This is a genomic window from Ornithinicoccus halotolerans (assembly GCF_009602535.1).
GTDB lineage: Bacteria > Actinomycetota > Actinomycetes > Actinomycetales > Dermatophilaceae > Ornithinicoccus > Ornithinicoccus halotolerans.
In genome coordinates, this window is sequence record NZ_WIQI01000015.1 from 1 (window position 1) to 44,274 (window position 44,274).

Here is a 44,274-nt window from a genome sequence, read left to right on the forward strand (position 1 = left end):
GAGCTCGCCCTCCGGGTCCCCGGCGAGGGTCACCAGGTCGCTGGCCGCGAGCAGCTGCAGCACCGCCGGCACCGGCACCGGCATCGTGCCGTGGGCGGCGCGGACCGTGCCACCGCCGAGCCGGACCGGACCGCAGCACGCCTCCGGCCAGCCGAGGTCGTGCAGCGCAGCCGCTACCCCGACGACGTCGGCCACCGAGTCCCAGCCGCCGACCTCGTGGAAGTGCACCTCCTCCGGCGGCACTCCGTGGACGTGCCCCTCGGCTTCGGCGAGCCTCGCGAAGGCCGTCACCGCGGCCTCCCGGACCGCATCGGGCAGGTCGGCGCCCTCGATCAGCCCACGCAGCCCCGCCCAGGACCGGTGGGGCACCGGCGAACCGGCGCCGTCCGTGACCGGCTGCACGCGCAGCCGCAGCGCGCGCATCCCGGCCCGGCGGGTCGGCTCCGTGGTGAGCCGCACCTCCCCGGGCAGGACCGCCTCGACCGCGCGGTCCACCGCGGCCGGGTCGGCGCCCAGGTCCAGCAGCGCGGCCAGCAGCATGTCCCCGGCCACCCCGGCGGACACGTCCAGCCAGAGCAGTCCGCGGCCGGACCCGGCGCCGGGAGCTGGGTCGGCTGCCGGCACGTCACTCCGCCCCGAGGTAGGCCTGCACGACGCGGTCGTCGGCCAGCAGCTCGGTGGCCGGCCCCTCGTGGGCGATCTCGCCGGTGGCCAGCACGTAGCCGTAGTCGGCGGCCTCCAGGGCGCGGCGGGCGTTCTGCTCCACCAGCAGCACGGTGGTGCCGGAGGCGCGGACCTGGGCGATGACGGCGAACACCTCGTCGACGACGCGCGGCGCCAGCCCCATCGAGGGCTCGTCCAGCAGCATCAGCGTGGGCTCGGCGACCAGCGCCCGTCCGATGGCGAGCATCTGCTGCTCACCGCCGGACAGCGACCCCGCCGGGAGACCGCGGCGCTCGGCCAGCACCGGGAACCGCTCGTAGACCTCCGTGATGCGGCGGCCGCTGGAGCGCCAGGCGCCCAGCTGCAGGTTCTCCTCGATGGTGAGCGTCGCCAGCACCTGCCGCCCCTCCGGGACCTGGACGACGCCCCGCCCGACCATGGTGTGCGCCGGCGTGCGGGTGACGTCGGCACCGCGGAAGGCGATGCGCCCCGCGCGTGGCCGGACGATGCCGGTGATCGCGTTGATCACCGAGCTCTTGCCGGCGCCGTTGGCGCCCACCAGCGTGACCAGCCCACCCTCGGGCACCTCGAGGGAGATCCCGCGCACCGCCTCGACCCGCCCGTAGGACACGGTCAGGTCCTGCACCGACAGCAGACTGGTCACGGCTGCTCCCCTTCCGCGGTCGGGCCCTCGGGCCGGGCGGCCGCGGCGGGTCCGGGAAGGTCAGGCCCCTCCCCCGCGGACCCGCCCAGGTAGGCGGCGACCACGGCCGGGTCCTTCACGACCTCCTGCGGGCCGCCGGCGGCGATCACCTCGCCGAAGTTGAGCACGACGATCCGGTGGCAGGTACGCAGCACCATCCCCACGTTGTGCTCGATGAGCAGGATGGTGAGGCCGCCGGCGGCCAGGGACCCGATGAGCTCCGACAGCCCCGTCGCCTCGACATGGTTCATGCCGGCGGCCGGCTCGTCGAGGATCAGCAGCGAGGGGTCGGCGGCCAGCGCGCGGGCGATCTCCAGCCGTCGCTGGTCGCCGTAGGACAACGCCGCTGCCGGCACGCTCGCGCGCTCGCCCAGGCCGACCCGTGCGAGGCAGCGCGCGGCGTGCTGCAGCGCCTGCTGCTCGTCCCGCCGGGCCGACGGCAGCCACAGCAGCCGCCGCAGGAACGTCGGGCGGCTCACCAGGTGGCTGCCCACCAGCACGTTGTCCAGCGCGGACAGCCGCGGGAACAGCTTGGAGTGCTGGAAGGTGCGGCTCACCCCCGCGGCGGCGACCCGGTGGACCGGGGTCCGGCCGGGCTCGACCCCGAGCACCCGGACCGTGCCGGACGTCGCGGGGACCAGCCCGCTGATCAGGTTCACCAGCGTGGTCTTGCCGGCGCCATTAGGCCCGATGAGCCCGACCACCTCGCCGCTGCGCAGGGTCAGGTCGACGTCCCGCACCGCGTGCACGCCGCCGTAGTCCTTGCCCAGTCCGCTGACCTCGACGACGGGCTCGCCGGCGGCCGGGTGGGTGCGGGTCGAGAGCCGCTCGTGCTCGCTGCCCAGGTCGCCGCCGGTCGCCGGCGGCGCGGTGCGGCGGACCGGGATCAGGCTGGCGAGCCCGCCGGGGAGGAACAGGATGACCAGCAGCAGCAGCAGGCCGGACAGGAACGGCCGGACCCATCCCGCGTCCACACCGATCTCCCGCTGGATCTCCGGGACCATGGTGAGGAAGCCGCTCCCGAGCAGCGGGCCGATGAAGAGCGTCGAGCCGCCCACGACCGCGGTGACCAGGCCGTCGATGGCAGCCACGAAGTCGAAGTCCTCCGGGGCGACCAATCGCATGTAGTAGGCCCACAGCACCCCGTAGGCGCCGGCGATCGCGCCGGCCGCGACGAACGCTGACAGCCGGTGCCGACCCACGTCGACGCCCATCGCCCGGGCAGCCAGCTCGTCCTCGCGGATGGCCGCGAGCGCGCGCCCGTACCGCGAGGGGCCCTGCCGCCAGAACCAGTAGCCGACGAGCAGCAGCGCGAGCCATGCGATCGCCGGGGTGACCACCTTCGTCACCGAGGTGCCCTGCGCCCCGCCGGTCCACTCGGCGTTGACGAGCAGGATGCGCACCGCCTCGGCGAACGCCAGCGTCGCGATCGCCAGGAACACCCCTCGCAGGCGGATCGTCGGCAGCCCCAGCACGACCGCACTCACGGCACCGACGACCACCCCGATCAGCAGGCCGATGAGGAGCGCGGGCAGCTCGCCGACGTCGGCCGGGGAGGGACCGACCGCGACGGAGGTGAAGGCGGCCAGGGCGGCGAACCCCGCCTGGCCCAGGCTCAGCTGCCCGGCGACGAGGACCGCGTAGAACGAGTAGGCGAAGATCCCGCCGAGGGCGATGAAGACCAGCGTGCTCTCGCCGAACATCAGACCTCCCGCACGCGTCGGGCGCCGAACAGTCCCTGCGGGCGCACCAGCAGCACGAGGAACAGCAGCCCGAAGGCCACCAGGTCGCGCCAGCTGGAGCCGACGTACTGCACCGCGAACACCTCCGCGAGCCCGAGCGCGAGGCCGCCGACCAGCGCCCCGGGCAGCGAGCCCATGCCGCCGACGATGATCACCGCCAGGCCCTTGAGCTCGATCGCTGCCCCCATCCCCAGCTGGGCGCTGTTCACGTTCATCGCGAACAGCGCACCGGCGACCGCGCCGAGGGCGGACGACAGCGCGAACGTCGTCGCGGTGACCCGGTCGACGTTGATCCCCAGCACCCGGGCCGCGGTCGGGTTCTCCGCCACCGCCCGCATCGCCCGGCCCAGCCGCGTCCGGGCGACCAGCCAGGTGAGCGCCACCATCAGCAGCACCGAGATCACCAGGATGGCTGCCTGCAGCAGCGTGACCTGCGCGCCCAGCAGCTGGAACCGCGTATCCGGGAACGACTCGGCGGGGAAGCGGCGGGTGTCGGCGTGGTAGCGCCACTGCAGGAGGGCGATCAGCATCCCGCCGAGCGCGATCGAGCTGATGAGCCCGGCGAAGTGGGCGTCCGGGCGGCCCTTGAGCGGCCGGAACGCCACCCGCTCGATCACCAGGCCCAGCAGCGCCCCGACGACGAACACCGCCGGCAGCGCCAGCCAGATGGACAGCCCGGCCACGGTCACCAGCTCGATCCCGACGAACGCGGCGGCCGCGAACACCGCCGGGTGCGCCAGGTTCAGCCGGTCCAGGATCCCGAAGACGAGCGTGAACCCGATGGCGAACAGCGCGTAGATGGAGCCGATGGACAGCCCGTTGACCAGCTGCTGCATCGGCTCAGTCCAGCACCGTGAACTGACCGTCCTCGACCACCTGGACGACCGCCTCGTGCTCGGCGTCCCGGTTCTCGTTGATCGACAGCGTCCCCAGCACCGTCTCCACCTCCGAGACGTTGCCCAGCTCTGTCTGGATGGCGTCCCGCTCGCCGGAGCACCCCGCGCGCACCGCGTGGTCGATGACCGTCATCCCGGCGTAGGCCTGCGCGGCGAACTGGTCGGGCTGGCTGCCGTACTCCTCCTCGTAGGCGCTGAGGAAGTCGGCGTTGGCCGGGTTGTCGGAGGCCGAGTTCCACGCCGCACCGACGACGACGCCCTCGGCGGCCTCCCCGGCGTCGGCCATCAGCTGCGGGTTGTTGAACCCGTTGCCGCCGATGATGGGCACCTCGATGCCCAGCTCGCGGGCCTGGGTCACCAGCGGGATCGCCGCCTCGATGAGGGCGGACACCACGATGGCGTCCGGCTCGGCGTTGCGCGCCTCGGTCAGCAGGGCCCGGAAGTCGGTGTCGGAGGTGGAGAAGGTGAGGGTGTCCAGGACCTCCACGCCCTCCTCCTCGAGGGACTGGGCGAACACCTCGTAGCCGGACTCGGTGAAGGCGTCGTCGTTGCTGTACATGACGACGACCTGCTCCAGCCCGTAGGCCTCGGTGGCCTGCTGCACGGTCTGCGGGATGACCTGCTGCTCGGTGAGGGAGACCCGGAAGACGTAGTCGCCCTGCTCGGTGATGCCGCTGGCGGTGTTGGAGATGCCCAGCACCGGCACCCCGGCCTCCTGGGCGATCGGCTGGGCCTGGAAGGCGGTGTTGGACAGCGTCGGGCCGATGATGATGCTGGCACCGTCCTCGACGAACTGCTCGAAGACGGTGATCCCCTGCCGCGGGTCGGTCCCGTCGTCCTCGATGGTGAGGTCGTAGCTGACCCCTTCGTTCTCGGACAGGTGACCGGCGGCCAGCTCCAGCCCGCGCTGCTGCGACTCGCCGTAGCTCGCCGCTCCACCGGTCAGCGACAGCGCCGCACCGATCGGGACCGGGTCCTCGATGACGCAGTCCTCGCCCGTGCCCTCACCGACCAGCGATCCCCCCGACTCGGCCGAGGAGTCCCCGTCGGACCCGCAGGCGGAGAGGAGGAGGGCGGCGGCGCTGCCGGCGGCCAGGGCGGTCAGGGAACGGTTCATGGCTCCTCCAGGAGACGGTGGGGCGGCGTCAGGGCCGCGTGGTCGGGGGTCAGCTGGTCCACGGAGGTGACCCCGAGCAGTCGCATCGTACGCGTGACCTGGTCCTGCAGGATGGCCAGGGCCCGTGCCACGCCGGCCTCCCCACCGGCCATCAGCCCGTAGAGGTAGGCCCGCCCCACCATCACCGCGTCCGCCCCGTTGGCCACGGCCGCCACGATGTCGGCGCCGTCCAGCACGCCGGTGTCGAGCAGGACGCTCGCCCGGTCGCCCACGGCCGCGGCGACCCGCGGCAGCGCGTGCAGCGGAGTGGCGGCCCGGTCCAGCTGACGGCCACCGTGGTTGGACACGACGACCCCGTCGGCGCCGGCCGCCACCGCCTCCCGGGCGTCCTCCGGGCGCAGCACCCCCTTGACCACGATCGGCCCGTCCCACTGCTCCCGCAGCCACGCCAGGTCCGCCAGCGTCAGCGAGGGGTCGAACATCCGGTCCACGAGGTCGGCGACAGTGCCGCCGCTGTCGCGGAGCGAGGCGAACTCCAGCGGCGCGGTGGTGAGCAGGTTGGCCCACCAGTGCGGGCGACGGGCCATGTCGGCGAGGGTGCGGGCCCGCAGCGCCGGGGGGACCGACATCCCGTTGCGCACGTCTCGCAGCCGCCGTCCGGCCACCGCGGTGTCGACGGTGAGGACCAGGGTCTCGTAGCCGCTGGCGGCGGCCCGCTGGACCAGCTCCCTCGAGGCGGCACGGTCCTGCCACAGGTACAGCTGGAACCACCGGGTGGCCTCCGGCGCGGCGGCCGCCAGGTCCTCGACCGCGACCGTGCCCATGGTCGACAGCGTGTAGGGCACCCCTGCCCGCTGCGCGGCGCGCACCACCGCCCGCTCGCCCTCGTGGTGCAGCATCCGGGTGAAGCCGGTCGGGGCCAGCACCAGCGGCAGCGCGCAGCGCGCGCCCAGCAGCGCGGTCGAGGGGTCGACCTCGCGCACGTCGCGCAGCACCCGGGGCCACAGCTGGACCTCGCGGAACGCCTGCCGGGCCCGGGCCAGGCTCACCTCCGCCTCGGCGCCCCCGTCGACGTAGTCGAAGACCGAGCGCGGCACCCGCCGCCGGGCCAGTGCCCGGAGGTCCAGCATGGTCTGCGCGCGGCCGAGGGACCGGGCCCGCCGTTGCCGCAGCGCGGGCGCCTCCACCTGCAGCAGCGGACGCAGCTCCGCCCAGCGCGGCAGGCGCCTCTCGGTCATCGTCAGGTCCCTCTGCGCGTCAGGGGCCGGCACTGGCCGACCCGGCGGTCAACGGGGACCAACGTAACCCGGGACCGCACCGGCTGGGCAGGGGCGGGCCCGGGCGCGTCGAGGCCGCTACCCCGAGTCCTGGAGCAGCCCGTCGACGGCTGCGAGCGGCTCGACGAGCGCGAACGGGACCGTCAGCACCCCCGGGCCCAGCCGGACGTGGTAGCGGGTGCGGCCGCGGCGCACGATGGTGCCGGTCGTGCCCAGGTAGCGGCCCGGGGCCACGACCCGGACCTGGTCCCCGGGTCGGAGCTGGTCGCTGTGGGGGTGAGCCTTGCCCTCGACCAGCCTGGCCCACTCGGCCCGGAAGTTGGGGTGCATCGGCACCTCCCGGCCGTGGTGCCGCCAGCGCATCGCCCGCTCCCGGGCCGGCCCCGGGCAGCGGCCGCACAGCAGCACCCGGGTCGGGCGACGGTGCCGGGTCAGCTGGTGTCCGGCCGGGCAGGTCCCCACCCAGGGCCCGGGCAGGGTGGGGGCGCTGTCGGGCAGGCAGCGCTGCGGCGAGGCCCCGATCCGCAGCGCGGCGGCCTGCCACACCCGGTCGTGGCCGTGACGGGGGCCGACCATGGCGTGGGCGATCTCGTGCAGCACCGTGTCCCGCACCGTGCTGCTGGAGTGCAGCCGCGTCAGCGGCGCGCTGAGGGTGATCTCCCTGGTCGCGAAGCGGGTGGCACCGGCGCGGGTGCGGGCCCGGTCCAGCCCGACCGTCCACCCCCGCAGGCCGTGCTCGCGCACCAGCTCCTCGGCCATCGCCAGCGCCGTCGACAGCTCCACCGTGCCTCCTCGAGCCGCATCCCGTCCGTCCCGGATGCACTCTAGGTGGCCAGGCCGCCACCGCGAGGGCCTCGTCCACAGCCGGCCGCGCCGTGGCGGTGGTCGGCTGGCCGGCGTCAGAGCAGGACGGTGGTGAAGGTACCTGTGCGCCGGAACCCGACCCGCTGGTAGGTGGCCAGCGCGGGGGCGTTGAAGTCGTTGACGTAGAGGGTCACCGTCGGGGCCACGTGCCGCAACGCGTGCTGCACGACCGCAGCCATCGCCGGGGCCGCCAGCCGCTGGCCGCGCAGCTCCGGGTGGACCCACACCCCCTGCACCTGCGCGACACCGAGGGCGACCGAGCCCAGGTCGGCCTTGAAGATGACCTCCCCGCCCTCGGTCCGGACCAGGGTGCGGCCCTGCTGGACCAGGTGGGCCACGCCCCGCCGGTACGAGGCCCCCGACCCGTGGTAGGGCGGGTAGCCGATCTCCTCGGTGAACATGGCGGCGGCGGCCGGCAGCACCAGGTCCACCTCCTCGGGTGTCGCCGGGCGCACCCGCGGGTCGGGCTCGACCGGGCCGGGCTCCCGCGTCGTCAGCACCGGCTGGCTGGCCCGCACCTCCCGGGCCTCCCCCCAGCTGGGGCGCAGCCGCTCCCACATCGCCAGGACCGGCTCGGCGGGCCCGAACAGCGAGGACGTCCAGCGGCGCCGGTCGGCGACCCGGTCGGCGAACGCGGCCGCGGCCGCGGGGTCGCACTCGACCGGCACGACGTTCGCCGAGGCCCAGCACAGCGCCGTCCGGTCGCCGTCGTGGTAGTCCAGCAGCGCCGCTCCGCCGCGACCGAAGCCGCCCTCGAGGATCCGCGCCGCCACGAAGACGTTCGAGACCGGGTCCTGGGCGCAGACCTCCAGGGCGCGTGTGCGGTCACCGGCCCGAAGGGTCCGCACCGGCGAGGATGCCTGCAGCATTCCTCCAGCGTGCCGCACCGTCGGCGGGGTGTCGACCAGAGGGTCCGCCGACCGGGCGCGGTCGGTGCCCCTCCTTGCACCGGGGTAGCGTGCGGGACAGGATCGAGGAACCGCCGGCAGGCGGCACCCGCCCCCCGGCCGAGGAGGACCGCCGTGCAGCCACGACCGCTCACCAGGGACAGCCGCGAGGAGGCGCTGGAGGCCCTGGCCGCCAGCTCCGAGGAGGGCGGCACCCCCTTCGACGTGCTGGTGGTCGGGGGCGGGGTGACCGGTGCGGGCGTGGCGCTGGACGCCGCGACCCGGGGCCTTTCCACGGTCGTGGTCGAGGCCCAGGACTGGGCGGCGGGCACCTCGTCCCGCTCGACCAAGCTGGTCCACGGCGGGCTGCGCTACCTGCAGATGCTGGACTTCAAGCTGGTGCACGAGGCGCTCACCGAGCGGGGGCTGCTGCTGCGCCGGATCGCACCGCACCTGGTCAAGCCGATGTCGTTCCTGATCCCGCTGGAGCACCGGGTGTGGCAGCGGGCCTACTACGGCGCCGGCGTGACGCTCTACGACGTGCTGGCGAACGTGATGCCGGGACGGCGGGCGCTGCCGATCCACCAGCACGCCACCCGCCGCGGGCTGCGGCGGCAGTTCCCCGACCTGCGGCACGAGACCGCGATCGGGGCGGTGAAGTACTGGGACGCCACCGTGGACGACGCCCGGCTGGTGACGATGCTCGTGCGCACCGCGGTCACCTACGGCGCCCGCGCGGCCAGCCGTACCCAGGTCGTCGAGCTCACCAAGGACGACAGCGGGCGCGTCAACGGCGCGGTGCTGCAGGACCTGGAGACCGGGCGCCGGGTGACCGCGCGGGCCCACCGCGTCATCAACGCCACCGGCGTGTGGACCGAGGACGTCGAGCACCTCGCCGACACCAGTGGCGGGCTGCGGGTGCTGGCGTCCAAGGGCATCCACCTGGTGGTCCCCCGGGAGCGCATCAAGGGCAGCAGCGGGCTGCTGCTGCAGACCGAGAAGTCGGTGCTGTTCTTCATCCCGTGGTCGCGGTACTGGATCATCGGGACCACCGACACCCCCTGGACGCTCGACCCCCAGCACCCGGTCCCGACCGCCCGGGACGTCGACTACGTGCTGGAGCACGCCAACAACGTGCTCACCACGCGGCTGACCCGCGAGGACGTCATCGGCTCGTGGGCGGGGCTGCGGCCGCTGCTGCAGCCAGGCACCAAGGAGGGCACCAGCTCGGCGAAGGTCAGCCGGGAGCACACCGTGGCCAGTCCCGTCCCCGGGCTGACGGTGATCGCCGGCGGCAAGCTGACGACCTACCGGGTGATGGCCAAGGACGCCGTCGACTTCGCCCTCGGCGACGCGGCCGCCGAGACCCCGAGCATCACCGACGAGATCCCGCTCGTGGGCGCGGTCGGCGAGGAGGCGGTGCGCCGGATGGCCCGGCCCTGGCAGCGCCGCTACGGCTGGAGCGGCCAGATGGTCGACCACCTGCTGCACCGGTACGGCTCGCTGCTCACCGAGCTGGTCGAGATGATGGAGGAGGACCCCTCGCTGGCCCGTCCGCTTGAGCACGCGCCGGCCTATCTGCGCGCCGAGATCGCCTACGCCTGCAGCCATGAGGGGGTCGTGCACCTCGAGGACATCCTGTACCACCGCACCCGGCTCAACTACGAGGTGCCCGACCGCGGCGTGCACGCGCTGCCCGAGATCGCGGAGATCGCCGCCGCCCGGCTGCGGTGGGACCAGGAGCGCACCGAGCGGGAGCTGGCCTCCTACCGGGCGCAGGCCGCGGCCGAGGAGGAGGCCGCCCGGCAGCCTGACGACCCGAGCGCCGAGCGGGTGCGGCAGGCGGTGCCCGACCTGGCACCGATGCTGCGGCTGTCACCCCCGGGCTGAGGAGCGGCACGCCGGGGGGGTTGCGCTCCGGGCGGCGGCATGGGTGGATACTGCCGGGATCTGCCCGCCGGGCCGGTCCTGCTCAATGACGAGAAAGGACTGTCATGGCAACGGTGTTTCTCTCCGAGGTCATGGGCACCGCCATGCTCCTCCTGCTCGGCTGCGGGGTCGTCGCCAACGCCATCCTGCCCAAGACCAAGGGGTTCGGCGGCGGCTGGCTGCTGATCAACTTCGGGTGGGGGCTCGGCGTCTTCGCGGGTGTCTTCGTGGCCGTGCAGTCCGGTGCCCACATCAACCCGGCCGTCACGTTCGGCATCTGGGCCTCCGGCGCCGAGGAGTTCGCCTCCGGCATCCCCGTCACCTTCGGCAACTTCGTCACCTACCTGGTGGCCGAGCTGCTCGGCGCCTTCATCGGTGCCGTGCTCGCGTGGATGGCCTACAAGCAGCACTTCGACCAGGAGGCCGAGCCGGCCGTGAAGCTCGGCGTCTTCTCGACGGGCCCGGAGATCCGCGGCTACGGCTGGAACCTCGTCACCGAGGTGATCGGCACGTTCGTGCTCATGTTCGTCATCCTCTGGTTCGCCGGGACCCCTCAGGAGCTCGGGCCGCTGGCGGTCGCGCTGCTGGTGGTCGGGATCGGCGCCAGCCTGGGGGGGCCGACGGGCTATGCCATCAACCCGGCCCGCGACCTGGGGCCGCGGATCGCGCACGCGCTGCTACCCATCCCCGGCAAGGGCCCCAGCGACTGGGGCTACTCCTGGGTGCCGGTAGTGGGCCCCATCGCCGGCGGCGTCCTCGCCGGCCTGCTCTACCAGGCGGTCGGCATCTGACCGCCGGTCGACCGACGACACGGCGACGCACACGCACGACGAGGTGAAGGAGCGACGACATGGCTGACTACGTACTCGCGATCGACCAGGGAACGACGAGCACCCGGGCCATCGTGTTCACGCGCGAGGGCGAGATCCACTCGGTGGGGCAGAAGGAGCACGCGCAGATCCTCCCCCGGGCGGGCTGGGTCGAGCACGACCCGGCCGAGATCTGGGTCAACACCCGGGAGGTGGTCGGCCTGGCGCTGACCCGCGGCAACATCACCCACGAGCACCTCGCCGCCGTCGGGATCACCAACCAGCGCGAGACCACGGTGGTGTGGGACAAGAACACCGGCGAGGCGGTCTACAACGCCATCGTCTGGCAGGACACCCGCACCGACCGGATCGTCGCCGAGCTCGGAGGCGACGCGGGTGCCGAGCGGTACAAGGACGTCTGCGGGCTGCCGCTGGCGACCTACTTCTCCGGCCCGAAGATCAAGTGGATCCTCGACAACGTCGACGGCGCCCGGGAGCGGGCGGAGGCCGGCGACCTGCTGTTCGGCAACACCGACTCCTGGCTGGTCTGGAACATGACCGGCGGTCCGCAGGGCGGGGTGCACATCACCGACGTGACGAACGCCTCGCGCACCATGCTGATGGACCTCAGGGCCCTCTCCTGGGACGAGGGCATCGCCGCTGACATGGGCATCCCCACGTCGATGCTGCCGGAGATCAGGTCCTGCTCGGAGGTGTACGGCGAGGGCCGCCGTGGCGGGATGGTGCCGGGCGTGCCGATCGCCGGGATCCTGGGTGACCAGCAGGCGGCCACGTTCGGGCAGGCCTGCTTCGAGAAGGGGATGTCGAAGAACACCTACGGCACCGGCAACTTCATGCTGCTTAACACCGGGACCGACATCGTCCCGAGCGAGAACGGCCTGCTGACCACGGTCTGCTACAAGATCGGCGAGCAGGACACCGTGTACGCGCTCGAGGGCGCCATCGCGGTCACCGGGTCGCTCGTGCAGTGGCTGCGCGACAACCTCGGCCTGATCTCGGAGGCCCCGCAGGTGGAGGACCTGGCCAAGAAGGTCGACGACAACGGCGGCTGCTACATCGTGCCGGCGTTCTCCGGCCTGTTCGCGCCCTACTGGAAGGACGACGCCCGCGGCGCCATCGTCGGGCTCACCCGGTTCGTGAACAAGCACCACATCGCCCGTGCCTCGCTGGAGGCGACCGCCTACCAGACGAGGGAGGTGCTGGACGCCATGAACGCCGACTCCGGCGTCGACCTGGCCGAGCTGCGGGTCGACGGGGGCATGGTGGTCAACGAGACCCTCATGCAGTTCCAGGCCGACATCCTGGGCGTGGACGTGGTGCGGCCGGAGGTTGCCGAGACCACGGCGCTCGGCGCGGCCTACGCCGCCGGCATCGCGGTCGGCTTCTGGCAGGGAGAGTCGGACGTGGTCGCCAACTGGTCGGAGGGCAGGCGCTGGAGCCCGCAGCTGCCCGAGCAGGAGCGCGAGCGGCTCTACCGCAACTGGAAGAAGGCGGTCACCCGGACCTTCGACTGGGTGGACGAGGACACCGAGATCGCCGAGGAGCGGGTGGCCGAGGCGGCCGGCGAGCAGACCTGACCCCCGGCTGCGCCGCCGCTGCGCCCGGTCCCGCCGCGGGGGCCGGGCGCAGCGCTCAGAACCACTGCGGCGCGTCGGGGTCCGGTTCCAGCAGCTGGGGACGCTGCAGGTCGGTGTTGTCCAGGATCCAGGTCGGCGGGTGCAGCCGGGCCTGCTGCAGGTAGCGGCGCTGACCGGCCACGTAGCGGGCGTTGGCCGGGTGGTCGGGGTCCTCGTCGCCCGGGACCCTGCGGTGCGGGAACCGGGCGTTGCCCCGCGGGGTCGCCACCTCCAGCGGCACCAGGACCAGCAGCGAGGCGTCCCACTCGTCGACCAGCTCCGGTCGGCGCAGGAAGACCCCCTCCACCAGCAGCACCGCGTCCTCGGACGGCTCGACGGGATCCGGGTGCACGGCCGCGTCGGTGGCCACGTCGTGCACCGCGGGGCGCACCTCCCGACCGGCTCGGAACGGCCGGGTCACGCACCGGCGGAACGCCTCGTAGTCGTAGGAGTCCTCGTAGCAGGTCTCCGCCGACCGTCCCCGCGCGTAGCGCTCGCGACGGGGACGGTGGAACCCGTCCATCGACACCGCGTGCAGCTCCCGCCCGGCCACGTGCGGCGCCAGCGCCAGCAGCTCGCCCACGAGGTGGGTCTTGCCGGCGCCGTCGACGCCGTCCACGGCGACGACCGCCCGCTCACCGGGGCGCACCGACATCAGCAGCGCCAGCAGGTCCACCAGGACCAGCTGGCGGGTCGGCAGGAAGCCAGGCAGGGTCATCTGACCTCGACGCAGCCGGTGGCGGCCGGTGTCAGCCGACCGTGACGGTCGGGGACCCGCTGGTCTGGCCGCCGTCGCCGACCGGCTCACCCATCTCCTCGGCGATGCGCATCGCCTCCTCGATGAGCGTCTCCACGATCTGGGACTCGGGGACGGTCTTGATGACCTCGCCCTTGACGAAAATCTGGCCCTTGCCGTTGCCGGAGGCCACCCCCAGGTCCGCCTCGCGCGCCTCGCCGGGGCCGTTGACGACACACCCCATGACCGCCACGCGCAGCGGCACCTCCATCCCCTCCAGACCGGCGGTGACCTCGTCGGCCAGGGTGTAGACGTCCACCTGGGCGCGGCCGCAGGAGGGGCAGGAGACGATCTCCAGCTTGCGCGGCTTGAGGTTCAGGCTCTGCAGGATCTGGTTGCCGACCTTGACCTCCTCCACCGGCGGCGCCGACAGCGAGACCCGTATCGTGTCGCCGATGCCGTCAGCCAGCAGCGTCCCGAAGGCCACCGAGGACTTGATGGTCCCCTGGAAGGCCGGGCCGGCCTCGGTGACGCCCAGGTGCAGCGGCCAGTCGCCCCGCTCGGAGAGCATCCGGTAGGCCTGCACCATCACGACCGGGTCGTTGTGCTTGACCGAGATCTTGAAGTCGTGGAAGTCGTGCTCCTCGAACAGCGAGGCCTCCCAGACCGCCGACTCCACGAGCGCCTCGGCGGTCGGCTTGCCGTACTTCTGCAGCAGCCGCTTGTCGAGGGACCCGGCGTTGACGCCGATCCGCAGCGAGACCCCGGCGTCCTTGGCGGCCCGGGCGATCTCGCCGACCCGGTCGTCGAACTTCTTGATGTTGCCCGGGTTGACCCGCACGCCGGCGCAGCCGGCGTCGATCGCGGCGAAGACGTACTTGGGCTGGAAGTGGATGTCGGCAATGACCGGGATCTGCGACTTCCGGGCGATCGCCGGCAGCGCGTCCGCGTCGTCCTGCGTCGGGCAGGCCACGCGCACGATGTCGCAGCCGGTGGCGGTGAGCTCGGCGATCTGTTGCAGGGTCGCGTTGACGTCGGTGGTCGGCGTGGTCGTCATGGACTGCACCGAGACCGGTGCGTCGCCGCCGACCTGGACCTTCCCGACGTTGATGGTGCGGGTGCGGCGCCGCGGCGCCAGCACGGGCGGGGGCGCGGCGGGCATGCCGAGTGCGACGGGGGTGCCAGCAGTCATGGTCTCCAGTATCCCTCAGCCGCCGAGCCGGATCGGGTTGACCAGGTCGGCGTAGACGAGCAGGACGGTCATGGCGATCAGCCCGATCGCCACCGAGTAGGCCAGCGGCAGCGCCTTGGCGATGTCTACCGGCCCGGGGTCGGGCCGGCCACGCAGCCGGGCCCACCCCTTCTTGGTGCCCTCCCACAGCGCGCCGGCGACGTGGCCGCCGTCCAGCGGCAGCAGCGGGATCAGGTTGAACACGAACAACGCGATGTTGAGGGAGGCGATCAGGCTGAGCAGCAGCACGAACCGTGCCGCCGGGCTCTCGGTGAGCGCGCCCAGGTCGCCGGAGGACACCTCCCCGGCCACCCTGCCGACGCCCACCACGGACATCGGGCCCTCCGCGTCGCGCTCCTCGCCGGAGAAGGCGGCCTCGTAGATGCCCACCATCTTCTGCGGCAGCTGCAGGAAGATCCGGCCGGTGTCGGCCAGCGCCGTCCCGACGAACGCGGGGGCGGCCGACAGCGGCTGCTGGACGTACTCCAGGGTGCCGCTCGCCCCGAGGAAGGAGACCTCCCCCATCACCGGCTCCCCGGCGGCGTCGAGGACGTACTGGCCCTGCCCGTCGATCAGCGGACGCTCCCGGGTCACCAGGTCAGCCACGAGGCTGACCCGCTGGCCGTCCCGCTCGACGACGATCTCGGCCTCCTCCCCGGCGGTCTGGATCGCCCGCGCCGTCTCCGTCCACCCGGTCACGGCGGTGCCGTCGACGCTGACGATGCGGTCGCCGGCCTGCAGGCCCGCCTCCCGGGCCGGAGAGGGCGGCTGCCCCTCGCAGTCGGTGGCAGCCACGTCGGTCGGAGCGCACTGGGAGACGGCCGAGACGGTGGAGGTGTAGCTGGGCAGCCCGAACACGGTGATGATCCCGGTCAGCAGCACGACCGCGATGAGCAGGTTCATGACCGGCCCGCCCATCATGATGACGACCCGCTTCCAGACCGGCAGCTTGTAGAACACCCGGTCCTCGTCGCCGGGTCCGATCTCCTGCAGCGACTCGGCCCGGACCTGCTCGGTCATCTGCGACAGCCGGCCGGTCGAGGAGGCGCGCAGCCGCCCCTCGTCTCCCGGCCGCGGCGGGAACATCCCGATCATCCGGACGTAACCGCCGAGCGGGATCGCCTTGAGGCCGTACTCGGTCTCGCCGCGCCGCCGTGACCACAGCGTGGGCCCGAAGCCGACCATGTACTGGGTGCACTTCACCCCGAACCGCTTGGCCGGGGCCAGGTGGCCCAGCTCGTGGAGGGCGATCGAGACGGCGACGCCGATGGCCATCACCAGCACCCCGAGCAGGTAGCTCACGTCGCCTCCTCCACGATCGTCCGGGCGCGCCGCCGCGCCCACCGGTCGGCGGCCATCACCTGCTCAACCGACGAGGCCGACGTATCGTTCCCGGCGGCGTGCTCGGCCACGACCCGCTCGACCGAGTCGACGATGTCCAGGAAGCCGACCCGGCCGTCGTGGAAGGCGTCGACCAGCACCTCGTTGGCGGCGTTGTAGACGGCCGGGTGGGTGCCTCCGGCCGCGCCGACCTGCCGGGCCAGCCGCACCGCCGGGAAGGCGTCGTCGTCCAGCGGCGCGAACTCCCAGCTGCTGGCCCGCGACCAGTCGCACGGCTGGTCCACGCCAGCCAGCCGCTCCGGCCAGGACAGCCCGAGCGCGATCGGGACCAGCATCCGCGGCGGGCCAGCCTGCGCCAGCGTCGACCCGTCGTGGAACTCCACCATCGAGTGGATCATCTGCTGCGGGTGCACCACCACGTCGATGCGCTCCAGCGGCAGCCCGAACAGCAGGTGTGCCTCGATCACCTCCAGCCCCTTGTTGACCAGGGTGGCCGAGTTGGTGGTGATGACGCGCCCCATCGCGAAGTTGGGGTGCTGCAGCGCCTCGGCCGGGGTCACGCCGGCGAGCTGGTCGCGGCCGCGGCCGCGGAACGGCCCGCCGCTGGCGGTGAGCACCAGCCGCCGCACCTCGTCCGCGCGGCCGCCGCGCAGGCACTGCGCGATCGCGCTGTGCTCGGAGTCCACGGGGACGACCTGCCCGGGACCGGCCGCCCCGGTGACCAGCTCTCCGCCGACGATGAGGGACTCCTTGTTCGCCAGCGCCAGCGTGCTGCCGGCCCGCAGCGCCGCGAGCGTGGGCAGCAGGCCGATGCTGCCGGTGATGCCGTTGAGCACGACATCGGCCCCGCCGCCGGCGACCTCCTCGGCCGCCCGCTCACCGACCAGCACCTCGGGCCGGTAGCGGCCGCGCTCGACCTCGGGGACCCGCGCCAGCACGGCGTCGCGTACCGCGCCGGGCTCGCCACGGGCGACCGCGACCCGCTCCGGCCGGACCTGGGCGACCTGCTCGGCCAGCAGGGCGAGGTCGCTGCCGCCGGCGGCGAGCGCCTGGACCCGGAACCGGCCCGGGTGGGCGGCCATGACCTGCAGCGCCTGGGTCCCGATCGAGCCGGTGGACCCCAGGACGGCCACGGTGCGCGGGCTGTTGCTCACCCGCCCATTGTCGCTGCCGCGCGCGGCCGGCATCACCACAGGCCGGTGACCCCGAGCAGCGTGATCGTCGCCAGCGCCAGGCAGACCGTCCCGCCGACGCGGCGCACCAGGGACAGCCGGAGCCGCTCCAGCAGCACTCGGCCGGACAGGGCCCCCAGCCCGGAGACCGTCAGCAGCGCCAGCACCGCACCCAGCCCGACCGAGAACGGGTCGTCGTAGCGGGCGGCGAGGGAGGCGGTCAGCAGCTGGGACAGGTCGCCCCACTCGGCGAGGAACAGCACCGAGAAGCAGGTCGCGACCGCGCCCAGCCCGGTCGCGCCGACCCGGCCCTTGTGGGAGAACTCCTCCTCGGCCTCGTGTTCCTCCTCGTCCGCGCGCGAGGCGGTGCGCCACAGGTAGACCCCGCCGGCCAGGAAGAGCGCGGCCGCCGCGAGCTCGACCGGGGTGCGCGGCAGCGACGCCAGCAGCCCGCCCAGGGTGACCGCGATCGCGGTCTGCACCACGAACGCCAGCCCCACGCCGAGCCAGACCAGCAGTGGCCGGTAACGGGTGGCCAGCACGAGGGTGGCCACGAACGTCTTGTCCGGGAGCTCGACGGGGAAGATCGCCGCGAAGACGACCGCGGCGGTCACCAGGTTCAAACTCACTGGGCCCATTGTGCCGACCGGCCGACGACGGTCCGTACCCGGGGCGCGGGCCCGGTGCCGCGCCCGCGGCCGCTACCGGCGCAGCAGGCCGGACAGCTGCTCGAGCACCGCCGGGTCCTCGATGGTGCTCGGCACAGCCGGCCGCTCCCCCTCGGCCAGCTGGCGCATGGTGCGGCGCAGGATCTTGCCGGAGCGGGTCTTGGGCAGCGCCTCGACGACGTCGACCCGCCGCAGCGCCGCCACCGGTCCCACCTCGGCCCGGACCCGCTCCACCAGCTCGCCCCGGATCCGCTCCAGCTCGGCCTCGTCCGGGTCCACGCCTGCCTTGAGCACCACCAGCGCGCGCGGCACCTGCCCCTTGAGCTCGTCGCTGACGCCGATGACGGCGCACTCGGCGACGTCCGGGTGCCCGGCGAGCGCCTCCTCCAGCGACCCGGCCGAGAGCCGGTGCCCGGCCACGTTGAGCACGTCGTCGGTGCGTCCCATGACGTAGACGTAGCCGTCCTCGTCCAGGTAGCCGCCGTCGCCGGAGAGGTAGTAGCCGGGGTAGGCCGACAGGTAGGACTCGACGAACCGGTCGTCGTCGTGCCAGAGCGTGGGCAGCGTGCCCGGCGGCAGCGGCAGCCGCAGGCAGATCGCGCCCTCGGTCCCGGGCGGGACGGCCTGGCCCTGCTCGTCCAGCACCTGCAGGTCGTAGCCGGGCGCCGGGAGGGTCGGTGAGCCGGGCTTGATCGGCAGCAGCTCCACGCCCACCGGGTTGGTCGCCACCGGCCAGCCGGTCTCGGTCTGCCACCAGTTGTCGACCACGGGGACGCCGAGGGCGTCGGTGGCCCACTGCCAGGTGTCGGGGTCCAGCCGCTCCCCCGCCAGGAAGAGCGCGCGCAGCCGCGACAGGTCGTGCCCGGCGACCAGGGCGCCGCGGGGGTCCTGCCGCTTGATGGCCCGGATCGCGGTCGGGGCCGTGAACAGCCCCACCGCGCCGTGCTCGGCCGCGACCCGCCACAGCGCCCCGGCGTCCGGGGTGCCGACCGGCTTGCCCTCGTAGAGCACCGTCGTGGCGCCGGTCAGCAGCGGGGCGTAGACGATGTAGGAGTGCCCGACGACCCACCCGACGTCGGAGGCGCAGAACCAGGCCTCACCGGGCCGCACCCCGTAGAGCTGCTCCATCGACCACCGCATCGCGACGGCGTAGCCGCCGCTGTCGCGCACGATGCCCTTCGGCCGCCCGGTGGTGCCGGAGGTGTAGAGCACGTACAGCGGGTCGCTGGCGTGCACCGGCACGCACCCGGCCGGCTGCGCCGCGTCGGGATGCATGACGCGGTCCCAGTCCAGGTCGCGCTCCCCCAGCTCGCACGGCTGCTGCTCCCGCTGCAGGATCACGCAGTGGTCCGGCTGGTGCCCGGAGCGGCGCAGCGCCTCGTCCAGCATCGGCTTGTACGGCACCACCCGGGTGGGCTCGACGCCGCAGGAGGCCGAGACCACCACCGTCGGGCGGGCGTCCTCGATCCGGGCGGCCAGCTCGGCGGGGGCGAAGCCGCCGAACACCACCGAGTGGATCGCGCCGAGCCGGGCGCAGCCGAGCATCGCGATGACCGCCTCGGGCACCATCGGCAGGTAGAGGACGACCCGGTCGCCGGTGCCGACGCCCAGGTCGCGCAGCACTCCCGCGAACCGCGCGACCAGGTCCAGCAGCTCGGCGTAGGTGTACCGGCGCTGGGTGCCGGTGACGGGACTGTCGTAAACCAGCGCGACCTGGTCGGCCCGGCCCCGGATGACGTGGCGGTCCAGCGCGTTGTAGCACACGTTGAGGCGCCCGTCGGGGAACCACCGGTAGAACGGCGGGGAGCTGTCGTCAAGGACCTGCCGCGGCCGCCGGATCCAGTCGATCCCCTGGGCCGCCTCCGCCCAGAACGCCGTCGGGTCCTCCCGGCTGGCCCGCAGCAGCTGGGCGTAGCTGCCGGTGCCTCCGGCGGGTGCCGGGCCGCCACCACCGGGACCTGCTGGGTGGGTCATGGCCCCATGGTGGCGGCCGGGGACGGTCTGCGCCACTGTCCCCGCCCGGTCGCGGCTATCGTCGCGCCATGACTGCCGCCCAGCAGCCGGCGCCGGGCACCGGCGAGGTCCGCTACGAGCACCCCGCGCCCGAGCCGGGCAGCGGGCGGCGACGCGAGATCGAGGACCAGGCGGCGCTGGTGGCGCTGCTGGACTCCGCCGCCTCGCTCGCCGGGCTGCGGTTCCAGGGGCTGGACCTCACCGGCCACGAGGCGGCGCTACTGGCACGGCAGGACGTGCGGGGGCTGGTGGTGCTCGGCGGGCGGCTGACGCCCGCGCTGGATGAGCACCTGCGCTCCCACGGCGCCATCATCTTCCCGACCGACCCGGGGGCGCCGGTGCTCCCGTACCGCGGCACGCTGTACACGCCCGAGGAGCTGTACGACGGCCTCGCCGAGGGGTACGAGCACACGCCGGACGCGCGGGCCTACGCCTGGTCCCGGGACGCCACCGTCGCCCACGACGCCTACGTCTCGGCGCTGCGGGCGATCCACGACGACGCCATGGCGGACGCGCTGGTGGACGTGGTCGCCGGGCGGCGGGTGGCCGGCGTGATGGGCGGACACGCGGTGCGGCGCGGGAGCGCGGAGTTCGCCCTTGCCGCCGAGCTCGGCCACCGGCTGGCCCGCGAGGGCGTCCTGGTGGCCACCGGCGGCGGCCCCGGCGCGATGGAGGCGGCCAACCTGGGCGCGTGGGCGCAGGACGGCACGGCGCTGGCCGGGGCGCTGGAGCGGCTGGCAGCGGTGCCCCACTTCGCCCCTCGGATCGGCCCGTGGGCCGAGGTGGCGCTGCGGGTGCGGGAGCAGGGCGCCCGGGACGGCCGGCCGCGCAGCCTCGGGATTCCCACCTGGCACTACGGCCACGAGCCGCCGAACGTGTTCGCGGACCTGGTGGCCAAGTTCTTCTCCAACGCGCTCCGGGAGGACCTGCTGCTGCACCACAGCGGCGCCGGGCTGGTGGTGCTGCCCGGCGCGGCCGGCACCGTGCAGGAGGTGTTCCAGATGGCGACCCGGCTCTACTACGAGGTCGACGGCCGGGTGCCGCCGCTGGTCCTGGTCGGCCCGGAGCACTGGACGGGGCAGCTCCCGGTGTGGCCGCTGCTGCAGGCGCTGGGCCGCGGCCGGGCGATGGCCGAGGCGGTGCACCTGGTGCAGACCCCGGCCGAGGCCGCGGCGATCGTGCTGGCCGGGTGAGCCGCGCCCGACCGGAGCCGGCGGTCCCTCACCCGGTCTGTGCGGCCAGCTGGCCGCAGGCGCCGTCGATCTCTGAGCCGCGGGTGTCGCGCACGGTCGTCGGGATGCCGTGGGCGAGCAGCCGCTCCACGAACTGCTGCTCCACGCCGGGCCGGGAGGCGGTCCACTTCGACCCCGGCGTCGGGTTCAGCGGGATCGGGTTGACGTGCACCCAGCCGCGACCGCGGGCGTTGAGCTTCTCTCCCAGCAGGTCCGCCCGCCAGGCCTGGTCGTTGATGTCGCGGATGAGGGCGTACTCGATGGAGACCCGCCGCCCGGTGGTCTCGAAGTAGCGGTGGGCGGCGTCGAGGGCCTCGTCGACCTGCCAGCGGGTGTTGATCGGCACCAGCTCGTCGCGGAGCTCGTCGTCGGGGGCGTGCAGCGACAGCGCGAGCGTGACGGGGACGCCCTCGCCGGCCAGCTTGTCGATGGCCGGCACCAGCCCGACGGTGGACATGGTGACGCCGCGGGCCGACATCCCCAGCCCCTCCGGCGCGGGGTCGACCAGCCGACGGATCGCGGCGACGGAGGCGCGGTAGTTGGCCAGCGCCTCCCCCATGCCCATGAAGACCACGTTGCTGACGCGCAGCGCCTGCTCGGTGCTCTCGATGTGGTCCCCGCCGGCGAGGTCGCCGTGCCGCAGCGCGCGGGCAGCCGAGACCACCTGCTCGACGATCTCGGCGGTGGACAGGTTGCGGGTCAGTCCCTGCTGGCCGGTGGCGCAGAACGGGCAGTTCATGCCGCACCCGGCCTGGCTCGAGATGCACATGGTGACCCGCCCGGGGTAGCGCATCAGCACCGACTCCACCATCGCGCCGTCGTGCAGCCGGTGCACCGCCTTCAGGGTGGCGCCGTCGTCCGCGCTGAGCGTGTGCACCGGCGTCAGCAGGGTCGGGAGGACGGTGCCGACCAGCTCCTCCCGACCCCGGGCCGGCAGGTCGGTCATCGCGGTCGGGTCGGTGACCAGCCGCTCCAGGTAGTGGCGGGACAGCTGGTCGGCGCGGAACGGCCGCTCCCCCAGCTCGGCCAGCCACGCGCGCCGGTCGGCCAGCCCCGAGTCCACCAGGTGCCGGGGCGGCTTGCCGCGGCGGGGGGCGCGGAAGGTCAACGCCCCCGGGGCGGGTCGGTCGGTGCTCGGAGCGGGCAGTGGCGTCGTCACCGCACCAGTGTGACAGCCGGCGCCGCCCGCGCCGCTCCCGCGCGGGAGGCCGCCGCGGCCGCGGCGGCCGCTACGCCGGGACCAGCCAGCTCAGCAGCGCCCAGCTGACGGGAACGGCCACCAGCAGCGAGTCCAGCCGGTCCATCACCCCACCGTGCCCGGGCAGCAGCGAGCCCATGTCCTTGATGCCCAGGTCCCGCTTCAGCGTCGACTCCGCCAGGTCGCCGACGGTCGCGGCGGCGGCGACCGCCAGCCCGAGCAGCGCCCCGGCCCACCAGCGGCCGTCCAGCAGCAGCACGACCGACAGCGTGCCGGCGACGGCACAGGTGACCACGGAGCCGGCCAGCCCCTCCCAGGACTTCTTGGGGCTGATGGATGGCGCCAGCGGGTGCCGGCCGACGAGCACGCCCACGGCGTAGCCGCCCACGTCGCTGGCCACCGTGGTGATGAGGAAGACCAGCACCCGCTGCGGGCCGTCCTCCGGCAGCAGCATGAGGGAGGAGAGGGCAGCCAGCAGCGGGACGTAGCTGAGCACGAACACGCCCCCGGCGATGTCGGTGATCGCCCCCGCCAGTCCGTCCAGGGCCCGCCAGAGCAGCACCGCCAGCACGCACAGCCCGTACCCGACCGCCAGTCCCTGCGGGCCGGCCAGGTAGGCGACCGGCACCAGCGCGAGCGCGCCCATCATCGTCGGGACGGTCGGCGGGACGATCCGCCCGGCGCGCAGCGCCCCCAGCAGCTCCCAGCCGCCCAGGCAGGCCGCCAGCGTGGCGATCACCACGAACGCGGGCTTCCACAGCAGCAGGGCCGCGACCAGGACGATGCCCAGCCCGACCCCGACCGCGATCGCGGCCCGCAGGTTCCGGCCGGCGCGCGAGGGCGCGGGCGAGCCGCTACCCCGTTGCGCGTGCTGGGCCTGCTGGGCGCGGTGCGCCCGCCGCGAGGAGGCCCCTGCCATCGTCACCACCCCTCGGCGCGGTCGGCCTCACACCTCCAGCAGCTCGGCTTCCTTGTGCTTGAGGACCTCGTCGATGGCGTCGACGTGCCGGCGGGTGAGCCCCTCGAGCTCCTTCTCCGCGCGGCTGCCCTCGTCCTCGCCGATGTCGCCGTCCTTGACCGCCTTGTCGATCTGGTCCTTGGTGTGGCGGCGCACGTTGCGCACCGACACCTTGGCCTCCTCGCCCTTGGCGCGGGCGAGCTTGATGTAGTCCTTGCGGCGCTCCTCGGTCAGCTGCGGGAGCACGATGCGGACCACGTTGCCGTCGTTGCTGGGGTTGACCCCCAGGTCCGAGTCGCGCAGCGCTTTCTCGACGGAGCTCATCGCGCCCTTGTCGTAGGGCTGGATCAGCACGGTGCGGGCGTCCTGGACCTGGAAGGAGGCCAGCTGCTGCAGCGGGGTCGGAGCGCCGTAGTAGTCGACCAGCAGCTTGCTGAACATGCTCGGGTGAGCCCGGCCGGTACGGATCGTGGCCATGTCCTCGCGGGCGACCTCGAGGGCCTTCTGCATTTTCTCCTCGGCCTCCAGCAGGGCCATCTCGGTCGTCTCGGACATCAGCGCGGACTCCTTCTCGTGTGCAGGTGGACGGCGAGGGCGGTGACCTACTCGGACGTCACCAGTGTCCCGATCCTCTCACCCCGGACCGCCCGCGCGATCGCCTCGTCACCGTCGATGCCGAAGACCAGCATCGGCAGGTCGTTCTCCATGCAGAGGCTGAAGGCGGCCGCGTCGACGACGCGCAGGTTGCTGGCCAGCGCGTCGCTGTAGGTCAGCGTCTCCAGCCGGACCGCGTCCGGGTCGGTGCGCGGGTCGGCCGTGTACACGCCGTCCACACCGTGCTTGCTCATCAGCACCGCGTCGCACTGGATCTCCAGCGCCCGCTGCGCCGAGACGGTGTCGGTGGAGAAGTACGGCATCCCCGCGCCGGCCCCGAAGATCACCACCCGGCCCTTCTCCAGGTGGCGCATCGCCCGGCGCGGGATGTAGGGCTCGGCCACCTGACCCATCGTGATCGCCGTCTGCACCCGGGTGTCGACGCCCTCCTTCTCGAGGAAGTCCTGCAGCGCCAGGCAGTTCATGACGGTGCCCAGCATGCCCATGTAGTCGGCGCGGGCCCGCTCCATGCCCCGCTGCTGCAGCTCGGCGCCGCGGAAGAAGTTGCCGCCGCCGACCACCACGGCGATCTGGACGCCCTCGCGCGCGGCCGTCGCGATCTGGTGGGCGATGCGACGGACCACGTCGGGGTCCAGCCCGACCCGGCCACCCCCGAATGCCTCCCCGGACAGCTTGAGCAGCACCCGCCGCGGCGAGTGCGAGGTCGGCGTCGGGGCGGTGGACAGGGTCGCGGCGCTCAACATGGTCTCCCGGCGGGTGGTCAGGGGCGGTCGCTCGATCCTGCCACACCCTGCCACACGATCGGCTCGGGCGGCAGGCCGTGACCGCCCCGGACGGCGCCACGGCGTACCTCGGTCCGGCGGGCGGTGCGGACCCAGACGCGGCAGGGCCGGGACCCCCAGCGGGGTCCCGGCCCTGCGGCGCGGCTCAGCGTGCGGACTGGCTCAGACGCCGACCTTGAACCGGACGAAGCCGGTGACCTTCGCGCCGGCCTCGTCGGCGACCTTGGCCACCGACTTCTTGGGGTCCTTCGCGAACGGCTGGTCCAGCAGCACGTTGTCCTTGAAGTAGGCGTTGACCCGGCCCTCGACGATCTTGGACATCGCCTGCTCGGGCTTGCCCTCCTCGCGCGCGGTCTGCTCGGCGATCCGGCGCTCGTTCTCGACGACCTCCGGGTCGATCTCCTCACGGGTCAGCACGGTCGGGCTGAAGGCCGCGACGTGCATCGCGATGTCGCGGGCGACCTGCTCGTCGCCACCGGCAGTAGCCACCAGCACACCGATCTGCGGGGGCAGGTCCGGGCTGGTGCGGTGCAGGTAGGACACGACGTTCTCGCCGTCGAGCCGGGCCACCCGCTTGACCTCGATCTTCTCGCCGATGGTGGCGTTGGCCTCATCGAGGACCGCCTGGACGGTCTGTCCGTCCATCTCGGAGGACAGCAGGGTCTCGGCGTCGGGTGCGCCGACGGCGACCGCCTGGGCGATGACCCGGTCGGCCAGCTCGCCGAACTTGTCACCCTTGGCGACGAAGTCGGTCTCGCAGTTGACCTCGACCATGGTGCCGGCGTCCCCGTCGACGTGGACCCGGACCAGGCCGTTGGAGGCCGAGCGGCCCTCCCGCTTGGTCACGCCCTTCAGGCCCTTGACCCGCAGGACCTCGGTGGCCTTGGCAGTGTCGCCCTCGGCCTCGTCCAGCGCCTTCTTGACGTCCATCATGCCGGCGCCCGTCTGCTCGCGGAGCGCCTTGATGTCAGCGGCGGTGTAGTTCGCCATGGGGGATGGTGACTCCTTCGTGGAAGTGGTAGGCGGAGTGAGAGGAACGGGCACGCTGGCCGTCCCGGTCGGGCTCAGGCCTCGGAGGACTGCCCGGCGGCCTGCTCAGCGGCCTCCTCGGGCTGGGGGCCGGAGGCGGCCTCGGCGTTGGCCCGGTCGGCCTCGGCCTCGTCCGGGGCGACCTCGGCGGCCTCGGTCTGCACCTCGTCGGTCTCGACCTCGGCGGCCGGCTGGTCGTCCGGCTCGGTCTGCACGTCGGCCGACGGCGTCCCGGCGCCGCCCGCGAGCAGCTCCCGCTCCCACTCGGCCATCGGCTCGGCCTCCTCGCCGGCCTCGGCGCTGCCACCGGAGGCGCGCGCCATCAGGCCGTCGGCGACGGCGTCGGCGATGATCCGGGTGAGCAGGGTCACCGACCGGATCGCGTCGTCGTTGCCGGGCACCTTGTAGTCGACCTCGTCCGGGTCGCAGTTGGTGTCCAGGATGGCGATGACCGGGACCCCGAGCTTGCGAGCCTCAGTGACCGCCAGGTGCTCCTTCTTGGTGTCGACCACCCAGATGGCGGAGGGCACCCGGCCCATGTTGCGGATGCCGCCCAGCGCGCGCTCGAGCTTGTCCTTCTCGCGGCGCATCATGAGGAGCTCCTTCTTGGTGTGGCCGGAACCGGCCACGTCCTCGAAGTCGATCTCCTCGAGCTCCTTCAGCCGCGAGAGCCGCTTGGAGACGGTCTGGAAGTTGGTGAGCATGCCGCCCAGCCAGCGGTGGTTGACGTAGGGCATCCCGACCCTGGTCGCCTGCTCGGCGATCGACTCCTGCGCCTGCTTCTTGGTGCCGACGAAGAGGATCGTGCCGCCGTGGGCGACGGTCTGCTTGACGAAGTCGTAGGCCTCGTTGAGGTAGGTCAACGACTGCTGCAGGTCGATGATGTAGATGCCGTTGCGCTCGGTCATGATGAAGCGCTTCATCTTGGGGTTCCAGCGACGGGTCTGGTGCCCGAAGTGGACGCCGCTCTCCAGGAGCTGGCGCATGGTGACGACGGCCATGCCGTGTCTCGCTTTCTTCTCGGTGGCAGTTGGTCTCCTGGCACGGGCGACAGTCCCCACCCGGACGGGGTCCGGGACTGCGAGGGCCTGTCCCGCCAGCTCGGCGGTGGGCTCGTGCGCGAATTCGCTGGTGTGCTCCACGTGCGCCGGCTCGCGGGCACGGCGGACACACCACGCGTGTCCCCTATCCTACGGTTACCCTGCCGGGCATGGGAAATCCGCTCGTCCACCGCATGACCGGCTTCGGCACCAGCGTGTTCGCGGAGATGACCCAGCGGGCCCTGCAGTTCGAGGCGGTCAACCTGGGTCAGGGCTTCCCTGACACGGACGGCCCCCCCGAGGTGCTCGAGGCCGCCAAGCAGGCGATCGACTCCGGGGCCAACCAGTACCCGCCCGCGATCGGCATGCCGGTGCTGCGCGAGGCGGTCGCCGAGCACCAGCGCCGGTTCTACGGGCTGACGGTCGACCCCGCCAGCGAGGTGTTGGTCACTGTCGGGGCCACGGAGGCCATCGCCGCCAGCGTGCTGGCACTGGTGGAGCCCGGCGAGGAGGTGGTGACCTTCGAGCCGTACTACGACTCCTACGCCGCCTCGATCGCCCTGGCCGGGGCGCAGCGGCGCACGGTGCCGCTGCGCTTCCCCGACCTCGCGGTCGACGAGGAGGCGCTGCGGGCCGCGTTCGGCCCGCGCACCCGGATGGTGCTGCTGAACACCCCGCACAACCCGACCGGCAAGGTGTTCACCCGGGCCGAGCTGGAGCTGGTCGCTGCACTGGCCCGCGAGCACGATGCCTGGGTGGTGACCGACGAGGTCTACGAGCACCTGGTCTACGACGGGGCCGACCACGTCCCGGTCGCCACGTTGCCGGGGATGGCCGAGCGCACGCTGACCATCTCCTCCGGCGGCAAGACGTTCTCCGCCACCGGTTGGAAGGTCGGCTGGGTCCACGGCCCGGCCGAGCTCATCAAGGCGGTGGCGGCCGTCAAGCAGTTCCTGACCTTCGTCGGGTCGGGCCCGTTCCAGCCGGCCATCGCCACCGGGCTGCGGCTGCCGGACGAGTTCTACACCACCCTCCGGCACGGGATGCAGCAGCGGCGCGACGTCCTGGTGCGGGCGCTCACCGGTGCCGGGCTGCCGGTGGCGCCCTGCCAGGGGACCTACTTCGTCATCGCCGACGCCGCACCGCTCGGCGTCACCGACGCGGTCGACTTCTGCCGCCGGCTCCCCGAGGAGGTCGGCGTGGTGGGGGTGCCGGTCTCGGCCTTCTGTGATGACACCGAGTCGGTCGCCACGCTGGTGCGGTTCGCCTTCTGCAAGCGCGAGGAGGTCCTGCACGAAGGGGCCCGCCGGCTCGCGCGGCTGGGGGCCGGGGACGGGGCAGAGGCCGGGGGGTGAGCGTGGCCGAGGGCGCGTCCCGCGCCGGCAGCGGGCACGGCACCGACTCGGTCGTGCCTGCCGCGCTGCTGGCACGGTTCGGTGACCACCTGCGGCACGAACGGGGACGCTCGCCGCACACGGTGCGGGCCTACCTGGGTGACCTGCGCTCCATGGCGGCCGCCCTCGCCGAGGCGGGCGTGACCGACCTGGCCGAGGTGCGGGTCGCCGACCTGCGCTCGTGGCTGGCCGCCATGACCGGACAGGGCTCCTCCCGGGCGACGCTGTCCCGCCGGCTGGCCGCCGCGCGCACCTTCTTCCGCTGGGCGGTGCGCACCGGCCAGCTGGCCGAGGACCCCTCGCTGCGGCTGGTCGCTCCGGGACGCGACGCCTCCCTGCCCGGGGTGCTGCGGCAGAGCGACTCCGCCGGGCTGCTGGACCTGGCCGGCGTCCGCGCCGACGACCAGGACCCGGTCCACGTCCGCGACCGCGCCGTGCTGGAGCTGCTCTACGCGACCGGCATGCGGGTCGGGGAGCTGACCGGGCTGGACGTCGACGACGTCGACCTCCCCGAGGGCACCGCCCGGGTGCTGGGCAAGGGCGCCAAGGAGCGGGTCGTGCCCTTCGGGGCACCGGCCCGGGAGGCGCTCACCGGCTGGCTGGAGGGTGGCCGGCCGGCGCTGGCGGGTCCCCGGTCGGGCCCGGCACTGTTCCTGGGGCGGCGCGGCGGCCGGCTGGACCAGCGGCAGGTGCGCCGCGCCGTCCACGAGCTGCTCGGCCACCTGCCCGATGCGCCCGACCTCGGTCCGCACGGGCTTCGGCACAGTGCCGCGACGCACCTGCTGGACGGGGGCGCGGACCTGCGCACCGTGCAGGAGCTGCTGGGCCATGCCAGCCTGGCGACGACGCAGGTCTACACCCACGTCTCCCCCGAACGGCTGCGCCGGGCCTACCAGCAGGCCCACCCCCGGGCGTAACCGCGTCCGGGCCCTGCTGCCGCGCCCTCACCTGCGAGCCCGGTCCCACGAGGCGCTCACCCGTGGCTCGGGCCCGCCGGCGGGCCGGAGCGGCAGCAGCCGGACTCGCCAGCCCCGCAGCAGGAGCATCGGGTCGCGGTAGGCGTCCCGTCCGGCCACCGCCCCCAGGTGCAGGCAGCTCAGCAGCAGGCAGTGCCCGGACCCGAGCGTGCCGAGCCGGTCCCCGGCCGCCACGACCTGCCCTGCCGCGACCCGGTCGTCCACGGGCTGGTAGGTGCTGCGCAGCCCGCTGCCGTGCCGTACTGCCACCACCCCGACCCCGGCGATCTCGCCGCTGTAGCTGACGACGCCGTCGGCGACCGCCCGTACCGGCCCGCCGGTCGAGGTCAGCAGGTCCACGCCCCGGTGCCCCCGGCCCCACCGCTGCGCGGGCGGGTCGAACGGCCGCAGCACCCGTGGCGGGCCGGCCACCGGCCACTGCCACTCCGGCTGACCCGGCTCCACCCGGGCTGTCCCGGGCGCGGCGGCCGACGGATCGTGCTGGTCCGGCTCGGCCAGTCCCGGGCCAGGCGGCGCCGGCAGGCCGACCAGCAGCGCCAGCACGGTGGCGGCGGTGATCACCGGGTGCAGCACCCGGCGAGGAGCCAGCGGCGCCGTCACCGCGCGCTCACCTTCCCCCACCCGTCGAGCCGCTGCTCCACCAGCCCGGCGGCGTCCAGCTCCCCGAGCCCGGCGAGCACCTCGTGCTCGGCGAGCCCGGCCAGCCGGGCGAGGCCCTCCACCTCGCGGGAGGCACGCGGCGGCAGCGCGCCCCAGACCTGCCTGGCCGCGGTCCCGAGCTCGTCGACGGGCTCCACGGGGCCCTGCTTCCGGTCGGCGAGGTCGGTGCCGATCGCACCGACCAGCTCGATGACCTCGGCCGTCTCGGTGACCAGCGTCGCCCACCCCTGCCGGACGGCCTCGTGGCAGCCCGCCGACTGCATGGACGTGACCGGCCCGGGGACCACCCCGACCGGGCGGCCCACCCGAGCCGCCATGCGCCCCGTGCTCAGCGCCCCCGAGCGCAGACCCGCCTCGACGACCACGGTGCCCCGAGTCAGCGCGGCGATGAGCCGGTTGCGGTGGAGGAAGCGCATCTTCATCGCGGACGTGGCCGGTGGCAGCTCGCTGACGATGGCGCCGGTCTCGCCGATCTCGCGCAGCAGGCCGGTGTGCGCCGAGGGGTAGGCCCGCTCGACACCGCAGGCGAGCACCGCCACGGTCACGGCGCCAGCGGCGAGTGCGCCGCGGTGGGCGGCGGCGTCGATGCCGAACGCGGCCCCGGACACGACGGCGTACCCGCGGTCACCCAGCCCGGCCGCGAGGTCACCCGCCACCGAGGCGCCGTACTCGGTCGCCGAGCGGGAGCCCACGACGGAGGCCGACCGCGGGGCGAGGGCAGCCAGGTCGGCCGGGCCGCGCACCCAGAGGCACCACGGCGGCCGCTCCAGCGCGGCGAACGAGTCGGGCCACTCGGCGTCGCCAGGGACCAGCACCCGGGCGCCGGCCCGGTCGGTCATGGCCAGGTCCTGCTGCAGGTCCCACCGCTGCAACCGGGCCGCGAACCGGGCGACCGCCCGGTTGCTGGCGCGGCGGCTGCCGTGGACGACCAGGTCCAGCGCCTCCTGCAGCCCCAGCTTGTCGATCAGCGCCCAGGCGACCGGGTCCTCCGGCTCGGCCAGCCGGGCCCAGCTGATGCGAGCCAGCCGCTCGTCCTCGGCCGGGTTCACGCGGCCACCTCCTGCGCGCCACGCAGGCCGAGCGCCTCGGCCAGGTGCTCCCGCCCCGGGCCGTCTGCCCCCGCCAGGTCGCTGATGGTCCACCCGATGCGCAGGCACCGGTCGTAGCCGCGCAGCGTGAGCCGGCCCAGGTCCAGCGCCCGGGCCAGGTCCCGGGTGACCGCGGGCGGCAGCCGCCGCTCACCGTCGCGGAGCACCGGCCCGGGGACCTCCGCGTTCACCGACCAGGGGTGGCCAGCCCAGCGGCGCGCCTGCCGCTCGCGGGCGGCCTCGACCCGGGCCGCCACCGTCGCCGACGTCTCTCCCGTCGGGCCGGCGAGCGCCGCACGGCCGGGGGCGCGCACCGACACCCGCAGGTCGACCCGGTCCAGCAGCGGACCGGACAGCCGCGCCAGGTAGGTTCGGCGCGCCTGCGGGGTGCAGCGGCAGTCGCGACCCTTGCCGACCGCCTGGCCGCACGGGCACGGGTTCGCGGCGGCTACCAGCTGGAACCGCGCCGGGAACCGCAGCTGCCGATGGGCACGCGCGATGACGACCTGACCCGACTCCAGCGGCTGCCGGAGGCCCTCCAGGACGTCCCGGCGGAACTCCGGGGCCTCGTCGAGGAACAGCACGCCCCGGTGCGCGCGGGAGATCGCCCCGGGTGCGACCCGGCCCGACCCGCCCCCGACCACCGCGGCGGGAGAGGCGGTGTGGTGCGGCGCCACGAACGGCGCCCGGGTGACCAGCTGGGTCGTGCTCCCGGTCGCGCCCAGCACAGAGTGGACCGCCGTCACCTCCAGCGCCTGCTCGGCGGTGAGTGGTGGCAACAGGCCGGGCAACCGCTCGGCGAGCATGGTCTTCCCGGCGCCGGGCGGTCCGACCAGGAGCATGTGGTGGCGGCCGGCCGCGGCGACCTCCAGGGCACGCCGTGCCTCGGCCTGCCCCACCACGTCCTGCAGGTCGGGGACCTCTCGCTGCCCACCGGACCGGCCCGAGGGCGGCACCTCGGCCACGGGCACGGCCTCCCCCGCCTGCAGCGCACGGTGGAGCTCCAGCAGCTCCGCCAGCGTGGCGACCGAGCGCACGCGCGCGCCGGGTACCAGGGCTGCCTCCCCGGCACTGGCCCTCGGGACGACCACGTCGGTGGCGCCGGCGGCGACGGCGGCCATGACCATCGGCAGCACCCCCGGCACGTGACGCACCGAGCCGTCCAGGCCCAGCTCCCCGACGTGCACCAGGTTGGCGGTCACGGCCGGGGGCAGCGAGCCCTGCGCGGCCAGCTGGGCCACCGCCACGGCCAGGTCGAACCCGCTGCCCTGCTTGGGCAGCGCCGCCGGGGACAGGTTGATGGTCCAGCGGCGCTGCTCCAGCCGCACGTCCGTGCTCGCGGCCGCGGCCCGCACCCGGTCCGGGGCGCGGGCGCAGGCGGCGTCGGGCAGCCCGCTGAGGGTCATCGCCGGCAACCCGTCGGCCAGGTGGGCCTCCACGGTGACCAGGTGCCCGGTGACGCCCGCGAGCGCGACGGCGCGGGTGCGCGCGAACCCCATCAGGCCACCCCGCGAAGGTGCTCCAGCACCGGGTCACCGTGGCCGACCCGGACGGCGACCACGTCGATCCGCACCCGCGCGGCGGGGACGTCGTGCGCCTGCAGCCAGGCGACCGCGAGCCGCCGCAGCCGGGCGGCCTTCGCCCTGGTGACCGCCTCGTGCGGGTGCCCGTAGCGGCTCGATCGCCGGGTCTTGACCTCGCACACGACCACGGTCGAGCCCTGCCTGGCCACCAGGTCGATCTCCCCCTGCCCGCACCGCCAGTTGCGGTCGAGCACCTCATACCCCAGCGCCTGCAGGTGCTGGGCGGCCAGCCGCTCGCCGAGGTCACCCAGCGCGCGCCGGACCCGGTGCCCGGGCGACGCTCCGCTGCCGGTTCCGGTCATCGAACCACCTCCTGACCGGCAGCGTGCTGCCGGGGCGGTGGCCGGCGCCGGTCAGGACGGCGCGGGTGTGGACGCCGCCGCGGCCGGCGCACCGGTGTGGAGCACGGGTGCTGAGCGACCGCCGGCCGGGGTCAGCCGCTGAAGTCGCCCTCCTTGGGGATCTCCAGCTCGTTCTTGGCGATCTCCTCCACGTTGACGTCCTTGAAGGTGATCACGCGCACGTTCTTGACGAACCGGGCCGGGCGGTAGACGTCCCACACCCAGGCGTCCTCCATCGTCACCTCGAACCAGGTCTCCCCGTTCCCGGTCCGGACCTGCACGTCCACGTCGTTGGCCAGGTAGAACCGCCGCTCGGTCTCCACGACGTGGCTGAACAGCCCCACCACGTCCCGGTACTCGCGGTAGAGCTGCAGCTCCATCTCGGTCTCGTACTTCTCGAGGTCCTCAGCGCTCATGCGCGGGTCATCTCCTGGGCGAGGTGGGCAGGGTCATCGGCGAGGTCGAAGCGGTCCTGGTTGCCGGTGTCGGGGTCGGCCGGGCCCCCGGCGCCCGCGTCCAGCTCGGCGGCGGCCACGGGGTCCAGCTCGGGGTCGATGCCCTCGTCGGGGGCGCCGGTGAGGTTCCAGCTGCGCCGGTGGTGGTCGCACGGGCCGTGCTCGCGCAGCGCGGCCAGGTGCTCCGGTGCGGCATAGCCCTTGTTGCCGTCCCAGCCGTAGCGGCCGTAGCCCGCCTCCCGGGCCGCCTGCACCATGTGGGCGTCCCGGATGACCTTGGCGAGCACGCTGGCCGCGGCGACCGAGGAGCAGCGCATGTCGGCCTTGATCATGGTGCGCACCGGCACCGGAGGCGCCCGGCCCGGGTCGGCGAACCCCAGCAGCCCCTCCCGGGCGGGGTCGGTCAGCCAGTCGTGGTTGCCGTCCAGGAGCACCAGGTCCGGCTGCAGGCCCAGCTGGGCCAGCGCTCGCCCGCCCGCCAGCCGGAGCGCGGCCATGATGCCGATGCGGTCGATCTCGGCCGGCCAGGCGTGGCCCACGCCCCAGGACAGGCACCAGCGGCGGATCCTGGGGACCATCCGCTCACGGGCCTGGTGGGTCAGCAGCTTGGAGTCCCGCACCCCGGTCGGGGCCGACCGGCAGCCCTCGTCGATGGCGACGACCCCTACGGTCACCGGGCCGGCCAGCGCGCCGCGGCCGACCTCGTCCATCCCGACCAGGACGGGGTAGCCCTCCCGCTGCAGCGCGCGCTCCAGCCGCAGGCTCGGCCGGGCCGGACGCGCGGTCGCCCGGGGGGTGCGGGTGCGGGAACCGGGGCTCACGACGGCTGCGCCTCCTCGACGCCCGCGAACACCTCCGCGGGGCGGGAGAACCAGTCGAACCGGTCCAGCGGCCAGACCAGCACGATCGCCTGCCCCACGACGTCCTCCGCGGGCACCGTCCCCGCCTGCCCGGAGCCGTCGTCGTTGGCGCGGGAGTCGCGGCTGTTGGAGCGGTGGTCCCCCATCACCCAGTAGCTGCTCTCCGGGACGGTGATGTCGAACTCTTCGGTGCTCGGCTCGTCACCCGGGTAGAGGTAGTCCTCCTCCAGCGGCTCGCCGTTCACGGTCAGCCGGCCCTGCCCATCGCAGCAGACGACGTGGTCGCCGGCCACGCCGATGACGCGCTTGATGAGGTGGTTGCCCTCCGCGGCCGGGGCGAGCCCGACGAACTCCAGCGCGTCGCGCACCGCCCCCAGCACCGGCCCGCGCTCCATCTCCACCGACTGCGGCAGCCACCCGCCGGGGTCCTCGAAGACGACGATGTCGCCCCGCTCCACCTCCAGCGGGCCAGCGGCCACCTTGCTCACCATCACCCGGTCCCCGTAGACGAGGGTCTGCTCCATCGATCCTGACGGGATCCAGAACGCCTGCAGCAGGAAGGTCTTGATCAGAAACGAGATGACCAGCGCGGTGCCGCCCACGACCAGCACCTCCCGCACCACGTGCCACAGCCGCCGGAGGCCGCTGGGGCGCACCCGTCGTGACGGCGTCGGACGGGTGTCGTCGTCCGGGGGCGTCTGGAGTGTCACGGTCGTCCTGTCTGCCTGGTGCCGGGGCCGGGGCGGCCCAGGCACGACACTAGTACGGCGGTCCTGTCGCAGACGGCTCCGCCCCGGCCAGATCTGGCCGGGGCGGAGGCGGGCGGGTTCAGGCGCTCGGGCGGTTGTCGCGCTTCTCGCGGATCCGGGCTGCCTTGCCGCGCAGGTTGCGCAGGTAGTACAGCTTGGCGCGCCGCACGTCGCCGCGGCTGACGAGCTCGACCTTCTCGACCTGGGGGCTGTGGACCGGGAAGGTGCGCTCCACACCGACGCCGAAGCTGACCTTGCGCACGGTGTAGGTCTCGCCCACCCCGCCGCCGTGGCGGCGGATGACCACGCCCTGGAACACCTGGACACGGGTGCGGTTGCCCTCGATGACCTTCACGTGGACCTTGATGGTGTCACCGGCGCGGAAGTCGGGGATGTCGTCGCGCAGGCTGGCGGCGTTGACGTCGTCGAGCTGGTGCATGGCGCTGTCGCTTTCTCGCAGGTGCCACAGGTCACCCACGGCGGTCGTCGTCCGTGACGGACGGCTGGCTGTCAGGGTTCGCTCCGGTCGGCCTGCTCGCACGGCTCCCCCTGTGGCAGGGGCGCGAGGGTGTCGTCCGACCCGGACGCAAGGAGCAAGTCTGCCACAGTCGCGCCCGGCTGCGTAAATCGTGCGCAGCGGGGCCGACCGGGCGCGGAGCCCCGGTCGCGCGGCTGGCAGGATGCCTGACCGTGACTCTACGAGCGGCGGCGGACGGTTCGGCGCTGGGCAATCCCGGCCCGGCCGGGTGGGCGTGGTACGTCGACGAGTCCCGCTGGGCGTGCGGCGGCTGGCCGCACGGCACCAACAACATGGGCGAGCTGACGGCCGTGCTGGACCTGCTGCAGCAGACCGCCGGCCTGGAGGAGGAGCTGCTCGTCTACTGCGACAGCACCTACGTCATCAACTCGGTCACCCGGTGGATGCCGGGCTGGAAGCGGCGCGGGTGGCGCAAGCGAGACGGCTCGCCCGTCCTCAACGTGGAGATCCTGCGCGCCCTCGACGCCGCGATGCGGGGGCGCAGGGTGCGGTTCGAGTGGGTGAAGGGTCATGCCGGTCACGACCTCAATGAGGCCGCCGACCGGCTGGCCAACGCCGCCGCGGTCAGCTACCGCGAGGGCCGCCCGCCGGCTCCGGGGCCCGGCTTCGCGGCGGTAGCGGCGGCGCAGCGACCGGCTGCCGGGTCCGCGGAGCGTCCGGCCGGCCGGGAGCGCGGGAGCCAGCGGCAGCCGGAGCAGCCCGACCTGTTCTCCCACGCCGAGCACCCGGCCTCGGAGGAGGAGCAGGTGGTCGAGCTGGAGCGCAGCCTGCTGCGCGGGGAGGTCCGGGCGGACCGCCAGGCGGTGGAGCGGCTGCTGCACCCCGGCTGGCAGGAGGTCGGCGCCTCCGGCCGGCTGTGGTCGCGCACGGAGATGCTGGCCCAGCTCGCTCCGCTGCCCGAGGAGGTGCAGCTGGAGGTGCAGAGCGTCGAGCGGGTCGGGCCGGACGCGGTGCTGCTGGTGTGGCGCTCGCTCACCGGCAGCGGCCGGCGCGCCGCGGTGCGCAGCTCGCTGTGGGTGCGCACGCCCGGTGGCTGGCAGCAGCGCTTCCACCAGGGCACGCCCGAGGGGTGAGACCAGCGGCGGCGGGTCAGCGGCGGCGGCGGAGCAGCAGCATCCCGTCCGGACGCCGGCCGGCCCGGTGGTACCCCGCCCTGCGCAGCGTCCGCTCGTCGGGGTCGCCCGGCGCGAGCTCCACCTGGACCACCCGGAGGTCGGCGGGGGCCCGCTGCCCGGAGTGCTCGGCCAACGCCCGCGCCAGTCCCCGGCCGGCCAGGTCGGGGGCCAGGACCGGCGTCACCACCCACACCGGCTCGCCGGTGGCTGCCTCCCGGCGGCCGCTGACCGCCCCCACCAGGCGGCCACCGCTGCGCAGCACCCACGTGGCGCCCTGCCGCACCCCGGCGCGCACCGCCTCCTCGTCGACGGCCGGGGCCGGCCGGCCGGCCCCGGCCCCACCTTGCCGTGCGTAGGCCGCGGCCATGGCCAGCGTGAGGATCTCCGGCACGTCGGCCGGGACGGCTGCGGTGAGCTCGGTGGCCGCCATCCCGTCGGCGGTGATCGCGGCCGAGGGCGGCAGCAGGTCGGGGCGGCGGGCGGCGGTGCGCTGCCGCCGCTGCTGGTCGCGCCAGCCGGCGATGGCGGCGTGGTCGCCGCTGCGCAGCACCGGTGGGACCTCGCGGCCCCGCCAGGAGGGCGGCTTGGTGTAGACCGGGTACTCCAGCAGGCCGTCCTCGTGTGACTCCTCCACCAGCGACTCGGCGTTGCCGACCACCCCGGGCAGCAGCCGGGCCACCGCCTCGACGATGGCCAGCACGGCGACCTCCCCGCCGTTGAGCACGTAGTCGCCGAGCGAGACCACCGACACCGGCATCCGCTCGGCGGCGTGCTCGTAGACCCGCTCGTCGATCCCCTCGTAGCGACCGCAGGCGAACGCCAGCCACGGTTCCCGGGCGAGCTCGCGCGCCATCGCCTGGCTGAACGGCGTCCCCCCGGGGCCGGGCACGACCAGGTGCGGCACCGCTCCGGGCCGCTCCCGGCACAGCTCGTCCAGCGCCTCCCCCCACGGCTCGGGCCGCATCACCATGCCGGGGCCGCCGCCGTAGGGGGTGTCGTCGACGGTGCGGTGCCGGTCGTGGGTCCAGTCGCGCAGGTCGTGCACCCGCAGGTCGACCAGGCCCTCCCGGCGTGCCCTGCCGATCAGGGACAGCTCCAGCGGCGCCAGGTACTCCGGGAAGACGGTGATGACGTCGAGGCGCACGAGTGGGTCACTCCCCCAGCTCGAGCAGGCCCGCTGGCGGGTCGACGACGACCCTGCCCTGCTCCTCGTCGACCTCGGGGACCAGCTCCTCGACGAACGGCACCAGCACCGTCCCCCCGCCGACCAGCCGCACCTCCAGCAGGTCCTGCACCTGGCGGGTGTGCAGCCCGCTCACCTCCCCCAGCACGGTGCCGGTGGTGTCGACCACCGCCAGCCCGAGCAGCTCCTCCTCGTACCAGCCCTCGTCCTCGTCCTCGTCCAGCTCCTCCGCCAGCAGCCGGGTGCCGCGCAGCGCCTCGGCACCGGTGCGGTCGGTGACACCCTCGAACGCCAGCAGGTAGCGGCCCTGATGCACCCGCACCCCCCGGACCAGCAGCGGGCCGACCTCGGCCGGGTCGGTCGCCAGCTCGGCGCCCGGCACGAACCGCTCGTCCGGGCTGTCGGTGTGGACCTGGACGGTCACCTCACCGCGCAGCCCGTGCGCGCGCCCGATGCGTGCGACCAGCAGCACCCGTGCTCCTCCTCGGTTGGTCGTGGCCCGGGACGCGTCGAGGGGTGCGTCGCGGGCTCAGCCTGCGACGCACCCCTCGGCGCTCCGGTGGGCCTGCTCAGCTCACCTGATCGGTGTCGACGATGTCGACGCGGACCTTGCGGCCCTCGGCGAGCGCACCCATGACGGTGCGCAGCGCGCTGGCGGTGCGGCCCCGCCGCCCGATCACCCGGCCCAGGTCCTCGGGGTGCACGCGCACCTCGAGCACCTCGCCGTGGCGCAGGTTCTTGCGGCGGACGGCGACGTCGCCGTCGTGCTCGACGATGCCCTTGACCAGGTGCTCCAGGGCCTCCTCGAGCACGGTCAGCCCTCGGTCTTCTCGGCCTCGGCCTGCTCGTCGGCAGCCGGCGTCTCGGCCGGGGCCTCGGCGCCCTCGTCGGCCTGCTCCTGGGCCGGCTTGGCGGAGCGCCGCTGCCGGGACGGGGCCGGGTCGCCGCCGCCCTCGCCCTTGTCGGCCTCGGCCAGTGCGGCCTCGTAGCGGGCCTTCTTGTCCGGGCGGGGCTGCTGCGGGCGCAGCGTGCCCTCGGCGCCCTCCTCACCGGTGAACTTCTGCCAGTCGCCGGTCACCTTCAGCAGGGCCTGCACCTGCTCGCTCGGCTGGGCGCCCACACCGAGCCAGTACTGCGCCCGCTCGGAGTCGATCTCGATGAGCGAGGGCTCCTCGGTGGGGTGGTACTTGCCGATCTCCTCGATCGCCCGGCCGTCCCGCTTGGTGCGGGAGTCGGCGACGACGACGCGGTAGTAGGGGGCACGGATCTTGCCCATGCGCTTCAAGCGGATCTTGACAGCCACGTGTGCGGTGTCTCCTCGTTCTTGGTCTGGGTGAGCCCACCTGTCCCACGTGGGGAATTCACGCGTGGTCCGGGAGCTCGGGCGGACACATCGGGCCACGGTGAGAGGGGCCGTGGCAGATGGGTACCGGGACATTGTGCCAGAGTCCGTGCCCAGCCACGAACTCGCGCCCTCGGGCGGTCACCCCCGCGCGCCGGAGTGGGGCTGCACCCGGCCGCGCAGCACGACGCGGTGCGGCGTGGCCAGCGTGCGCAGGTCCTCCCGGGGGTCGTCCCGGTAGACCACGACGTCGGCCGAGGCGCCTTCCTCGATCCCGGGCCGTCCCAGCCAGGCCCGCGCCTGCCAGGTCGCCGCGCCGATGGCCTGCCGCGGGGACATCCCGGCCCTGCTGAGCTCCACGACCTCCCGGGCGACCAGGCCGTGCGGCAGCTGACCGCCGGCGTCGGTGCCGGCGTACACCGGGATCCCGGCCTCGAGGGCCTTCCCGATGGTGTCGTAGCGGCGCGCGTGCAGGTCCCGCATGTGCGCCGCGTAGCCGGGGAACTTCGCCTCGCCGGCGGCCGCGAAGTCGGGGAAGTTCGCGATGTTGACCAAAGTGGGCACGATCGCGATCTGCCGCGCGGCGAAGGTTTCGATGGTGTCGTCCTGCAGGCCGGTCGCGTGCTCGATGCAGTCCGTGCCCGCCGCGGCGAAGTCGCGCAGCGACTGCTCACCGAAGCAGTGCGCGGTCACCCGAGCGCCCTCCTCGTGGGCGGCCGTGATCGCCTCGGTCAGCACGTTCACCGGCCAGCAGGTGCCCAGGTCGCCGGTGTCCCGGTCGATCCAGTCCCCCACCAGCTTGACCCAGCCGTCCCCGTTGCGCGCCTCCTGGCGGACGTAGGCCACCAGCTCCTCCGGCTCGATCTCGTGGGCGTAGTTGCGCAGGTACCGCTTGGTCCGCGCGATGTGACGCCCGGCGCGGATCAGCCGTGGCAGGTCGTCCCGGTCCTGGACCCACCGGGTGTCCAGCGGGCTGCCGGCGTCCCGCAGCAGCAGCGCGCCGGCGTCCCGCTCGGCCAGGGCGTGCTCCTCGGCGCGGGCCGGCTCGACCGCGCCCCGTGACTCCAGGCCGACGTGGCAGTGGGCGTCCACGAGCCCCGGCAGCACCCATCCCTGGACCGTCTCCACCTCCGCCGCGGCCGACGCGGGCGGGGAGAGGCTGATGCGGCCGTCGATGACCCAGATCTCGTCCAGCACCTCCTCGGGCCCGGCCAGGACCTGGCCGCGCACGTGCAGGGCGGCTGTGCCCATGCTGTTCCTCCTTCGCCGGCGGTCGGTGGTCCGCAGCTGGCAGTCGGCACCGTGTGCGGGCAGGCTACCGTCGCTGCCGCTAGCGTGGCCGGCATGCCGGTGGACGCCGTCGTCATCGGGGCCGGGCACAACGGGCTGACCTGCGCCGCCTACCTGGCGCGGGCCGGGCGGTCGGTGCTGGTCCTGGAGGGCTCCGACCACGTCGGCGGCGCGGCCCGCTCGGTGCGCACCTTCCCCGCCTACGACGCCCGGCTGTCGGCCTACGCCTACCTGGTCTCGCTCCTGCCGCAGCAGGTCATCGACGAGCTGGGACTGGAGCTGACGCTGGTGCACCGGCGGATCTCCTCCTACACGCCGGTCGGGGACGGCGGCATCCTGGTCGACACCGGTGACCCGGTGCGCACCGCCGCCGACCTCGGCCCGGACGCGCAGGCGTGGGAGGACTTCTACGGGATGACCGGTGCGGTGGCCCGGCGGCTGTTCGGGACCATGACCGAGCCGCTGCGCAGCGCCGACGACGTCCGCGCCCTGCTCGGCGAGCCGGCCTGGACCGACCTGGTGCAGCGTCCCCTCGGGGAGACGCTGGAGCGCCGGTTCGTCTCCGACGCGGTGCGGGGAGTGGTGCTGACCGACGGCCTGATCGGCACCTTCGCCCGCGCCCACGGTGCCGACCTGCTGGCGAACCGGTGCCTGCTGTACCACGTCATCGGCCGCGGGACCGGCGACTGGGACGTGCCGGTCGGCGGCATGGGCGCGGTCACCGACGCGCTGCTCCGGGCGGCCGAGTCCCACGGTGCTCAGGTCGAGACCTCCAGCCCCGTCACCGCGATCGACGCGGACGAGGCCGACACGGTCGTGCACACCGCGGACGGGCGGCGCGTCCGGACCCGGCAGGTGTTCGCCAACGTGGCCCCCACGGTGCTGGACCGGCTGCTCGGTGAGGACCGCGGCCCCGCGGCGCCCGAGGGCGCCCAGCTCAAGGTGAACCTGCTGCTCTCCCGGCTGCCGGCAGTCAAGGACGAGACGGTGACCCCGGAGCAGGCGTTCTCCGGCACCTGCCACGTCAACGAGGGCTACCAGCAGCTCGAGCTGGCCCACGCCCAGGCCGCGAGCGGGCGCATCCCCTCGCTGCCGCCGTGCGAGCTGTACTGCCACAGCCTGTCGGACGGCTCCATCCTGGGCCGCGGCCTGGTCGAGGCGGGCGCCCACACGCTGACGCTGTTCGGGCTGCACATGCCGGCCCGGCTGTTCCGGGCGGACCCGGACGGTGCCCGGCGGGAGGCACTGCGCGCCACGCTGGCCTCGGTGGACGCGGTGCTGGCCGAGCCGCTGCAGGAGTGCCTGCTGGACCCGACGACCCTGGAGGTGCGCAGCCCGCTGGACGTGGAGGCCTCGGTCGGCATGCCCGGGGGCCACATCTTCCACGGAGACCTGCAGTGGCCGTTCGCCGAGGACCGGCGCGACGTGGGCCGCTGGGGGGTGGAGACCCGGCACCACAACGTCTTCTGCTGCGGGGCCGGCGCCCGGCGCGGCGGCGGGGTGAGCGGGATCCCGGGGCGCAACGCTGCCGCCGCCGCGCTGGGCGAGGCGGCGCTGCAGGGCTGAGGTGCGGCCGGTTCAGCGGAATGCCCAGGCGCCGGCTGCCCCGCGCGCGCGGCGTGGTGGGGGCGCCTCAGCGGCCGCCGAGGTACTTCTCGAACCCCTTCGGCAGCGAGAGGTCGGACAGGTCCTGCTCGGCCTCGCCGCCGGCGTCCCCGCCGAGCCCGAACGCGCTGGCGGCCGCGTTCCCGCGGCTGGCCTCGGCCTTGTCCCGAGCGGCCTTCTCCTCCGCGGCCCGCTTGGCGGGGTTCCCGCTGCGGGACTTCTTGCGCTGCTGCTTGCCCTTGCCCTTGGCCCGGCCGCCGGCGCCACCACCGCCGCCGGGCATCCCCGGCATACCAGGCATGCCCGGCATCCCGGGCATCCCGCCCCCGCCCCGGCGCATCTGCCGCATCATCTTCTGCGCCTGGCCGAACCGCTCCAGCAGCTGGTTGACCTCGGAGACGCTCACGCCGGAGCCCTTGGCGATGCGGGCCCGGCGGGAGCCGTTGATCACCTTGGGGTGGTTGCGCTCGAACGGCGTCATCGAGCGGACCATCGCCTCGACCCGGTCGAACTCCTTCTCGTCGAGCGCCTCCAGCTGCGCCCGCATCTGCTGCATCCCCGGCATCATCCCGAGCATCTGCTTCAGGTTGCCCATCTTCTTGATGGCCGCCATCTGCTCGAGGAAGTCGTCGAAGGTGAAGTCCTCCTCCCCCATGAACTTCTCGGCCATCTTCCGGGCCTGGGCCTGGTCGAAGGCCTTCTCCGCCTGCTCGATGAGGGTGAGCACGTCACCCATGTCGAGGATCCGGGACGCCATCCGGTCGGGGTGGAAGGTCTCGAAGTCGCGCAGGTTCTCGCCGGTGGAGGCGAACAGGATCGGCTGGCCGGTGACGGTCGCGACCGACAACGCGGCACCACCGCGGGCGTCACCGTCCAGCTTGGTCAGCACCGACCCGGTGATGCCGACCCCGTCGGCGAACGCCTTGGCCGTCTCGACCGCGGCCTGACCGATCATCGCGTCCATCACGAAGAGGACCTCGTGCGCCTGGGTCTCGACGCGGATGTCGTGGGCCTGGCGCATCAGCTCCACGTCCACGGCCAGCCGGCCGGCGGTGTCGATGATGACCACGTCATGGCCCTTGCCCCGGGCCTCGGCCACGCCGTCGACCGCGACGTCGACCGGGTCCCCGAAGGACCGGGTGCCCTCCCCGCTCTCCAGGGCCGCGTCGTGCCCGTGGACGTTGCCCCGCTCGGGCGCGAAGACCGGGACGCCGGCGCGCTCTCCGACGATCTGCAGCTGGTTGACCGCGTTGGGCCGCTGCAGGTCGGCAGCGACCAGCAGCGGGGTGTGGCCGTCCTGCTTCAGCCAGTGCCCCAGCTTGCCGGCCAGCGTGGTCTTGCCGGAGCCCTGCAGGCCGGCCAGCATGATGACCGTCGGTGCGGTCTTGGCGAACGCCAGCCGGCGAGTCTGCCCGCCGAGGATGTCCACCAGTTCCTCGTTGACGATCTTGACGACCTGCTGGGCCGGGTTGAGGGCACGGGAGACCTCCGCCCCGAGCGCGCGCTCCCGGATCCGGCCGGTGAACTGCTTGACGACGGGCAGCGCCACGTCCGCGTCGAGCAGCGCCATCCGGATGTCCCGGATCGTGGCGTTGACGTCGGACTCGTTGAGCGTCCCCTTCCGCTTGAGGTTGCGGAAGGTGTCGGTCAGGCGGTCAGAGAGGCTGGCGAACACCGTCCCAGGCTAACCCGCGCCCGGCCCGCTCCGGTCCCCGCGCGCACAGCACCCCGCGCGGCGGGGTGCAGGCGGGCCGATACTGACGAGGTGACCTCCCTGGCCCGCCCCCTCGTCCGGCCGCTGCGCCGCCGGCTCTCCGAGGCGCTGCGTCAGCGCGTGGCCGGCCCCGACGCGGAGGCCAGGGCCGAGCGGATCTGGTTGGCACCGGGCCCCCGCCGGTACTCCCCGGAGGACCCGATCTGCCGGGTGCACAGCCACGCCGGCATGTACGCCGGCGGGATCCGGGCGCTGCTGCTGCAGTCGCTGCACCCGCTGGCGATGGCCGGCGTCGGCGAGCACAGCGGCTACCGCGGCGACCCGTGGGGACGGCTGCAGCGCACCAGCGAGTTCATCGCCACCACCACGTTCGGCCTGGTCGAGGACGCCGACCGGGTGCTGGACCGGATCAACCAGGTCCACGCCACGGTGAGCGGCCACGCCGGTGACGGCCGCGCCTACTCCGCGCGCGACCCGCACCTGCTGCGGTGGGTGCACGTGGCCGAGGTCGACTCCTTCCTGACCTCCTACCAGCGTCACGCCCGGCACCCGCTGACCCCGGAGCAGGCTGACCGCTACGTGTCCCAGACGGCGTGGACCGCCGAACGGCTGGGGCTGGCGGACCCGCCCCGCTCGGTCACCGCCCTGTGCGCCCAACTGGCCGCCTTCACCCCCGAGCTGGCGGCCACGCCGGGGGCGCTCGACGCGGCCCGGTTCCTGCTCCGGGAACCGCCGCTGCCCCCGGCCGCCCGCCCCGGCTACTGGCTGCTGGCCGCCGGGGCGGTCGCGATGCTGCCGGTCCGCGCGCGCCGGCTGCTGGGGCTTGCCGTGCCCGGGCCCT

General features: G+C 74.1%; 43 protein-coding genes. 9 read left to right on the forward strand and 34 right to left on the reverse strand.

Going from position 1 to position 44,274, the window contains the following annotated elements:
* The 8 genes from larC to GFJ45_RS05015 form a co-directional block, all read right to left on the reverse strand.
* Positions 1 to 624: nickel pincer cofactor biosynthesis protein LarC (gene larC, locus GFJ45_RS04980; protein ID WP_228386513.1), on the reverse strand; the 624-nt coding region annotated here is incomplete at its 3' end.
* Position 625: 1 nt separating this feature from the next.
* Positions 626 to 1,327 (reverse strand): ABC transporter ATP-binding protein, encoded by a 702-nt coding sequence (locus GFJ45_RS04985; protein ID WP_228386515.1) that lies wholly within the window; start codon positions 1,325 to 1,327, stop codon positions 626 to 628.
* On the reverse strand, positions 1,324 to 3,069 hold the full coding sequence (locus GFJ45_RS04990; RefSeq protein WP_153394792.1) for a branched-chain amino acid ABC transporter ATP-binding protein/permease: 1,746 nt from the start codon (positions 3,067 to 3,069) through the stop codon (positions 1,324 to 1,326). The genes GFJ45_RS04985 and GFJ45_RS04990 overlap by 4 nt, the downstream gene beginning before the upstream one ends.
* Complete coding sequence (locus GFJ45_RS04995; RefSeq protein ID WP_153394794.1) at positions 3,069 to 3,944, reverse strand: branched-chain amino acid ABC transporter permease; 876 nt, start codon at positions 3,942 to 3,944, stop codon at positions 3,069 to 3,071. The genes GFJ45_RS04990 and GFJ45_RS04995 overlap by 1 nt, the downstream gene beginning before the upstream one ends.
* Before the next feature lie 4 nt (positions 3,945 to 3,948).
* Positions 3,949 to 5,121 carry an ABC transporter substrate-binding protein gene (locus GFJ45_RS05000; RefSeq protein ID WP_153394796.1) on the reverse strand — a complete coding sequence of 391 codons (1,173 nt, stop codon included), beginning with the start codon at positions 5,119 to 5,121 and terminating at the stop codon, positions 3,949 to 3,951.
* Positions 5,118 to 6,359, reverse strand: a complete 1,242-nt coding sequence (locus tag GFJ45_RS05005) for an alpha-hydroxy acid oxidase (protein ID WP_153394798.1) — start codon at positions 6,357 to 6,359, stop codon at positions 5,118 to 5,120. The genes GFJ45_RS05000 and GFJ45_RS05005 overlap by 4 nt, the downstream gene beginning before the upstream one ends.
* A 117-nt stretch (positions 6,360 to 6,476) precedes the next feature.
* Positions 6,477 to 7,181: a SprT-like domain-containing protein gene (locus tag GFJ45_RS05010; protein ID WP_153394800.1), complete on the reverse strand. Its 705-nt coding sequence runs from the start codon at positions 7,179 to 7,181 to the stop codon at positions 6,477 to 6,479.
* Positions 7,182 to 7,297: 116 nt separating this feature from the next.
* Positions 7,298 to 8,131: a GNAT family N-acetyltransferase gene (locus GFJ45_RS05015; RefSeq protein ID WP_153394802.1), complete on the reverse strand. Its 834-nt coding sequence runs from the start codon at positions 8,129 to 8,131 to the stop codon at positions 7,298 to 7,300.
* A gap of 153 nt (positions 8,132 to 8,284) precedes the next feature.
* Between GFJ45_RS05015 and GFJ45_RS05020 the strand changes: the two genes are divergently transcribed.
* The 3 genes from GFJ45_RS05020 (at position 8,285) to glpK (ending at position 12,485) form a co-directional block, all read left to right on the forward strand.
* Entirely contained in the window at positions 8,285 to 10,039 is a 1,755-nt protein-coding gene (locus tag GFJ45_RS05020) for a glycerol-3-phosphate dehydrogenase/oxidase (protein ID WP_153394804.1), read from the forward strand.
* A gap of 104 nt (positions 10,040 to 10,143) precedes the next feature.
* Complete coding sequence (locus tag GFJ45_RS05025) at positions 10,144 to 10,869, forward strand: MIP/aquaporin family protein (protein WP_153394806.1); 726 nt, start codon at positions 10,144 to 10,146, stop codon at positions 10,867 to 10,869.
* A 59-nt stretch (positions 10,870 to 10,928) separates the two neighbouring features.
* Positions 10,929 to 12,485 carry a glycerol kinase GlpK gene (gene glpK / locus GFJ45_RS05030; RefSeq protein ID WP_153394808.1) on the forward strand — a complete coding sequence of 519 codons (1,557 nt, stop codon included), beginning with the start codon at positions 10,929 to 10,931 and terminating at the stop codon, positions 12,483 to 12,485.
* Positions 12,486 to 12,540: 55 nt separating this feature from the next.
* On the opposite strand, the gene GFJ45_RS05035 is transcribed toward glpK, so the two are convergent.
* From GFJ45_RS05035 to GFJ45_RS05060, 6 genes are all read right to left on the reverse strand, one after another.
* Positions 12,541 to 13,242: a nucleoside/nucleotide kinase family protein gene (locus GFJ45_RS05035; RefSeq protein WP_153394811.1), complete on the reverse strand. Its 702-nt coding sequence runs from the start codon at positions 13,240 to 13,242 to the stop codon at positions 12,541 to 12,543.
* Between the two features lie 31 nt (positions 13,243 to 13,273).
* Entirely contained in the window at positions 13,274 to 14,452 is a 1,179-nt protein-coding gene (gene ispG, locus GFJ45_RS05040; protein WP_153394813.1) for a flavodoxin-dependent (E)-4-hydroxy-3-methylbut-2-enyl-diphosphate synthase, read from the reverse strand.
* A gap of 15 nt (positions 14,453 to 14,467) precedes the next feature.
* Positions 14,468 to 15,793, reverse strand: a complete 1,326-nt coding sequence (locus tag GFJ45_RS05045; protein ID WP_228386517.1) for a M50 family metallopeptidase — start codon at positions 15,791 to 15,793, stop codon at positions 14,468 to 14,470.
* Positions 15,790 to 17,019, reverse strand: coding sequence for a 1-deoxy-D-xylulose-5-phosphate reductoisomerase (dxr, locus tag GFJ45_RS05050; RefSeq protein WP_153394815.1), 1,230 nt, complete (start codon positions 17,017 to 17,019; stop codon positions 15,790 to 15,792). Before dxr ends, GFJ45_RS05045 begins: the two co-directional genes overlap by 4 nt.
* Positions 17,019 to 17,642 carry a TMEM165/GDT1 family protein gene (locus GFJ45_RS05055; RefSeq protein WP_153394817.1) on the reverse strand — a complete coding sequence of 208 codons (624 nt, stop codon included), beginning with the start codon at positions 17,640 to 17,642 and terminating at the stop codon, positions 17,019 to 17,021. Before GFJ45_RS05055 ends, dxr begins: the two co-directional genes overlap by 1 nt.
* A gap of 63 nt (positions 17,643 to 17,705) precedes the next feature.
* A complete protein-coding gene (locus tag GFJ45_RS05060; RefSeq protein WP_153394819.1) occupies positions 17,706 to 19,646 on the reverse strand; it encodes a propionyl-CoA synthetase in 1,941 nt (646 codons plus the stop codon).
* A 68-nt stretch (positions 19,647 to 19,714) separates the two neighbouring features.
* On the opposite strand from GFJ45_RS05060, the gene GFJ45_RS05065 reads away from it, so the two are divergent.
* A complete protein-coding gene (locus tag GFJ45_RS05065; RefSeq protein ID WP_153394821.1) occupies positions 19,715 to 20,878 on the forward strand; it encodes an LOG family protein in 1,164 nt (387 codons plus the stop codon).
* 28 nt (positions 20,879 to 20,906) lie between these two features.
* On the opposite strand, the gene rlmN is transcribed toward GFJ45_RS05065, so the two are convergent.
* The 6 genes from rlmN to rpsB all read right to left on the reverse strand — a co-directional run bounded on the left by rlmN (position 20,907) and on the right by rpsB (position 26,500).
* Positions 20,907 to 22,076: a 23S rRNA (adenine(2503)-C(2))-methyltransferase RlmN gene (gene rlmN / locus GFJ45_RS05070; protein WP_153394824.1), complete on the reverse strand. Its 1,170-nt coding sequence runs from the start codon at positions 22,074 to 22,076 to the stop codon at positions 20,907 to 20,909.
* Between the two features lie 70 nt (positions 22,077 to 22,146).
* Positions 22,147 to 23,034: a phosphatidate cytidylyltransferase gene (locus tag GFJ45_RS05075; protein ID WP_153394826.1), complete on the reverse strand. Its 888-nt coding sequence runs from the start codon at positions 23,032 to 23,034 to the stop codon at positions 22,147 to 22,149.
* A gap of 27 nt (positions 23,035 to 23,061) precedes the next feature.
* Positions 23,062 to 23,628, reverse strand: coding sequence for a ribosome recycling factor (frr, locus tag GFJ45_RS05080; protein ID WP_153394828.1), 567 nt, complete (start codon positions 23,626 to 23,628; stop codon positions 23,062 to 23,064).
* A gap of 47 nt (positions 23,629 to 23,675) precedes the next feature.
* Positions 23,676 to 24,431 (reverse strand): UMP kinase, encoded by a 756-nt coding sequence (gene pyrH / locus GFJ45_RS05085; RefSeq protein ID WP_153394830.1) that lies wholly within the window; start codon positions 24,429 to 24,431, stop codon positions 23,676 to 23,678.
* Between the two features lie 201 nt (positions 24,432 to 24,632).
* A complete protein-coding gene (tsf, locus tag GFJ45_RS05090) occupies positions 24,633 to 25,460 on the reverse strand; it encodes a translation elongation factor Ts (protein ID WP_153394832.1) in 828 nt (275 codons plus the stop codon).
* Positions 25,461 to 25,534: 74 nt separating this feature from the next.
* A complete protein-coding gene (gene rpsB / locus GFJ45_RS05095; protein WP_153394834.1) occupies positions 25,535 to 26,500 on the reverse strand; it encodes a 30S ribosomal protein S2 in 966 nt (321 codons plus the stop codon).
* A 209-nt stretch (positions 26,501 to 26,709) separates the two neighbouring features.
* Here rpsB and GFJ45_RS05100 point away from each other — a divergent pair, with 209 nt between their 5' ends.
* Both GFJ45_RS05100 and GFJ45_RS05105 read left to right on the forward strand, forming a co-directional pair.
* Positions 26,710 to 27,894 carry a pyridoxal phosphate-dependent aminotransferase gene (locus GFJ45_RS05100; RefSeq protein ID WP_153394836.1) on the forward strand — a complete coding sequence of 395 codons (1,185 nt, stop codon included), beginning with the start codon at positions 26,710 to 26,712 and terminating at the stop codon, positions 27,892 to 27,894.
* 2 nt (positions 27,895 to 27,896) lie between these two features.
* On the forward strand, positions 27,897 to 28,850 hold the full coding sequence (locus GFJ45_RS05105) for a tyrosine recombinase XerC (protein ID WP_407670378.1): 954 nt from the start codon (positions 27,897 to 27,899) through the stop codon (positions 28,848 to 28,850).
* 27 nt (positions 28,851 to 28,877) lie between these two features.
* On the opposite strand, the gene GFJ45_RS05110 is transcribed toward GFJ45_RS05105, so the two are convergent.
* From GFJ45_RS05110 to rplS, 8 genes are all read right to left on the reverse strand, one after another.
* A complete protein-coding gene (locus GFJ45_RS05110) occupies positions 28,878 to 29,510 on the reverse strand; it encodes a murein hydrolase activator EnvC family protein (RefSeq protein ID WP_194288524.1) in 633 nt (210 codons plus the stop codon).
* A complete protein-coding gene (gene dprA, locus GFJ45_RS05115; protein WP_153394842.1) occupies positions 29,507 to 30,619 on the reverse strand; it encodes a DNA-processing protein DprA in 1,113 nt (370 codons plus the stop codon). The genes GFJ45_RS05110 and dprA overlap by 4 nt, the downstream gene beginning before the upstream one ends.
* A complete protein-coding gene (locus GFJ45_RS05120; RefSeq protein WP_153394844.1) occupies positions 30,616 to 32,157 on the reverse strand; it encodes a YifB family Mg chelatase-like AAA ATPase in 1,542 nt (513 codons plus the stop codon). Before GFJ45_RS05120 ends, dprA begins: the two co-directional genes overlap by 4 nt.
* Entirely contained in the window at positions 32,157 to 32,543 is a 387-nt protein-coding gene (locus GFJ45_RS05125; RefSeq protein ID WP_153394846.1) for a YraN family protein, read from the reverse strand. Before GFJ45_RS05125 ends, GFJ45_RS05120 begins: the two co-directional genes overlap by 1 nt.
* 131 nt (positions 32,544 to 32,674) lie before the next feature.
* Positions 32,675 to 32,998 (reverse strand): DUF2469 domain-containing protein, encoded by a 324-nt coding sequence (locus GFJ45_RS05130; protein ID WP_153394848.1) that lies wholly within the window; start codon positions 32,996 to 32,998, stop codon positions 32,675 to 32,677.
* Positions 32,995 to 33,858, reverse strand: a complete 864-nt coding sequence (locus tag GFJ45_RS05135) for a ribonuclease HII (RefSeq protein ID WP_228386523.1) — start codon at positions 33,856 to 33,858, stop codon at positions 32,995 to 32,997. The genes GFJ45_RS05130 and GFJ45_RS05135 overlap by 4 nt, the downstream gene beginning before the upstream one ends.
* On the reverse strand, positions 33,855 to 34,607 hold the full coding sequence (gene lepB / locus GFJ45_RS05140; RefSeq protein WP_228386525.1) for a signal peptidase I: 753 nt from the start codon (positions 34,605 to 34,607) through the stop codon (positions 33,855 to 33,857). Before lepB ends, GFJ45_RS05135 begins: the two co-directional genes overlap by 4 nt.
* Before the next feature lie 118 nt (positions 34,608 to 34,725).
* The gene (gene rplS, locus GFJ45_RS05145; protein ID WP_153394850.1) at positions 34,726 to 35,085 is read right to left on the reverse strand and encodes a 50S ribosomal protein L19; all 360 of its coding nucleotides are present in this window, start codon (positions 35,083 to 35,085) and stop codon (positions 34,726 to 34,728) included.
* Between the two features lie 251 nt (positions 35,086 to 35,336).
* Between rplS and GFJ45_RS05150 the strand changes: the two genes are divergently transcribed.
* Positions 35,337 to 36,257, forward strand: a complete 921-nt coding sequence (locus GFJ45_RS05150) for a ribonuclease HI family protein (protein WP_153394852.1) — start codon at positions 35,337 to 35,339, stop codon at positions 36,255 to 36,257.
* Between the two features lie 16 nt (positions 36,258 to 36,273).
* Here GFJ45_RS05150 and trmD read toward each other — a convergent pair whose 3' ends face one another.
* The 5 genes from trmD to GFJ45_RS05175 form a co-directional block, all read right to left on the reverse strand.
* A complete protein-coding gene (gene trmD, locus GFJ45_RS05155; protein ID WP_153394854.1) occupies positions 36,274 to 37,443 on the reverse strand; it encodes a tRNA (guanosine(37)-N1)-methyltransferase TrmD in 1,170 nt (389 codons plus the stop codon).
* 7 nt (positions 37,444 to 37,450) lie between these two features.
* Positions 37,451 to 37,954 (reverse strand): ribosome maturation factor RimM, encoded by a 504-nt coding sequence (gene rimM, locus GFJ45_RS05160; protein ID WP_153394856.1) that lies wholly within the window; start codon positions 37,952 to 37,954, stop codon positions 37,451 to 37,453.
* 97 nt (positions 37,955 to 38,051) lie between these two features.
* Positions 38,052 to 38,294, reverse strand: a complete 243-nt coding sequence (locus GFJ45_RS05165; protein WP_153394858.1) for an RNA-binding protein — start codon at positions 38,292 to 38,294, stop codon at positions 38,052 to 38,054.
* Between the two features lie 2 nt (positions 38,295 to 38,296).
* Positions 38,297 to 38,785, reverse strand: a complete 489-nt coding sequence (gene rpsP, locus GFJ45_RS05170) for a 30S ribosomal protein S16 (protein WP_153394860.1) — start codon at positions 38,783 to 38,785, stop codon at positions 38,297 to 38,299.
* Between the two features lie 180 nt (positions 38,786 to 38,965).
* The gene (locus GFJ45_RS05175) at positions 38,966 to 40,075 is read right to left on the reverse strand and encodes an amidohydrolase family protein (protein WP_153394862.1); all 1,110 of its coding nucleotides are present in this window, start codon (positions 40,073 to 40,075) and stop codon (positions 38,966 to 38,968) included.
* Positions 40,076 to 40,168: 93 nt separating this feature from the next.
* Here GFJ45_RS05175 and GFJ45_RS05180 point away from each other — a divergent pair, with 93 nt between their 5' ends.
* Complete coding sequence (locus GFJ45_RS05180; RefSeq protein ID WP_153394864.1) at positions 40,169 to 41,680, forward strand: phytoene desaturase family protein; 1,512 nt, start codon at positions 40,169 to 40,171, stop codon at positions 41,678 to 41,680.
* Between the two features lie 67 nt (positions 41,681 to 41,747).
* On the opposite strand, the gene ffh is transcribed toward GFJ45_RS05180, so the two are convergent.
* On the reverse strand, positions 41,748 to 43,394 hold the full coding sequence (gene ffh / locus GFJ45_RS05185; protein WP_153394866.1) for a signal recognition particle protein: 1,647 nt from the start codon (positions 43,392 to 43,394) through the stop codon (positions 41,748 to 41,750).
* Between the two features lie 90 nt (positions 43,395 to 43,484).
* On the opposite strand from ffh, the gene GFJ45_RS05190 reads away from it, so the two are divergent.
* Positions 43,485 to 44,274, forward strand: a 790-nt coding sequence (locus GFJ45_RS05190) for an oxygenase MpaB family protein (RefSeq protein WP_228386527.1), incomplete at its 3' end; no start/stop codon positions are given.

Excerpts from the sequence above, each read along its gene's own strand:
- GFJ45_RS04990 (WP_153394792.1), bottom strand. The coding sequence starts at position 3,069 with ATGTTCGGCGAGAGCACGCTGGTCTTCATCGCCCTCGGCGGGATCTTC.
- GFJ45_RS04995 (WP_153394794.1), bottom strand. The coding sequence starts at position 3,944 with ATGCAGCAGCTGGTCAACGGGCTGTCCATCGGCTCCATCTACGCGCTG.
- GFJ45_RS05000 (WP_153394796.1), bottom strand. The coding sequence starts at position 5,121 with ATGAACCGTTCCCTGACCGCCCTGGCCGCCGGCAGCGCCGCCGCCCTC.
- GFJ45_RS05005 (WP_153394798.1), bottom strand. The coding sequence starts at position 6,359 with ATGACCGAGAGGCGCCTGCCGCGCTGGGCGGAGCTGCGTCCGCTGCTG.
- GFJ45_RS05015 (WP_153394802.1), bottom strand. The coding sequence starts at position 8,131 with ATGCTGCAGGCATCCTCGCCGGTGCGGACCCTTCGGGCCGGTGACCGC.
- GFJ45_RS05025 (WP_153394806.1), top strand. The coding sequence starts at position 10,144 with ATGGCAACGGTGTTTCTCTCCGAGGTCATGGGCACCGCCATGCTCCTC.
- glpK (WP_153394808.1), top strand. The coding sequence starts at position 10,929 with ATGGCTGACTACGTACTCGCGATCGACCAGGGAACGACGAGCACCCGG.
- GFJ45_RS05035 (WP_153394811.1), bottom strand. The coding sequence starts at position 13,242 with ATGACCCTGCCTGGCTTCCTGCCGACCCGCCAGCTGGTCCTGGTGGAC.
- ispG (WP_153394813.1), bottom strand. The coding sequence starts at position 14,452 with ATGACTGCTGGCACCCCCGTCGCACTCGGCATGCCCGCCGCGCCCCCG.
- dxr (WP_153394815.1), bottom strand. The coding sequence starts at position 17,019 with ATGCCGGCCGCGCGCGGCAGCGACAATGGGCGGGTGAGCAACAGCCCG.
- GFJ45_RS05055 (WP_153394817.1), bottom strand. The coding sequence starts at position 17,642 with ATGGGCCCAGTGAGTTTGAACCTGGTGACCGCCGCGGTCGTCTTCGCG.
- GFJ45_RS05060 (WP_153394819.1), bottom strand. The coding sequence starts at position 19,646 with ATGACCCACCCAGCAGGTCCCGGTGGTGGCGGCCCGGCACCCGCCGGA.
- GFJ45_RS05065 (WP_153394821.1), top strand. The coding sequence starts at position 19,715 with ATGACTGCCGCCCAGCAGCCGGCGCCGGGCACCGGCGAGGTCCGCTAC.
- GFJ45_RS05075 (WP_153394826.1), bottom strand. The coding sequence starts at position 23,034 with ATGGCAGGGGCCTCCTCGCGGCGGGCGCACCGCGCCCAGCAGGCCCAG.
- frr (WP_153394828.1), bottom strand. The coding sequence starts at position 23,628 with ATGTCCGAGACGACCGAGATGGCCCTGCTGGAGGCCGAGGAGAAAATG.
- pyrH (WP_153394830.1), bottom strand. The coding sequence starts at position 24,431 with ATGTTGAGCGCCGCGACCCTGTCCACCGCCCCGACGCCGACCTCGCAC.
- tsf (WP_153394832.1), bottom strand. The coding sequence starts at position 25,460 with ATGGCGAACTACACCGCCGCTGACATCAAGGCGCTCCGCGAGCAGACG.
- rpsB (WP_153394834.1), bottom strand. The coding sequence starts at position 26,500 with ATGGCCGTCGTCACCATGCGCCAGCTCCTGGAGAGCGGCGTCCACTTC.
- GFJ45_RS05100 (WP_153394836.1), top strand. The coding sequence starts at position 26,710 with ATGGGAAATCCGCTCGTCCACCGCATGACCGGCTTCGGCACCAGCGTG.
- GFJ45_RS05120 (WP_153394844.1), bottom strand. The coding sequence starts at position 32,157 with ATGGGGTTCGCGCGCACCCGCGCCGTCGCGCTCGCGGGCGTCACCGGG.
- GFJ45_RS05125 (WP_153394846.1), bottom strand. The coding sequence starts at position 32,543 with ATGACCGGAACCGGCAGCGGAGCGTCGCCCGGGCACCGGGTCCGGCGC.
- GFJ45_RS05130 (WP_153394848.1), bottom strand. The coding sequence starts at position 32,998 with ATGAGCGCTGAGGACCTCGAGAAGTACGAGACCGAGATGGAGCTGCAG.
- rplS (WP_153394850.1), bottom strand. The coding sequence starts at position 35,085 with ATGCACCAGCTCGACGACGTCAACGCCGCCAGCCTGCGCGACGACATC.
- GFJ45_RS05175 (WP_153394862.1), bottom strand. The coding sequence starts at position 40,075 with ATGGGCACAGCCGCCCTGCACGTGCGCGGCCAGGTCCTGGCCGGGCCC.
- GFJ45_RS05180 (WP_153394864.1), top strand. The coding sequence starts at position 40,169 with ATGCCGGTGGACGCCGTCGTCATCGGGGCCGGGCACAACGGGCTGACC.